The following is a 57,671-nucleotide window of genomic DNA, read 5'->3' on the forward strand; positions in this document are numbered from 1 at the left end:
CATAATTGTTAGACAGACTCACGTACGGTGTTGTGAGAGGGGCGAAAATAATGTCCTTATTTTCCCTCTACTCGTTTATAGGTTATAGTAATTAAACGATCTTCTTACATCAAACAGTTTTTCTAACTCATAGCTCCATGCCTTTTTTAACATAATCATTAATCAGATCTTGATCTACAAAAGCAATAATCGGTAATATCTCTGAAATTCCTTTCGTTGAAACAGCATCTAAAGCGAGTTCGTTGATCAACTTCTTGTCAATAAAAGGGCATATAGAGGTTAATGAGCTTATACCATTTTCATTATAGCTGTATTTTGCGATGTCACTTAACGTATCACTACTTAAAAAAGGTGCGATTGATGTTAAAGCTTTAATTCCATTACTATGAAACTCTTTTTTAGCACAATCATTAATAACGTCTTGAGTAATAAAAGAAGCAATAGCTGTAAGACCGTTAATACCATTGACCTCAAACTCTTTTTTTGCATAATCAACAATTACATCTTGAGTAATAAAAGGGGCAATAGCTGCAAGACCTTTGATACCATTGACCTCAAATTCTTTTTTAGCACAATCATCAATAACGTCTTGGTTAATAAAAGGCGCAATAGATGTAAGACCGTTAATACCATTGACCTCAAATTCTTTTTTAGCACAATCATCAATAACGTCTTGATTAATAAAAGGCGCAATAGATGTAAGACCGTTAATACCATTGACCTCAAATTCTTTTTTAGCACAATCATCAATAACGTCTTGATTAATAAAAGGCGCAATAGATGTAAGACCGTTAATACCATTGACCTCAAATTCTTTTTTAGCACAATCATCAATAACGTCTTGGTTAATAAAAGGCGCAATAGCTGTAAGACCGTTAATACCATTGACCTCATACTCTTTTTTAGCACAATCATTAATAACGTCTTGATTAATAAAAGGCGCAATAGCTGTAAGACCGTTAATACCATTGACCTCAAATTCTTTTTTAGCACAATCATCAATAACGTCTTGACTAACAAAAGGGGCAATAGCTGTAAGACTGTTAATACCATTGATTTCAAACTCTTTTTTAGCACAATCATCAATAACGTCTTGACTAACAAAAGGGGCAATAGAAGATAACTCTTTATTTGAAAGCTTACCTTTAATGGTATGAAAAACCTCATCAGCCTTATCTGTTTGTATTAAGGGAGCGACATTTGAAAATTCTTCTACAGAAACATCATTTTGTTCTAAATATTCAGCTGTATTATCCTCTATTATATTTTTTATTAATTGTGTTCCGTCTCCGTTGTTAAGGATCTCATCAATTGTCACATCAAAAATTTGAGCAAGTTCAGGGAGTTTAGAAATATCAGGCATCGTTTTACCGCATTCCCAATTACTAATTGCTTGAAAGCTAACTCCCAGTTTATCTGCTAACTCCATCTGTGTAATTCTTTTTGACTTTCTAAATTGTGCAATTTTTCTACCAACCTTATTCATGTCAAACAAAACTATCACCTCTTTGATTTTTGATGCTTTAATTGTATCCGTTTAATTATTTAGTGTACATCAACTGATAGTTGAATAACGTCATTCTATATTTCAAGTAGTAGTTGAAGGATGTTTTTCGTATTAATGTTTAAACACATGGTTACAACAAGAGATTAAATCATTTTAAATATTGGACAACAATGACAAATAAAACGATTGCTGCCGTATTTATGTAAAATAAAAACAAAGTATATGAATAGCGTTTAATTAAAGGGAATGAAATGAACTATAGATGTTTAATAGAATTACTATCATTTTATTGTCAATAAATGGTAAAGTAAAACCATTGAAGGAAAATGGAGGATTATGGTTTAGGAAGATTCTTAAGGCAACAGTAAGTGAGCTTTAAGTGTTAATGGAATTATTTGATTTGTATCGGGTATTCTGTGAGCAAAAGTCTGATGTTGGTGGTGCAAGAAAGTTTTTACGAGAAAGGTTGATTAATTAAGAATCAGTCATATTTATTACTTTTAATGGAGAAGATCCTCTTGGTTTTGTTCAGTTATATCCCTCATTTCCCTCATTTCCCTCATTTCCCTCTATAAATATGAGGAAGACATGGGTGTTGAATGATTTGTATGTGAAAGAAGCTGCGAGAGGTAAAGGGATTGGCGAAAAATTACTAAAGAGAGCGATAACCTTTGCTGAAGATACTGGAGCAAAGGGAGTACTTGAAACAGCAGAAGATAACATAACAGCTCAGAGACCATATGAGTAAAACTATTTCAAAAGAGAAAGAAATCGTTATTATTTTTATACGATTTGAAGATTGGTAAAATTTAATGAAAGTAGGTAACTAGCTCTTTTCTTTTACTTTGGTTGATTTCGAATTAATTGTTGCTTTTCGTAATAAAGGTAAAATACATTTTAGGGGGATCTTTTCACATTTAAAGTCTCTAATACACATTAGTTGCTAACTTTTGAGTGAAAATTATGAAAATAGCCTTTACTTGTTATTACTAAGCTCAAATCGTTAAAGGTATATTTAGATACCACCTCCACCACCATCATAATCACTGGGAAAACGGTGAGGTTTATCATCTTTATTATTGTCCCTTAAGGACAAGTTGACAATAACTAGTAATACTAAAATGATAAAAATAATTAATAAAATCCACCACATATTACTTATCCCCCTATACAATTTACATAATAAAATGTAAAGCTATAAGAATGGATTCTTTGTAGAATATTATATTCATAGTTCAAAAACATAAGACTGTTTTAGCAAAAGTTTGTATCCTTCTTAGGTGAAAGCAGATGAGTAAAGTGAATATAGATGGTGGGCAAATGCAAAGGCTATATGTTGTTATTGAGTGATCATTAATTTGGTTTTTCCTGTTTATTTTAATTAAGTTTATCACTTCAAGAGGTGAGATCTTTCAATGAGGTGAAGTAGAGTTTCCACCTCATTCACCGATTTTCAAACTATGCTATATTCTAATGTTCAAAAACCACATATAGATGTGATTCCTGTAGTGGGAAAAAGTATAATTTAGGATATAAGCTTGTACGAGATAAAAATAAACGTAAAGAAACAAATTTGTTCGATGCTGCCTCCTGTTTTAAAAGTTATTGGTAAACGAATATAACGTCCAAATGGATAGAAAAGCTTTACCCCAGCTGGTGTAAGCATATCGCCTAAGATATGTGAAGCTGTTCCAAATATGATTCCTGTCACGAGTGAAGTAGGTAATAAGCCATATAAAAAAGTTAATATTCCTACAAAGAGTAGACTATGAAAAAATGTTCTATGAGTAAAGAACCTTGAAATAATTGATGGTAGGATCGGAACTTTGTTACTTATTTTGCTTTTTGGATGGTCGATGTCTGGTAGGAGAGCGCCAATGGCTAGCCCAATAAAATATGATGTTGGGTCAGGAACTTGAGCCCATTCCATCATTGATAACCCTACCATTCCTGAAAATGCTAGATGAGTATGATATTGCATTCGATTCCTCCATGTTGATTTATCTATGATGTTTAATGCCTGTGTATTGTTTATACACGAAATAATGTGATATTTCAATGATTCTTTCATAGCATGTCGTTTGTCACGTTAGGAACTGAAGTACTTGTACTTGAGAACTTGAAAAGTTAACAAATATTTAAACAAACGTTTGATTAAAACTGTTTTATATAGAAATTACCAATCTTGTGTGAAATATTGATATTAACTTGGAGGTGTAACGTATGACCAATCCGTGGGATGCTGAGCAAGTAGTGTCACCTAAGCTTGCAAAGGATTTAATTGAAACACAGTTTCCGGATCTGTATCCTGTTACGGTTTCATTAATGGGTAAAGGTTTTGATAATACTGTTTATCTTGTTAATGAAAAGTATGTCTTTCGATTTCCACGAAGAACAATCGCAGTTGATTTATTAAATACTGAAAATAGCTTACTTCCTATTTTATCGTCAGTTCTTCCACAAGCGATATCACATCCTATTTTCTTTGGAAAAAGTGTTACTGGAAAGTATCCGTGGCCTTTTACTGGGTATTATCGTGTTGAAGGTACACCGCCAAATACATTGTCAAAGCTTGAGAGAATGAACTCTGCAAAAATACTAGCAACTTTTCTCCGCTCTCTCCATGACTTTCCTGAAGAAAAAGCTAGATTGTTAGGTGTACCGTTTGATGAACTAAAACGATTAGATATTAGGAAAAGAAAGCGGGTTGCAGAAAAATATATTGAGCAAATAAAAACGCTACAATTATATGATCAAGTCTCATCATTAATGTCATACATAGAGCAAGTTGATCATATTGATGTAGAGCAAAAAAGCACACTTGTACATGGTGATATTCATATTCGTAATATACTAGTAAATGAGAACAACACAGTTTCAGGGTTCATTGATTGGGGTGACGTTCATATCGGACACCCTGCTGTTGATTTAAGTATTGTATATAGCTTTTTACCTCCTGAAGGCAGGAGCGTATTTTTTAGCCATTATGGAAAAGTTGATGAAGAAACTTTATTGTTAGCAAAATTTAAAGCTGTATTTACGACAATCATACTTCTTATGTACGGTTATGATCACAATGATAGAAAGTTAATTGAGGCAAGTAAACAAAGTCTTGATCTAATGTTTTGTGAAGAAAATACTTTAACGTTGTCTAGATCAAAAAAAATGGAGGATAAAAAATGAACAACTCAGCCTTACTTATCATTGATGTACAAAATGGTATGTTTTCTCAAAAAGACCCAGTTTACAAAGCCTCATATCTATTAAATACATTGAAACAACTAATTTTACGAGCAAGATCGAAATCTGTACCGATCATTTACATTCAACATAATGGACGTGAAGGACATCCGTTGGAATTAGGAACACATGGTTGGGAAATCCATTCAGCAATTAAGCCGATGGCTACTGATGAAATCATTCAAAAAACTACACCAGATTCATTCTTTCATACAAGCTTAGCTGAAAAACTAGCGGAAAATAAAATAAATCATCTTGTTATTGCAGGAATCCAATCCGATATTTGTGTAGACACAACTTGTCGACGAGCTTTTAGTATGGGGTTTGATATTACGTTAGTTTCTGATGGGCATAGTACTTGGGGATCGAATGGTTTAACAGCTCAACAAATTATTGATCATCACAATGGCGTATTACAATGGTTTGCAAAAATAGCAAGTGTAAAAGAGATTCATTTTTCTTAGAACTTAGAAATCATCTAAGTTCTTTTTTCATGCACTTTATAGAATTTGAAGGATTTTACAATTATGTGTCGAATTGTATATAAATTAGGAAGGGGATAAACATGACAAAAAGAAAATTAACCAGTTTAGTACCTATTTTTATAGTAATTATTATAGTTATAGCAATAGGAGCATTTTTATATGTTCGAGAAACAGCAGAGACAACAATGAATAACGACGAACCTATGGATGAAAATAACATAGAAAGCGAGATAGTAGAAGAAGCTGACACCCAAGATGAGCAAGTAGAAGAAGTTGACAATCAAAATGAGCAGGTTGAAGAAATTGAGGAGCCAACATATAATGTTCTTGCACCTTTGCCGGGAGCTTCAGCTGATTACGACATTTCGTTAACTTTAGATGATCAAGGTGTTTTTCATATATCATCAACAATTGATGTGGAAAATCTTTCAGATGATGTTTGGCACGATGTAGCCTTTTATTTAGTTCCTAATGCCTTTATCGAAGAAAATAAACCAGAATTCATAGAGGGCAAAGCGGAAGTGTCAATCTTGTCAGTGGATCAAAATGGACAAGAGGCTACGTATGACTTACATAATAATAATTTGTTTATTCAACTAAATGAAGAAATAAACTCGGGACTAACTTCAACGATTTCTATAGACTACACACTAGAAATACCTGAAAAGGGCCTTCGCCTCTCTCAAAAAAACGGCAATTATTATTTAGCACATTGGTATCCAATGATAGCTCACTATCAAGAAGGCTGGAATATTGAGAATTATATGGCGAGAGGAGAATCTTATCATACCCCATACGGGAATTACACGATTTCTTATAAGTTACCAAAGGAATACTTCGTTGTAAGCTCTGCACCAGATGGTAAAGCAAAACCTTCTACCTCTGGAACGCTTCATGGAGAAAAAATAAAAGATTTCTATATAGGCATATTAGAGCCTAATGAATGGCTAACAACTTCCATTAAGGTAAATGATACAAATTTACGTTTATTTGTACCTGTTGATGCTAATGACCTCTTACAAGAAGGTATGAAAGAAGCTGAAAAAGGCTTTAATTATTTTGAAAAGAACATTGGTGATTATCCATTTGAAGAATTAGATTTGATTGGTAACGATGGTGGGATGGAATATCCAAATGTAGTGGAAGTGTCTGATGCTCTACGTGAACAATCATTGCATACAATTATTCACGAAATTGCACATCAATGGTTTTATTATCTTGTTTCAAATGATCCATATCATGATGCATGGTTAGATGAAGGAATGACGGAATTTGCAACGACTGTATATTTTTATGAGCAAACAAAAGATGAAGACTTTAGTTTTGAATTTGCAAAACGCGTATCAACTTTAAATGAAACCGAAGAAAAAGTTAATTTAAGTTTAGATGAATTTACTAATAGTTATACGGGAACACTATACGGGAAAGTGCCCCTTGAGTTATGGGCGTTCTTCCAAACAAACGGAGGGCATGAAGAAGCTGTTAAGTTTTTATCAGCATATTATTCGGAGTTCCAATACGAATATGTTACGACTACAAAATTTGTTTCATTTTTTAATGCTTATTTTCAGAAGGATTATAGTGATTTTTTAGCTAACTGGCTAGAATTTTAAGCGGAGCACGGAATCTATATGATGAGATTCCGTGTTTTTTACGGTTGCTTTGACATTGATTTGTTGCTTTTACTACTAAAATAAACAAATAAACGAAGCATTCGTGGCTTCTTTGCTCATTTAAATGGAGATCAATTGCATAAATTTAGTTGCTGCTGTCCTAAATTAGTCTCAATAGCACAATTTTCTTATTAATTAAGGTAGAGTGAAGTGATTATTTTGACTGGAATTGTATACTTCTATTGCTTTAATGGGCTAAAATTTGATATTATCAGTATATTGTGAACGGTCGAACAACCAATGGAGGTGACTTTATATGTCAAGGATTTCAGTCGATCAAGTGAAGCACGTAGCAAACTTAGCACGATTAGCGATTACAGAAGAGGAAGCAGCGAAGTTTACGAATCAGCTTGATGCAATTATCTCTTTTGCTGAAGAGTTAAATGAACTTGATACAACAAATATTGAACCAACTTCTCACGTGTTAAGCATGACGAATGTTTTACGAGAAGATGTTGCAAAAGAAGGTTTACCTATCGATGAGGTGTTAAAAAATGCGCCTGATCACAAAGGTGGACAAGTACGTGTGCCATCAATTATAGAATAAGGAGGGGCGAGGCATGTCATTATTTGATCATAAAGTATCAGAATTACATAAACTTTTACACAAAAAAGATATTACAGTTACAGATCTTGTTGATGAGTCGTATAAACGAATTAACGAGGTTGAAGATAAAGTCAATTCCTTTTTAACGTTAAATGAAGAAAATGCACGTGCATATGCGAAACAATTAGATGAAGCGATTGGGAATAAGGATGAATATGGCCTTTTATTCGGACTTCCAATAGGACTTAAGGATAACATCGTCACAAAAAATCTTCGTACAACATGCGCGAGTAAAATCCTAGAAAACTTTGATCCGATTTATGATGCTACTGTTGTTAAAAAGTTATATGATGCTGAAACAGTTACAATTGGTAAGTTAAATATGGATGAATTTGCGATGGGATCTTCGAATGAGAATTCTGGTTTTCACGTAACAAGAAACCCGTGGAATACTGACCATGTACCTGGAGGTTCAAGTGGTGGCTCAGCAACTGCAGTTGCAGCAGGTGAAGTACTATTTTCACTTGGTTCTGATACGGGAGGGTCAATACGTCAGCCAGCAGCATTTTGTGGAGTTGTTGGATTTAAACCGACATATGGTAGGGTGTCTCGCTTTGGCTTAGTAGCTTTCGCATCATCATTGGATCAGATCGGACCAATTACACGTACTGTTGAGGATAACGCTTATTTATTACAAGCAATTGCAGGGCATGATCAAATGGATACTACTTCAGCTGACGTTGAAGTGCCTGATTTTATATCTTCCTTAACTGGAGATGTAAAAGGGTTGAAAATTGCTGTTCCAACTGAATATATTGGTGAAGGTGTATCTGAAGATGTTCGTAAGTCAGTTCTCGAAGCGCTAAAAGTTCTTGAAGGCTTAGGTGCTACATGGGAAGAAGTCTCACTTCCACATTCAAAATACGCATTGGCTACGTATTACTTACTTTCGTCTTCAGAGGCTTCGGCTAATCTTGCACGCTTTGATGGGGTGCGTTATGGTTACAGAACGGATAATGCTGAAAGCTTAATCGACATGTACAAGCAAACACGTAGCGAAGGCTTTGGCGAAGAAGTTAAGCGACGTATCATGCTTGGTACGTTTGCACTAAGCTCAGGATATTATGACGCATATTATAAAAAAGCGCAGCAAGTTCGGACATTAATTAAAAAAGATTTTGAAGATGTGTTTGAAAAATATGATGTGATTATAGGCCCTACAACGCCAACACCAGCATTTAAAATAGGCGAAAATATTGAGGATCCATTAACGATGTATGCCAATGATATTCTCACAATTCCAGTGAACCTTGCTGGAGTACCAGGTATTTCAGTTCCATGTGGACTCTCAAACGGGCTTCCGCTAGGCTTACAAATAATCGGTAAACACTTTGATGAAGCAACGATTTATCGTGTTGCACATGCATTTGAACAAGCAACTGACCATCATAAAGCAAAACCAGTATTGTAAGGGGTGAGAAGAAGATGAACTTTGAAACGGTAATAGGGCTTGAAGTCCACGTAGAACTAAAGACAAAATCAAAAATCTTTTCAAGTAGTCCGACTGATTTTGGTGCCCCCCCAAATACGCAAACGAGTGTAATTGACCTTGGTTACCCGGGTGTGCTACCTGTGTTGAATAAGCAGGCAGTCGAATTTGGAATGAAGGCAGCCATGGCACTAAATTGTGAAGTAGCAACACATACTAAATTTGACCGTAAAAATTATTTTTATCCGGATAATCCAAAGGCTTACCAAATCTCTCAATTTGACAAACCAATAGGAGAAAACGGTTGGATTGAAATAGAAGTAAACGGTCAAAAGAAAAAAATTGGCATTACCCGCTTGCATTTAGAAGAAGATGCAGGAAAATTAACACACTCTGGGGGCGGCTATTCATTAGTTGATTTCAACCGTCAAGGAACGCCACTTGTAGAGATTGTTTCAGAACCAGATATTCGTACACCTGAGGAAGCATATGCATATTTAGAAAAACTAAAATCCATTATTCAATTTACTGGAGTGTCAGATTGTAAAATGGAAGAAGGCTCACTGCGCTGTGATGCTAATATTTCTTTGAGACCAATTGGGCAGAAAGAATTTGGTACGAAGACAGAACTGAAAAACTTAAACTCATTTGCTTTTGTTCAAAAGGGTCTTGAATTTGAAGAAAGACGCCAAGAAGCAGTGTTACGTTCTGGTGGAATTATTGAGCAAGAAACACGTAGATATGATGAAACAAGTAAAAAGACGTTGCTCATGCGCGTCAAAGAAGGTTCTGATGACTATCGTTATTTTCCTGAACCAGATTTAGTTGCTTTACATATTGATGACGAATGGAAGGAACGCGTACGTTCTGAAATTCCAGAGCTCCCAGATCAAAGGCAAAAAAGATATGTAGAAGAACTTGGGTTACCTGCCTATGATGCACAAGTACTTACGCTAACTAAGGAAATGTCTGACTTTTTCGAAGCTACCGTTAACCACGGCTCGGACGCTAAGCTTGCTTCAAACTGGATGATGGGTGAAATATCCGCCTATTTAAATGCTAATCAGCAAGAAATCACTGATATAGCTATTTCCCCTGAAGGGTTAGCAAGCATGATCAAACTAATAGAAAACGGTACAATTTCATCTAAAATTGCTAAAAAAGTCGTTAAAGAGCTTATCGAAAAGGGTGGAGACGCTGAGAAAATCGTTAAAGAAAAGGGCCTCGTTCAAATCTCTGATCCAGCCCAGCTTACTCCTATTGTTGTTGAAGTGCTTGATGCAAATCCACAATCAGTTGAGGACTTCAAAAGCGGAAAAGAAAAAGCCATTGGCTTCTTAGTTGGACAAATTATGAAAAAAACAAAAGGTCAAGCGAATCCACCAATGGTCAACAAACTGTTGATGGAAGAAATAAAAAAGAAATAAGAAATAAGATATTACTAACACTCTTCAACTAATGCTTGAAGAGTGTTGTTTTGTTATAATAGGATTTATGTGGAAAAATATGTATGTTAGATGAGGAGTTTACATTAGTAAGGGGGAGAATCAGTTGATGTTTAATACGATTCCATTTCTAAAGGATGCTAAAAATGCAAAATTAATTCATGAAGGCTTTTCTGAAGATGAAAAATGGAAAATTGATGAATGTTATTTATTGAGATTCTATCCTAAGAGCAATATAGAAACTTTGACTTGGCAAGCTAATTTAATCGAGCAAGCATATGAGTCTGGTTGTCAGGTTCCAAATGTATATGATTTAGGTGTATGGGAAGAAATACCTTATATGATTGTTGATTATGTAAAAGGTAAAAATGCAGAATTGATGATGGATAAGTTATCAGAAGATGAGCAGTATGAACTTGGTAAGGAAGTGGGGGAGCTGCTTACTAAATTACATGCTGTACCTATTGCTGAGTCTTCAGTATGTTGGGAAGAGCTTTGGACAAAACGTGTTGAACGACTTTCACCACAATATAAAGAGATTTTTCAAAGTTCGTCAAGACACCTTTCAGTTCTGGACTTTATTAAGGACAATCTAGTATTAATGGCTAATCGCCCTGTTGCTATTCAACATTACGATTTACATCCTGCAAATATAATCGTTAAGCACAAAAAGCTTGTTGGTATGATTGATTTGCAGAAAATCACTATTGCTGACCCTTATCATGAATTTTATAAAATGGAGTATTTCACAACACCTATTAGTCAAGCATACGCTCGTGGTATCATCGATGGCTATCATCAGGATGGTGTGCCAACATTATTTTGGCAACTTCATCGTTTATATGCAGCGATACATATTATTTCTGCTGAAGTATGGGGACATCAGGTTGCTTTAGATCAAAAGGATAAATTTATGCGCCATACACTTAGAACGCTAGATGAATGGGACGATTTCAAAAGAGAGATTCCTAGTTGGTATAATAGCAATCATTAAAGAGATTAATAATGATATATTAGGTAGTTTAGTTATATTTTTTTGCATGTTTAATTAACATGAACATCAAAACTAACTTGTTTAATACATTCTCTTCGTAATTACACATATACAAATATCCGTAACTTCTAATTTACGTGTTTAGTACTTTTAAGGAGCGCTGTTTTACATACAGTTGTTTCTTTCCATACTTATAAACTATCTTTCGAGATACCTTGTCAACTTTCTGAATTTAAGAGTCCGGTTACAAAGGCTGTTTTCGCTTGTTTATTGCTTTTCGTTCTTAGATATATGAACGTACATCTAGCGTTTCTTTTCTATTTTTACAATTGTTGAGGTTTCATAAAACTCAAACAACAAATTTTACGAAACGACCCTTAATAAAAGTGTCTATGATAAACATGAAATCTGCTTGGGGATAATAAAATGTATTATCAAATAGTCCTTTAAAGGAGGCTACGATTAAATTGGATCAAAAAGAAGTTTTATTAGAACAAATGATAACTTGTCATGAGCAAAAGAATTGGTTTGTACCACTTACTGTTGCCCTTGAAGGGGTTTCAGCGGATCAGGCTATGTGGAAAGAAGGGGACAGCAACTCCATATGGGAAATAGTTAACCATTTAACTTTTTGGAATGAGCGATATTTGAAGTTTTTTAAGGGAGGTCCACTACCTCAAGGTAAAGTCGTTAATGATGATACGTTTGATTTGTCTAAGGTGAATGATTCTAACGAAGAATGGGTAACTGCCGTATCTCATCTTTGTAACATTATGTCTGAATGGATAGCTGTCGTGAAAGAAAGTGATCAAGATAAACTTTATAGCATAGCGCATATTGAGTATGGTACATCATGGTCTTCAATGATTGCTAACTTTAATACTCATAATGCATATCATATTGGCCAAATTGTTCAAATACGAAAGATACAAGGGATATGGGATTCATCAGCTGGAGTCAACTAAATCTCTAAAATTAAGCTGTTCTCATTTACACCTTTTGTTAAGGTAGTTATGTGATAATGGAAAATGTTGTTATTTGTAAGGGTGGAAAACAGCTAAACTTTGTGGCAGTAGGTCTAAAATCAGTATCTCCATAAAAATGGTAAGAGTGCCAAAATGTCGACGCTGATACATAACCACTATCTGCATAAAGATTAGCTGTTTTTATATTGGAACTGGGAATGTAAATTTCTTTGAAAGTTACTAATGCCATCTTCAATATATGTTTTACAAGTCAAACAAAATTCCCATGAGAGAATAGATGATTACAGTTGAAAATAAGATAGTCATATGGAAAAGAGAAAATATAAACATTGACTTTGCCCATTTTTCCGAATCCATTCTTTTATAACCATAAATACTTAAAACAAGCCATGAAATACTTAACAGAAGTGCCACGAGCATTAACCCGGTGCTTAAAGATACGAAAAGAAAACTAATTAAAATTAATACAACTAAGTAGACATTTGTTTGTATATATGTTCTTTTAACTCCTTTGATTACTGGAAGCATTGGAACATTTGCAGCTTGATATTCACTGTGTTTCCGAATAGCAATAGCATAGAAGTGAGGCATTTGCCAAATAACTGTAATGACAAAAAGACCGAGAATGGCAGGGTGTGTAACATCTGGATAAATAGCAGCCCAACCTATAAGTGGAGGCATTGCTCCAGAAATACTTCCAATTTCTGTATTGTAAATTGTTCTTCTTTTGCTCCACATCGTATAAGGGACAACATAAAAAAACAAGCCCAAAAACCCGAGAAGTGCTGCTAAAGGAGTCGCTAATGATAATATTATTATTCCAATGATGGACATGAAGCTACCTAGCCATAGAACGGTCTTAGGCTGTATTTCTCCTGTCACAGTGGGTCTGTTTTTTGTTCTTTCCATTATTGAATCAATATCTCTGTCATACAAGTTATTAAAAGCTCCAGCTGCACCCATTACTAAAATAGAACCGATGGTAGCATAAATTATTTCAGGTATTTTCTCAATGAGATTCAATTGATACGTATATAAAGCCAATGTCAACCCAGCAAACATAGGAAACAGATTGGATTTAATGATCCCAGTCTTAACAGTTTGCGCTAAAATTTCCGATAATGTACGCTTTGACATTGTTAAGTTTTCTTCCTTATTCATGATGACCCTCTTCTCTTTGGACTAGATGATCTGAATGTTTATTACTATACTCGAGAATAACATGATTGATGTTGATCTACAAAATTAAAAGCTTACATTTTACATTTCATATTGAATTTACAAACTAATTGGTATGTTTGTCAAGAGAAGGGAGTTATAACTTATCTATTTGAAAAATGGTTATGTTATGCAATGTTATCATTTTGCAAGAGTGTACTCTGCTGGTGAAAAAATTACGATGACGGTAAGGTCTTTTTTTATGTCATAAAATTGATGTTTCACATTTTTCTCTACAAATACAAAAGATCCGTCCTTAACTGTAAAGTGATTCTCACCGACGAACATTTGTGATTCACCACTTATGATAAAATAAAGCTCATCCTCTGTATGTGGTTGTTGAGTATCAATCTCACCAGCTTTTAGCTCATATATACCTACACTCATTGAAGAGGTATTAAAAAACTCATTATATGAGTGTTCTGAGCCTTTGAATTTATTCATCAGCTCCTGTAGGTTAAATATATTCTCCATTTCGAATCAGCTCCTTATTAATAATTTATTATTCTGAATATTCTATAATATATTAATGAATTTTACAATTACATCTATATTTAAAATGAAAAACAAATATTAGAAGTTAGTTTGTTTTTCGTAATTGTTATTATTTGGGTTGTGAAAGGGGAGAATTCTACATTTTTGTAAAGGCTTTTTTCTAAATGGTATTAATTTGATAACAATAGCAACAAAGTTAAAAAAGCCTTAGAAATAGTTGTTTTCGCAATAATTGTTGCTTGTCGTAATAGAGCTAAATACGATTATAATTAACGTTCGTGGCATTTTTTCTATTTTTAAAGTCTATGTGCCCTCATAAAACTCATCGTACTTCTCATTATTAATAACAATAGCAACAAAGTTAAAAAAGCCTTAGAAATCGTTGTTTTCGCAATAATTGTTGCTTGTCGTAATAGAGATAAATACGATTATAATTAACGTTCGTGGCATTTTTTCTATTTTTAAAATCTATGTGCGCTCATAAAATTCATCATACTGCCCATTTTTAATAACAATAGCCACAAAGTTAAAAAAGCCTTAGCAATCGATGTTTTCGCATTAATTGTTGTTTGTCGTAAATTGAGCTAAATACGATTTTGATTAACGTTCGTGGCATTTTTTCTATTTTTAAAATCTATGTGCGCTCATAAAACTCATCATACTGCCTATTTTAAATTACAATATCAACAAAGTTAAAAAAGCCTTAGTAAATGTAATACAATGTTAACGCGATCGATAAGAAATGATAATATAGTTTCTATCGTTCAACTTATAGGAATGGATGGAGGAAAATAAATGAGCTTGCCAAATTGTCCGAAATGTAATTCACCATATACGTACGAAGATGGGATTCTACTAGTGTGCCCAGAATGTGCTCATGAGTGGAGTTCTGAGGGAGACGTCGAAAATAATGAAGATCAGAAGGTGATTAAAGATTCGAATGGGAATGTCTTGAAAAACGGTGATTCTATAACAGTCATTAAAGACCTTAAAGTTAAAGGTAGCTCATTAGTCGTAAAGATGGGGACCAAAGTAAAGAACATTCGTCTAGTTGAAGGAGATCATGATATTGATTGTAAAATTGATGGCCTTGGGGCTATGAAGTTAAAATCAGAATTTGTTAAAAAGGTATAGTGACACACAGCAGCAATATTGAAAATTACATAAACATTCAGGTATATGATGTGGCTGTTAAAATGGAGACAAGTTATTAAAAAAAGAGAAGGAAACTCCAAGTGGAGTTTTCTTCTCTTTAAATGGATATTTCACTTGACGGCTTCCTGTTGTTTTTTACATGTTTAAGCTCAGCAACTATCATGAAGCTGACAATAACAAGTAGGAGCCAAGAGCTGATTTTTCCAATATGCACAATCTCCCATGTCTGTTCTTGATTCGGATACGCCCATGCACCAAAAAAGGTAGCGATATTCTCTGCAATCCAAATAAAAAATCCTATTAGGATAAAAGAAAGTGCTAGAGGCATTTGATAAATTGTTTTGTTAACCGTAAAGGATACGAATGTTTTAAGGAAAACAAAGAGAATTGTAAGCTTTAATACCCAGCGAACATCAAAGATGAAGTGATGTGTGTAAAAATTAAAATAGATTGCAGCTCCTAAAATGATTACAATCCATGAAGGAGGCCAACTGTTCAATTTTAAATCAAATCTTCTCCATGCCTGACACATATAACTAGCTACACTTGCATACATAAACCCGCTATACAGAGGAACACCGTATATTTTTGTAACTGCGTTCTCAGGGTAAGACCATGATCCCATATGAACCATATATAACTCAAGAGCAAGTCCAATTAAATGGAAAACAAAAATAACTTTAACTTCATCTGCAGTTTCATACTTAAATATTACTAATAAAATTTGAGTTATTACGCAAATGAGCAGTATAAGGTCATATCGAGCAATAAAGGGAATTTCAATAAATTTTGTAAGTGCAAGGGAAAGAAAAATAATAACGGGAAAGACGCAGGACCGTGCCTGTTCAAAACCAAAATAGAAAAAGTTACGTAAATGTTTCATATATAAAGCACCTCATAAAACCCCAGTAATATAGTTGTAAGTATGGGTGGAAATGAAAAAAAAATCTATAGTAATAATTGGTTATATGTACTAATACTGGTTATTAATCGTAATAGTAGCATAGATGACTGCAAAGTACGATACACTAAGTAACAATTTAGTGAAGTTAAGTTAATTTCTAGTTAACTATCTATGCAAAAACGACAAGAAACAGCCCCGATTTTTTTCTTTAAAGGCTGTTTTCGCATTGATTGTTGTTTTTCGTACAACAAGAGTTCGTGACAGCTTTTCCTTTGTACAACGAAGACTAACAATAAAGACGACTGTTTATGGTAATGATAACAATAGTTTACGAAAAGAGGCTTATATGGAGCTACGAATCGTTCTATGTAATGGTTATGTCGTAGGTGTGTGATTAAGAATAACGTAAATTGATGCGCAGGGAGTAACTTGTATGTTATTTCTCTATCTCAATGAATTCTCTAAGTAACTTCCAATTGTTTTCTTCTCGTCTCCAAATAAACATGCATTTCGCATATGCAGGTGAACCATTTATTATGCTAACCTTTGTGCCTAAAATGATATGTTCATCTCCATTATTACGTTCTGTAATAGAAAGGGGTTCCAATGTCATTTCAGTATTCTCATCATATTGTTGTAAGACTGCATTAATATCATAATTGTAGTCATATTGTTCGGGATGATTAAGGTTTGAATTTCCCCAAAACCCTATAAAATTTTTTGACAAATATTTTCTAATGTCATCTCCATTTTTACTTTTAAATCCCTCATTCCAAGACTTATAATATCGGTCCAACACTTCTTGAATGGTATCCATAGCATTCCCTCCTTATAAAATGATACGTATTAAATTTCAATAAAGACACTATTAATCCTTCAATAAATGTTCGACATGATATGTCAAGCTATACTTTCTCGTGCAACTGATGCTAGCTTTCGTGTCCGAGATTACTAGAAAAATGAATGGTCAATAAAAAGGGTTATATGATCATTTTGTTAATGTGCAGGAATTAAAACATCATGAATCGAAGCATATTTTATAGAGTAATATGCAATTTAATTGTAGGAAAAATAGGATTGGAAGTTGATAGACGTAAATGATCGTGTAATTTCGATTGTAACTAAGCTAAGCAGGTGTTAAGGAGGATAAGATGTGTAAAGATTATATAATTAAGAAAAAATTAATGTTAACTGACTGGAGTCAGTCATTAAATAATATGAGAGAGGAATTATGGCTCAAGCCTATTAAAAAGGGGTCTTGGGCTACAGCTGACATTATCTCTCATTTCAAGTTATGGGATATATTTTTAATAGAGAATAGGCTCTGTTATTTAGTGAGAGGAGAAGCTTTTCCAAAAATAGAAGTTGATGTTGAAGGTATGAATAAAAAAGCTTCTGACTATGCTAGGTCGGGTATTTCAAAGAATGATTTAATAGGTGAATTTATTTTAGTTCGTAAAGAATTGGTTTCTATAATAAATCATATTCCTGTAGAAAAATTTAATCAACCATGTAAAGGTAAAGAGCATTTAACTTTATGTGATTATCTTTCAAGCATGGTAGATCATGATATACATCATAAAAAACAAATTGATGATTTCTTAGCAATGTCGTTGTGAAAAGCCTAGCTATTAGGATGGTTATATAAATCAATCAAATATACCCCGATAAAAGAGTATATTTGATTGATTCTGCTAATCTTTTTTACTTAATCGATATTCATCCTCTAACATACTCATTATAATAGCATCATGGTATTGATGATCGTAATATAGTCTGTCACGTTGTATACCCTCTTTTTTAAACCCCAATTTCTCATAAACATGTAATGCTCGTTTGTTAAACGAAAATACCTCCAGTTCGATACGATGAAGGTTTAATATTCCGAATCCGTATTCCAACATTAAGGAAATCGCTTCACTTCCATAACCTTTACCTTGATGTTGATCAGCATCTATAGCAATGCGTATGCTAGCACTGCGGTTAATAGTATCAATATCCTGTAAGGCGATGTCACCGATTATGTCATCCGAAGCATTTAGTGCAATTAATAAAATAATTGATGAAGAATCTCCGGATTTGCTCTCAATATAGCTATTAATTTCTTTTCGTGTATAACTCCTCTGTGTACCTGTTAGTCTTCTTGTTTCTGAGTTATATAGCATGCGGAAATATATTTCACTATCCTCTACATCCAATGAGCGTAAATAAACTTTATTTCCAGTTAAGAAGCGAACTGGGGGCTGTTGATTTGATGTCATAGTCTATTCCTCCTTGTTCATTTAGCAAGAGTATATCAGTAAATTGTATATATAAAAATGTGCAGTTTATAATAATTGAAAAGGACAGATGTGGAAGAAGGATGATTAGATGATACTGCTCCCAAAATTAGATGAAAACAGTAACATGCCTCTTTATGTTCAGATATATGAATATATGAAGCAAGAAATTGTCGGTCAAACTATTACAGAAAATACGCGTCTTCCATCTATTAGAAAGATGGCAGATTTACTTGCTATTAGTACGACGCCAGTAGAGCTTGCATATCATCAGCTTATAGATGAAGGTTACATTATTAGTAAACCCAAAAGTGGATATTATGTTAAAAGCCTACCGAATACAATATATGATAATCAAGTTAATCTTTTTGATACTGCAAACGTAAAAGGTTATACACCAAAACAAGTCTATAAATATGATTTTCATTTATCGAAGAATGATTTTAATGCATTTCCTTTTCAAACGTGGCGTAGATTTTTTAACCAGGTTATGCGCCATGAAAACAAAGATTTACTTTTTTATGGAGATCCACAAGGAGAAGAAGGGCTGAGAAATGAAATTGCAAAATATTTGTATCAATACAGAGGGGTTCAATGTTCTTCAGATCAGGTTGTCATAGCAGCAGACCAATATGCCCTGCTCAATTTTATTAGTCAAATGCTACAAGAATATTCTTTAAATGTTGCAGTTGAAAACCCAGGGTATATTTTATTTCGATCCACTTTTAAGCAGCAAGGCTTTCAAATTTCACCAATTGAATTAGAGAAAGATGGGATTAGCCTTCAGCATTTATATGATAGTAAGTCAAGAATCGTTTGTGTTTCACCTTCACATCAGTATCCACGTGGTATGATCATGCCTGTCTCGAAACGCCTTAAATTGCTAGAATGGGCAAAACAACATGATGGCTATATTATTGAAGATGACTACGATGGTGAGTTTCGTTATCATGGAAGACCAATACCGTCATTACAAGGGTTACTACCCGACACAAATGTTATTTATTTAGGTGGTTTTTCGCAAGTGTTAGCCCCAGCCTTTTGTATTAACTATATGGTGCTGCCAAAAAAACTAGTTTCTACATTTCACTTAATACAGCAGCGGCTATTATTTGAACAATCATCTTCGCCAATTCACCAAAAAACGCTAGAGGTTTTTATGAAGGAAGGCTATTTAGCTAGACATATTGCCAAAATGAGAAATATTTATAGAAAGAAACACGACAAGGCAATATATGCGATTCAAACTCATTTTGGAGAAAAAGCAATTATCTTAGGTGAAGATGCAGGCTTTCATCTCTTAATAAAGGTTCATAGCGCAAAAACGGAAAGAGAGCTTATTGATTTAGCAAAACATGCAAGTATAAATATTGCCTCAGCTACATTCACTTGGTTTCAATCACCAAAAGAAGAACGAAAGGAATTTATTTTAGGTTTTGCTAGCATGGACATAGATGATATTGAACCAGGTATTAAATTGCTCAGTGAAGTTTGGCTGAAGTAAAAAAATAAGGCTCTTTTCGTAAACTTTTTTTTACTAAAAACTGACAGTATGATGAGTTTTATAAGAACTCATCTTTTTTATAGTAGAAAAGATGACACGACCGCTGGTAGTAGTAGACGTGCTTAGATCTAAATAGAAAAGCAACAATCAATGCAAAAACAGCAAAACTAATATGGAAAATGACACATTGTCGGATACAAAACTTAATCAAAATGAAAATCAGAATACTTTATTTCTTTGCTGTTGTTCCAAGAAAAGTCTAAATTGTACTCATTTCTTGCATGGCTTGAATTATTTATTATGGGTCTGATATTGACCTTTATTCCACTTGTTATGCGTACCCTATTCAGACACTATAGAAAAGAATGATATAAAATAAATTATAGATATAATAGAAATTATGTTGTACTAACTTTCTTACAAAGTGACTCCTCAAATAAAATAGGTCAGCTGTATGGATGCTAGTCCAAGAAGTATATCAAGATTATTAATATAATATATAATAATTACTATATTTTTTAGGAGAGAAAAGCCATATGGACACCTATTTATATACAATGACTATGATATGTTTTATGTGTATGATGATAGAAGTAGATACCAGTATATTTGACCCTCGATCTAGTTTTGGTTTAAACTTCACTAGAATAATGGACGTATCTTGAAAGAAAAAAGAACTAATAGTGAATTTAATAAACACAATGATTAGTGAGTCGATTAGTTCCAGTTCTTCAGAAATGAAAAATTGGAACTTTTGTTATTTTACATAATCAGGAATCTACTTTGCGGTATATCGTAGCTTAGCTCCCTTTACATAATTTCAAAAGCTTGTACATCACTCTATACGAACTTGAGTATTGATACATATAATATGATAAGGGTTGGATTAATCATAACATGGGCAACTATGGTATAATTGGAATACAATGACGAATTTCTAAGGGTGGTCGGCTTCATTCCCTGAAAGGGGGTGAGACGTATGACGGTATTTGAAGCGTTGATGTTGGCAATTGCATTTTGCGGGCTGATTATTTCGGTACTGTCTTTTAATAAAAACGACAAAAAATAGACCACCCTTAACTCTTTAGCGGGAGCGATTGGGTGGTCTATCTCGATTTATCAGCCGATCCTCTTGGAATCGTCTATTGTATCGACCGTCGGTGTTACAGCACCTTCGGTCTTTCTTATTGTATGCATTTACTGCTTGTCTATGATTAGAATATCATAATTGTTGGAAAATGTACAATTCACATAGACATCTGCGCATTTTAGTCACGTTATATATGTTAGTCCAATCTTCCATAGTTAATAACCATAAATATAAAGTGAAAATAATTATAGAAGGTGAAAATAATAATGAAAGATAAAGATTGTAAATATAGAGTTGTCACACCTTCACCACTAGGACCACCAAGGACTCCTAAAATTGTTAGTTTTCGGGCGGAAAATAACGCTTTCCAGACAGTGAATGCTGATGATACAGACGTAATCATGTTTCCATCTGTACTCTATGATTGTGTAACGCCACCAGGTAATTATGACCCAGCGACATCAGCATTCACTGCACCATGTGATGGTATTTACCATTTCACTAGCTCTGCTTTTTTAAGCGCTAGTATAGGAACGAGTGCCTTGATTTTTATAGTGAAGTTAGTGGGTGTAAATCAAATGATTATCGCTTGCGACTCGATTAGATTTACAGGGGATTTAGAATCGGGTTGTGTAAACGTAAGTACTTCAATTAACTTACTTTGTGGTGAACAAGTACAGGTTCAACTAAGTGCAAGTTCAGGTAATGTCACAATTGATCAGAATACTGATGAAAACAGACCAACTTGCTTCACTGGAGAGATTGTCAATGATATGTGCCCATAATTGAAATTGAAGGAAGCTGGCGTAAAAGGTCAGCTTCTTTGTATATCAATGAATACCATATTCAATTCTAGTTTATATAATAGCAACTATAGGAACTTGTTTAAAAATACATAATTAACATAGACTTCAGTACATTTTAGTCACGCTAAGCATGTTAGTCCAACCTTTCTATAGAAAATGACCATAAAATAAAGTAAAAACAATTATAGAAGGTGAAAATAATTATGAAAGGTAAAGATTGTAAATGTAGAGTTGTTCCACCACCACCTCAAGGACCTCAAGGGCCACCAGGGAAACAGGGGGCTCAAGGACCACCAGGGCCACAGGGACCTCCCGGTAATCCTTTATCTTATGGTGTTTTACGTGATGATCAAGACCCATTTTCGGTAGTTGATGGGGATCGAATTATTCCACTAGGCGGATATAATATGCCAGGTCCTTTTAATATGACAACTCTTAATCCTGCTGCGGGTTCGATAACTGTGCAAAATAGCGGAGACTATGAAATTTCATTTACTGTGCAAGCCTTGGACTTTGGCGCTAGTGCATCCCTTGATTTTCAAATTGAAATAACAATAAACAATATCCCACAGGCTGATACAGCAATAGGTGTAACCGATTCTAACCCTGAAACTCTAAATCTTACATTATCAAGGACTACCATTCAATTGCTAAACACTACTGATGTAATTTCTACTGTACTGTCAACCACAACACAAGGGCAATCAGTTACTTTTATACGACCTTCGCTGCAAATAACCCAATTATCTTAGAGAATGAAGATTTCCAGAAGCTGGCGATTGATAACTCCAGCTTCTTGTATATCCATGTATAGAATATTTACATAATAGCAACTATAGGAACCAATACATTTTCACAATCTTTGATATAGCAATGGTTTTTAAGATAAAAAATTTATCAAATATACATAATTTTATACATTGTTGATTTATCAACGTTTTGGTCAGAGGCAATTTAATTATTTCCCGAATTTCTTGCATATTTTTTATGTAAAAATGATGTCCCATTTGTGTCCTTTTTCGCAATACTGCACTAAAGATTAAAAAACTACTCATTATTATGAGAAAATAGTTTAGTAGTGAAGGGAGATTCAAAATTGAAGGATATCAAGAAGCACGCTCAACTGATAGGTGAGTTGTGCAAAAATCTAGCCTATCTAGAATCTATCATAGATAATACAGAGAATACCGAAAAGAATATTCAGCAAGCAGAAAACATACTAGATATGTATCATCAAGATATAGTCAAGCTTGACATCTACATAAAGACAAGAAAGAGAAAGAAGAAAAGGAAAAAGGAAAAAGGAAAAAGGAATTGAGAAAACATGCTGATGCGGTTAATAAGTATATTGAAGAGAATTTTTCAAGTGATGAAATTAAGATACAAAATTTTTCTATGCTGCATTGTGGAAGGCGAATCATTCTTGATGACCAAAGTGAAAAATTTATTTACTTCTGCCCAGTTGACAATAAAGTGAAAATTTCAGTCTTTTTTACATGTCCCAAAAATCATTCATCTTAACTCTACAATCAACCTTCCTAGCTGACTTTAATATTTTCCTCATAACATTTTGGCTAGGGATATAATTTTTATCGTTACATGCTTGACCCATCGTCTTCCTGTTAACTCCTGAATCCAAAGCTAGTTTTACATCATATTAGCACTTTTTTTACTGAAATAAATATATAACACAACCTAATACAATAGAATATCTTCGCATAAAATAGCTAACATTTGGTATTTTATGTTAATCTAGTAATGATTAATACTTAGATTGTCGGTAGTGTAAGAGAATGACGTGAAGGAGGGTGAAATGAAGTTTAACCATGTTTGTAAACTTGTATTAATATTTTCTTTTACACATATGTTACTATTACCAAGCAGCTCTTTCGCCACATCTTGGGCGTATGAATTTGTCGTATGGAAAGGTTATTCGTATGAAGTGCTTGATGAAGCTGTGACGAATGTAAGTAGGAAAATAGGTAAAGTAACTAGATATTCAGATATGGAATCTTACTCAGGTAATTTTTCGAATGCTTATAAGGAAGGTACGAAATATTACGCTATTCAAGGTATAAGTACAGATGAAGCCATTGCAGTGCAAGTTGAAGATGGGGTTTATAAAAAAGCTGTTAGAAGAGGGGAACATAAGGGTGTTTCATCGCCAGCTTTATTTATTATAGGAGCTTTTGTGCTCCTTATCATTGGTGCATTCTATGTTGAAAAGAAGTTGAAGAAATGAAAAATTGTTATTGAATGATATAAAATTGTCACCTGCTTACATGGGGTGCGGTTAATAGAATTTATGGAGGGTGAAGAAATGCCTTATATTAATCTTCAAATAACAAAAGGTGCAAGTCGAGAACAAAAAGAGCAAATCGTTAAAGATTTTACAGAAACTCTCGGTCGTGTATTAGGAAAAAAGCCCGAGCACACTCATATTGTTATACAAGAAATTGAAGATGAAAACTGGGGATTTGCTGGTGTTTTAACGGACGAATATCGCAAAAACACTTCACAGTAATCATTTCAATAGGCTGTTTTCGTATTAATTACTTTTGCTTTTCCTAATTAAAAGCTAATCATGAATATTTAGGGGGATCTTTTCACCTCTAAAGTACATCAATGAATCAAATGTAAGAGAAAAAGAAACAAAATTTACGAAAATAGCCTTTCAATAAAATGTTATAACTTCTTGTCCTTATATCTAGATCCAGTAATAACAAATATAATAAGTTCATTTGCAAAGCTGATCCTGTTACAAAATAGGAGTCAGCTTTTTTATTTGGTTGTTTTATTATTTGATTATTGTTGTTAGTAGGTTTCTTTGACTCGGTAGGAACCGTGTAAGCATTACATAACGGTGATATTTTAGTGCAGTTTGTACAAGGTAATATTACTATCTACACCATTATTTCCAAAAAAGTACATTTTTTTATTTTATATACTTGAAAGAAGTATATATTTGTGTTAAATTTATTTCATGAATAGAATAAGTTTAATAAAAGGTCATTTAGAAATGTGTGTACTGTCGATTTTGTCAAAGAAAAAAAGCTATGGGTATGAAATTATGAAGGAGTTAGAACAACACAATTTAAAATTGAAAGGAGTAGGCAGTATTTACCCAATATTGACGAAGTTAAAAGATCAAGAATGGGTAGATACTTATCGTGAAATGACAGATAGTGGTAAAGTTCGTGTGTATTATGAAATTAACGATCAAGGAGAATTGTATCTTCAAAAGAAGATTGATGAATGGTTAGAGTTACAGAGTGATATTAAATCTTTACTAAATAGTGGATTAAAGGGAGAGGATTTTGAATGAAAATGGAATTAAGCATTGCAGAGCAACAATATGTAAACAATGTGCTTGATGAGTTAAAAAGGTACCAGATAAGCTCAAAAGAAAGAAGTCGTATTAAAGAGCAGCTTCTGGAACATATACAAGAAGCTCGTGAGCATGGTGATGATGCGATTAGTGAATTAGGAGATCCTGCTACATTTATTACTGATTTTTTGGAAGTCAACGGTATAGATCCAGCTGCTGGACTTAAACAAATTCAACAAAGTAAACCAAAGAAAGGTATGTTATTTCCAATAGGAGTGCTTACCCTCATCGTAACCTATCTTTGTACACAGTTCATATTTTCTATGTCATTAACTAGAGCATTTGATCCAACATACTCGAATGATACGTTTAACTATAATATTTTATACCAGATCTCGGATAATACATGGTGGAATGCTATGCTAATGGTTTTTAGTCTTGCAATTTCCTTGTTAGTGTCATTACTAGTAGTGGTTTATTTACGTAAAGTAAGATATAAGAGGTGAAGATATGAACGTAAGAAAAAGTATAGGTAAAGTTATACTGGTATCCTTATTACTTCATCTGTTTTTCTTCAATCAACAAGAACCTCGAGCTTTCGCAGAAGAAGACTTGAAGAATACGATCGAAAAATATGTAGAGTCTTACTTAGAGGAGCAACGAATACCAGGTGCTTCAATTGCAATTGTTAAAGATAAAGAACTATTTTTTTCGCAAGGCTGGGGGGTGACTGGAGAATCTGAGGAAGAGGTTACGACTCAAACTCCTTTTACTGTTGGATCAATTAGTAAATCCTTAACGGGCTTAGCGGTTATGAAATTAATTGAAGAAGGTACCGTTCAACTAGACGATCCTATTCAAATGTATCTTCCTTGGTTTTCCCTTAAAGATAAAGAAGCAGCATCTAAAATAACGATCGTGCAATTACTTACTCAAACGAGTGGTATAAGTACATACTCTGGCTTATTATTATCAGACCAAGGTTCTCAAGATTTCAATACGATTAAGAACAATGTGGAAAGTCTCTCAGACACTAAGTTAACAGCTACACCAGGAGAAAAACATCAATATAGTAATGCTAACTACCTAATTCTTGGTGCCCTAATAGAGGAAGTAACGAATCAAACATATAGTGAGTATATGGAAGAGCAAGTATTTTCGCCGTTAGGTATGAATAATGCTGCAGCAGATAATGATACAGCATATGAAAGAGGGTATTTAGCTGGGTACCAGTCTTGGTTTGGAATTCCACGAAAAAGTTCAGTAACATATGATAATGGTGGAGCACCCTATGGGTACATCACGGCTAGTGCAGATGATATGGTTCAAATCATACATTTTCTCAGTCAACAAGATGGAAATTCATTGCTAAATGAAAAATATATGAACCTTTATTTAACTCCTCATGTTCAAACAGGTGATAATCGATTCTATGGTTTAGGTGTTAGAATTTCAAACCCATATTCTGAGGATAAAATAGTATGGCATTCAGGTTCTACGCCTGATTCGCACTCTGAAGTATTTTATCTTCCTGACTCAAAGTGGGGTGGTGTCATTCTCACTAATAAAAATCATGCTTTAGAAGAAGTGGCACTTGTAAACCTAAAACAAGGAATGATAAACATTTTACATGGTGATGATCCAGTTGAGATATCGAAGTTCACTCCTATCTTGCAGTTGATTATATTAGGAATAGTTGTTCTATTAATTATGTTGTTTGTTTACCGATTAATTACCGTTAAATCAGTAAAAGTTCGACGAAGAAAAAGGTGGAGCATCATTGGTATGTTGCTATTAGTATTAGCATTTGCCATCAAGCCGGTATTTAGTTATAGTGTTGGATCACCTTGGCATTCAATTAAAGTATTCGGTCCGGACGTTGCGTTCCTTACTAATTTAATGATGATTCTTCTAGCATTGAACGGCATATTATCAATCTACATTTCTTTAAAATATAAAAGGTCGAAGGAACATGTAATAGCAGCATAGTTTTATCGATCAGTAGCTACGTCTTCCAGTCTCTCAAGTCATTTCGTCAAAGGGAACAGTGCCTTGAAACGAAATGACTCTAAGGCATGTCGGAGAAGACCATGGTGCTTACGCTTTTCATACAGTCATTTATTTTAAAATAAACTGAACTAATTTTGTGCTTAGTTCTTCGTCAAGAGGCAAATTTGCATTTGTATATGTTGCAAGATTTCCTGTTCTATCAGCAGGAGCTTGTTTTAATATATGATTCATTCCTTCTATAATAAATAATTCAGCTTGAGGGTTTGCTTCTTTAAGCAGATGTGCTTCTTTTTCAGTTACTTGTATATCGTTTGTCCCATTTACAATTAATAGGGGTATGTTGAGTGAACTAATAATATCTACTGGATTAAATGTAAACCAAGAAATTAAATAAGGTTGCACAGAAGGCCTAAATAAAACATTTAATTCTTGAGAAACATCTGTTACTTGTTTTCCTTGCTTAAGTTGATTCAGAATATTTTTCGTTTCGTCCATTAATTTTGGCGGTAATTGTCCATCAAGTTGTTCGAGCAAGAGCTTATCGGCCGACTGCCCTACACCAGCTAAAGAAATAAATTTATCAACCGCTGCTTCCTGTGCAGCTATCATTCCAATTAATGAACCTTCACTATGTCCAACGATATTTACTGAAGCAAATCGGCTATCTTTTTGTATATAATGAACAATTGCTACAACATCATTTACGTATGATTCGATTGTTAAGTCTTCTTCCTTGTTAACGAGGCCTGTATTATCTCCTACACCTCGTTTGTCATAGCGCAGAGTTGCAATACCACGCTCATTCAAGGTATCAGAGAGCATTTTTAGGCTATTGTTCTTACCGTTTGCCCCGACTGTATTCCCATCTTTGTCTGTAGGACCAGAGCCCGCAATAATAATAGCAATAGGTAGAGAATCCGTTCCCTCTGGTATGTCGAAAACAGCTGTTAAAGTACCATTTTCAACTGGAATTGAAAGTGTGTTTTTCTCTATTGTCCCGTTTTTTAGCTGTTCTTCAGATTGATTGGAACAGGCTATAATTAATAAGGACATGATTAACAAAACCCCTCCAGTCAGTGTTTTCTTCATTGTAAATCACCTCTTAATGTAAGACTGTTTTCCCGTTAGAACATATATGTATACAGAACTGGGGGTGCGTGTCTTCTATTATTCTATATAAACAATGACAGCCGCATAAACCTCCATCTTACTGCTCTCATTTTATTGCCTTTTTTCACTTATTATGAATAACTAAAATGTATTATCCAATTTTATAGCCTGTAGAGAAGGTAAGAAGCTGAACGTGAGTAGCCCTTATGTTGAAAAGCAACAACTAAAACAAAAACCGCCATGAGTCATTACTTGTTAAACATAGGTGAGAAAAAAATTGGAGTGAAGGTCTGTTTGTTTTTATACTTTGACATGATCTTATCCATGTTGTAGTTGAGATCTCCTTCTCACAACAAATGATACGAGGCAAGATAGTGTAAAAAATGACTATTATTATTCTAGGTATATTTTTATCTTGTGTGATAAATATATAATAGATTATGAATTGTGTAGAAAATTATTCCTTGTTAATTGAAGAGTAACTAGATTGAGTAAATTAATTATCTATCTTATAGGTAGAGAGTATCGATAATACGATGAATATAAAAATAACAAGTAATGAAAGGGACGATAGTTATGCAAATTAAAAGAACAGACATCAATTCAGTGATATTAAAAGTTGTTAAAGAAACAACGTTTTCTGGAGTCATTTTACTAAAGGATGACAAGAATAATATTTTTGAAGAAAGTCATGGCTACGCAAATAGATCAGAAGAGATTGCTAACACAATAAAAACACGCTTTGGAATTGCCTCTGGCTGTAAATTATTCACTTCTATTGCTATTTGTCAGTTAGTAGAGAAGGGATTATTATCATTCAATACAAGGCTCGATGAGTGTTTAGAATTTGAATTCCCACACTTTGATGAAGCAGTAACGATTCATCACCTGTTAACCCATACTTCAGGTATCCCTGACTATTATAACGAGGAAGTTATTGAAGATTATGAAGACCTGTGGAAAGATAGACCAATGTATGTAATGAACACTTTAAGAAGCTTTCTGCCAATGTTCCAAAACGAGAAAATGTTGTTCACACCTGGCGAGAGATTTCATTATAATAATACCGGATTTATCTTGTTAGGACTCATTGTAGAGCAACAAACAGGTTTAAGTTTTACAGAGTATGTCGAACAGCATATTTTTATGCCATGCGGTATGAGAGAGTCAGGTTATTTTTCACTTGACAGACTACCTAAAAACACAGCTATTGGCTATATAGATAACGATGAAGAGGGTACATGGAGAACAAACACTTACGCTATTCCTATAAAAGGTGGTGCTGATGGTGGTGCATTTATAACTGCCCCTGATATGATGAAATTTTGGAATGGGCTATTTAGTTATGAATTATTAAGTGAAAGGAGTACTAACGAATTGTTAACTCCACATACTCATGAAGATGGTGATGACTACTATGGGTATGGTATATGGATTAAGAAAAAGAATAGTAGAATTTATAAATATCATGTAATGGGGTACGATCCAGGCTTATCATTTCACTCATCTTTTTACCCTGATAGTGGTGTGACGATGGTCATCACTTCAAATGATGAAAATGGAGGCCCATATAAAATAACTAGAACGCTAGAAGAGCATGTATTGGATGTTTGATAGGTTACGAAAATTGCAGGAAATACTATTGTTAATCTCAGACGAAGTAGCAGCTAAAGTGAAGCACTGTTCTTTAGCTGCTTTAACTTTGTTAGCAATTTACTAGACATGCATTTTATTTACTCCAACGAAGGGTAATCCCTCCCCATCTAAGACCCGCACCGCAACCAACTAGTACGATTAAATCTCCATCATTAATGTTTCCTTTCTTTCATTTTATATGGAGCAATCATGTTACAAGTTTTCCAGGTCGTAAATTATTATTAAAGTAGTTTGTAGCATGCTATACTTCTATTAGGAGGGTTACTACTATGAAAAAACTACTATTAACAGGATTTGTTCCGTTTTTAGATAATCCTATTAATCCAACTGAAGACATTGTGAAAAAATTAGATAAAACGACTACCGGAAATTATGAAGTGTTTGGTCGTGTGCTACCAGTGGAATTTGCAAAGTCAGGTAAAGAAATAATAAAGCTCTATGAGGACATTGAACCTGACGCTGTTATTTCGTTAGGATTAGCTGCTGGAAATAACCGAATAACACCTGAAAGAATTGCAATTAATTGTAATGATGGTGCTGTTGACAATACGGGTGCAGCTATGAAAGACCAGCTGATAAATATTGAAGGGCCTGATGGTGTTTTTTCAACATTACCAATTCGCCGTTTTGTAGATGCTTTACAAGTGGAAGGACTCCCTGCAGAAATCTCTAATTCTGCTGGCACTTATTTATGTAACAATGTGATGTATACTATGCTTACATATTTGCAACAGCATAATAAACCAGTTCCGTCAGGGTTTGTCCATATTCCAGCTTCCCATGAGCTTGCCTTGAAAAATAGGAAGCTACCAAGTTGGTCTAGTGAAGATTTAATAAAGGCAGTTACAACGATGATTGGTGTGTTAGATGAAGCGTAATTAACCAAAGGTTGTTTACAATCACCATTTAATTAGTAGTGAGTATTTAGCAAATAAATTGTATACTCACTACTATTTTGGTTGTATAGAATTGGTTGAAAAAGTGTGAGGGGTCACGTCGAACATTTATCATTATTAACCTCCCACAATGACAAAAATATAGGGTGATCGATTTGAAGCCATTTGCATTTTATCCTATTGGTGATTCAGGAATAAAGATTCAATTAAGCGATGATATCTCGTTACATACTAATAAGAATATTCATCAAGTCTGTAAGGTGTTAGAGGAGAGAAAGGTAGATGGCATCGTAGAAATTGTGCCATCCTACCATTGCTTTTACGTATACTATAACCCACTGAAACTGAAAATATTTCATATTGTCGATTCAGTAGAGCATGCCTTTCACCAGCTTGGAGCTCAAGGTGAGGAGCAGAATGAGGTCGTTTTAGTCCCAACTTTATATGGTGGGGAATATGGCATAGATCTCACTCGAGTGGCGCAAGAAAATGGTGTTTCAGAAAGTGATGTTATTCAAATACACTCCAGTATAGATTATTTTATATACATGATGGGTTTTTTACCTGGATTTCCTTATTTAGGCGGAGTTGAGGAGGCAATTGCTACACCTCGTCTTACAAATCCTAGAACAAAGGTTGCTGCTGGTTTTGTTGGAATTGCTGACCGTCAAACAGGGATTTATCCAGTTGATTCGCCAGGTGGCTGGAACATCGTTGGGAGGACGCCGTTACCACTTTTTAATGCTGACTCTGCAAAGCCATTTCTTTTTCATGCTGGACAGTATATTCGCTTTACACCTATTTCAGAGGAGGAGTTTTACTTTATTCAGGAACAGGTGAATAACGATAAGTACGTAGTGAAGGTAGTAAAAAAGTAAAACTAAAAGAGCTATGACCATAGGGATAAAGAGGTGACTTTATGTTGAAAAGCATTGACTTAAACTGTGATTTAGGAGAGAGCTTTGGTGCATATACGATCGGGCAAGATGAGGCTGTCCTTGAGTATGTGACATCTGCAAATATTGCTTGTGGATTCCACGCTGGGGACCATAACGTCATGGCCAAAACAGTAAAACTTGCAAAGGAAAAAAATGTAGCTATCGGTGCTCACCCAGGGCTTCCAGATTTAATTGGCTTCGGTAGGAGAGAAATGAAAGTGTCTCCGGAAGATGTATATCATTTTGTTATCTATCAACTAGGAGCGTTACAAGCATTTTGCACAGTTCATAATGTAGACATGCAGCATGTGAAGCCACACGGAGCACTGTACAATATGGCTGTAAAAGATAGACAAATTGCCGCTGCTATAGCTAAGGCCGTTAAAGCTATAGATCCACAGCTCATTCTTTTTGGTTTAGCAAACAGTAAACTTATCGAGGCCGGCCATGAACTGGGTTTAACAACAGCATCTGAAGTATTTGCTGATCGGACATATCAACAAGATGGAACATTAACACCTCGCAGTGAACATAATGCACTCATTCATGATGACAATGTAGCAGTCAATCAAATAATTGGTATCGTTCAAGAAAAAACTGTAACGGCTATAACAGGAGAAAATATACATTTACATGCTGACACAGTTTGCGTTCACGGGGATGGTCCACAAGCGTTGATGTTCGTAAAGAAACTGTATAAAACATTAACAGACAAAGGATTTTCAATTAATAAAGTAGGTGGCTAGTATATGGGTAAGCCAATATTTTTTGTGAAAAAGAAGGGGTTATTTACAACATACCAAGATTTAGGTCGATATGGCTACCAAAAATATGGGGTGCCTGTTTCTGGTGCAATGGATCAATTAGCATTAAAGGTCGGTAACTTATTAGTTGGAAATTCCATACGTGAAGCGGGAATTGAAATTACGATGCTTGGGCCACTATTAATTGCAGAAAATAAATGTCTCATAGCAATCACCGGCGCTCATTTAGGAGCAAAAATAAACGGCAAGCCAGCACCATTGTGGAAAACACTTTTGTTGAACAAAGGTGATGAACTCTCATTCTCTGGTCCGCAGAAAGGTATGCGTGCTTATATTACTGTAGCTGGTGGCTTTGATGTGCGTACAGTAATGGGAAGTAAATCAACTTATGAAAAGGCTGATATTGGCCAAGCAATCGATGATGGAGATATTATAAAATGTAATAATTCATATGAAGAGCACACGAAATCAAAACTACATCAAAACGGTAATGTCATACGAAATCATTGGCTTGCAACACATAATGTCCCTGCATACGGAAAACATATTGTTGCTCGCATCATTAGTAGCCCTCATAGGGAACAATTCACGAGTACAAGTTTAAAAACATTCGCTCAAACTACGTATACTGTTAAACAAGCTGATCGCATGGGCTATCGCTTAACATCACCTTCACCCATTGAACATAACATCGGTGCGGACATCATCTCTGAACCAATACCAGTTGGCACCATCCAAATACCTGCAAGCGGTCAACCTATTATTTTAATGTCCGATCGACAAACGATTGGAGGTTATACAACGATAGGAACGGTCATTACTGCTGACTTATCAAAAATCGCACAGCTCCCACCAGGTGGCACGATTCAATTTCAAGTTGTTACTGTAGATGTTGCACATACGCTAATAAAAGAAGAGCGCACGATGCTTGCTCAAATCGCTTTAGGTGTAACTGGATGTGGGGCACAGGCGTTAGCGCTTATAAATGAATGATCGAGATATAACGTAAATGTATTTGGTGAAGGTCTATTGAACTTGAGAGTGTGAGGAAATGAAATAGTTGGACAGTAAAACTATTAATTTGGATAGTAAACAAGCCAGTTTGGATAGTAAACAAGCCAGTTTGGATAGTAAAACGGTTAATTCGGACAGTAAAGAACCAAAGTTGGATAGAAACCTAGCTAGTTTGGACAGTAAAACACCGAAATTGGATAGAAACCTAGCTAGTTTGGACAGTAAAACACCGAAATTGGATAGAAACCTAGCTAGTATGGACGGTAAAGCACCGAAGTTGGCTAAAAACCCAGCTAGTTTGGACAGTAAAACACCAAAATTGGCTAGAAAACTAGCTCAAACGAACATAAAGCTACAAAATGTTATTGAAATTGTCTAAATTTCAGTAAGCTGAAAAAAACATTCAAGGTTTGATTGCTGTTTTCTAATTAAATCGTCTCCATTTATTTCAATTTTATAGACTTTACATGTGTAGCATGTTAATTTTACACAAGGTCGCCTGAGTAGGAACATTTTACTCTTCTGATGGCGTTGGTTTTCAACTGCTCGTTCCCTATCTTTTCCTCACCCATTAACATCTCTGCAAGTGGATCAAATGATTAATTATCAGTTAACAGATGTATATCTCGATCAACAACTTTAAGAGACTTTTTTTTGAATGTGTTTTTTTTGTAGGGATTTTAATCAATTTAGGTGAAAATATAGTAGCAAAAGCAAATGTGCTTTTATATTTCGAAAATCTTTAGTTGGCTTTCTTTGTTAAATGTTATTGCAGCAAATATTTCTTCTCGGTAATAATCCCTGTAACTTTTTACTCAACTGTATGAGAGAAAATTCAACTGAAAAATAGTATTTTCAAGTGTCACTAAATGTTCAAACACAGTTGTCGTATCTAATAATTTTTGTATTCTATGTAGAAAGAAATAATCTTCTTGTATGAACTGCTAAAGACAATCATACATATAAAAATATATAGAATTATTTAAGATAAAATTGATTATTTTGTACAAAATGTATAGTGCATAATGGTTTACAAATTCTTTGCATCAAAACAATCTTTGAGCTATGATGTTAAATGATGGAATGGAAACGCCAAGAGACATAATAATAAATAGGATGATGGGTATGAAAAGAGCGCGAATTATATATAATCCAACATCAGGACGCGAAGCATTTAAGAAGCATTTACCTGAAGTACTTCAGCGGCTTGAACAAGCTGGTTATGAAACCTCATGTCATGCTACAACTGGTGAAGGTGATGCAACGAAGGCAGCAAAAATTGCTGTTAAGAGACGTTATAACCTTGTAATAGCAGCAGGTGGAGATGGTACGATTAACGAGGTTGTGAATGGAATTGCAGAACAGCAATACCGTCCTAAATTAGGGATTATACCAGTAGGAACAACGAATGATTTTGCGAGAGCAATCGGCGTACCTCGGTCAATTAATGCAGCTTGTGATATTCTCGTCGAAGGTGAATCAGTACCAATCGATTTAGGTAGAGTTAATAAGCAATATTTTATTAATATTGCAGGTGGTGGCCGCCTAACTGAATTAACGTATGAAGTACCTAGTAAGTTAAAAACGATTCTAGGACAGCTAGCATATTATTTAAAAGGGATTGAAATGCTACCTTCAATTCGTCCTACAGAAGTGGAAATTGAGTATGATGGGAAGTTATTTGAAGGAGAAATCATGCTTTTTTTAGTAGCAAACACAAACTCTGTAGGTGGCTTTGAAAAACTAGCTCCAAAATCAACATTGAACGACGGCATGTTTGATTTGCTCATTTTGAAAAAAACAAACCTTGCAGACTTTATTCGTATTGCTACATATGCGCTAAGAGGAGAGCATATTCGTGACCCGAAAGTGATTTATGCAAAAGCTAATCGCATTAAAGTGCAAACACATGATAAAATGCAATTGAACCTTGATGGGGAGTACGGTGGCTTAATGCCAGGTGAATTTGTAAATCTTTATCAGCATATAGAAGTATTTGTATCGAAAGATAAAGCCGCGAAAATGAAAAAAAAGTCATAGACTGTGTTTCGGTTGAGAGGGATGACACAATCGTTTTCAAGTAGGAACATAGCTCAGCATATTCATTTGTAGAAGTTGTAGCGGAAGCTGCTAGCTAATGTTTCTACATGGTAAGTTATTGATAGGCCGTCATAAGCGGTCTATTTTTGATGGTCATGAATAACCTTCAGGTGCTCAGCACATGCAATTTATGTTACAATCGTTTCAGTATTTTATTGAAAAGGAAGTAGTCATGATGACAAAGGAAATAGCACCTATAGCAAAAAATGAGTTTGTGACGGTAACGTTTGAAGACCTTACTCATGATGGAGCAGGGGTCGCAAAAATTGATGGGTTTCCATTGTTCGTTCCACAGGCATTACCTGGTGAAACGGCTAAAATAAAAGTAATAAAAACAAAAAAAGGCTATGGTTTTGGGCGCTTAATCGAAATAATTGAACCGAGCAAGCACCGAGTAGAGCCAATCTGCCCGATATATAAACAATGTGGTGGTTGCCAATTGCAGCATATGAGCTATGAAGGGCAGCTTTCAGCAAAGCATAAGCAAGTAACAGACGTTTTAACTCGTATCGGACATATAGAAAATGTGACAGTGCACCCAGTCATCGGTATGAACGATCCATGGCGCTATCGGAATAAAGCACAGGTTCCAGTTGGAGAACGTGAAGGAGGACTTGTCGCAGGATTCTACCAACAAAGATCTCATGAAATTAACGATATGGAGTCTTGTGACATTCAGCACGAGCAAAATGATTTTGTCGTGCAAAAAGTTAAGTCCATTTGTGAAAAATATGGCGTTCGTGCGTATGATGAGAAAAAGCATCGTGGTACACTACGTCATATTATGGCTAGGTACGGTCAAGTTACAAAAGAAGCTATGATCGTACTCATCACCAAAACGGCGGACATCCCTCAAAGGAAAAAGATAATAAAAGAAATCGTGGAAAGCATTCCAAACGTAAAATCTATCGTTCAAAACGTCAACACAAAACGAACGAATGTTATCTTTGGTGATGATACGTCGGTTCTTTGGGGAAATGAATATATTTATGATTATATTGGCAACATTAAATTTGCCATATCAGCACGATCATTTTTTCAAGTAAACCCAGAACAAACTAAAGTACTCTATAACAAGGCGCTGGAATATGCAGAGCTTACTGGTGAAGAGACAGTCATTGACGCATACTGTGGAATTGGTACGATCTCCTTATTTTTAGCGCAAAAAGCTAAACAAGTATACGGAGTTGAAATCGTACCAGAAGCAATTGAAGATGCAAATAGAAATGCACAGTTGAACGACATATCAAATGCCGAATTTGCAGTAGGAAAAGCCGAAGAAGTCATTCCAGCATGGTATGAACAAGGGATACACGCAGACGTCATCGTGGTAGATCCACCACGTAAAGGCTGTGATGAAGAACTACTAAAAACAATTATCGACATGAAGCCTAAACGGGTTGTTTATGTGTCATGTAATCCAGCAACGTTGGCAAGAGACTTACGAGTGCTTGAAGCAGGGGGATATGAGACGAAGGAAGTACAGCCTGTTGATATGTTTCCACATACGGGGCACGTCGAGTGCGTAGCGTTGTTATCGTTGTAACTAAGGGGTTTTGAAAATTTTTGTATTTGACCACATTTTGAGGACTTGGGAAACACAATTTATAATATGTTGCCTATTTATAATAGTTTAGCTAACAATAATTCTTGAATCTTGGCAAATAAACAATAAAATCAGGTGAGAAGTTATTTTCACCTGATTTTACTTTTTATTATATCTCTTACTATTTCACTATAAATTCTACCTTATCTCCGATCCCGAAATTTGCTTTAAGATTAATAATTACTTCTGCATTGTCATAAGCTTCATTAACATAAATACCGTTATTTTTTGAATTAAGCCCCTTAAATTTAGGTGATCCCAAACCAATTGATGAGCTGATCTTCACTCCTATATCGGTAGGAAGGTATACTGTTGTATTTCCTACGCCTTGATCAATTGTAACATCAAAACTCTTGTCCCAATCCCCACTTAAGTCAAGGTTTATGTTGCCAGCACCAGAATCGATACCTAAAAATTTTAATTGTAAGCCTCTTAAATCTAATTCAGTGTTTGAAGCTCCAGTATCGATATCAAGGCTTATCGGGATTTCATCTGTGAGATCAATATCCCATATATTTTTTGTTTCAAGAGAAAAATTTTTAATGACCTTAGGAGAATTTGAAAAGGCATCTTGATCATGTTGAATGTTTATTTTCCCTTTGTCTCCAATTAACTCAAATGAAAGTTCCGGTCTAAAATATTTTGCTTCTAGACTATCATTTTCACCTTTATCAAAGTATCCATATTCAAGAGCTCCTTCTGCCCAATTATGAGTACCTTTAGAAACAAACAAATCCCCAGATCCTTGGATTAACGAGACCTCAAGCTCTTTTGCGTTATCTTTATTAATTTTAAATCTTTCTGTTGTTATGTCACTTTCAGTACTTTCTGTCGTTATTTCTCTTTCAACACTTTCAATTAAAGTATTATTTTCAACATTCTTTTCAGTTGTTGGTTCAGTTTCCGTATTATCTTTCTTTTCGACTTCTAGTTTAACTTCGGTTTTTTCTGGCTCTTCTTTTTTTGTTGCAGCAGCAGTATCATCATTTCCACAAGCTGAAAGTATTAAAGAAGATACAATGATAGTCGATAATAATAACGTCTTTTTCACCAAAAATCCTCCTCGATTGTTTTTGATCCAACTATAAGGGATTCGACAAACTAGCCATTTCACCTTTTATGGAATTTAGTAATTAATACATTTTTTACAATTTTATGTATTTCATACTTTTAACCTACATATCCATAGATGCTTTCATTTTCACTCCTGGATCAACGTTTCTAGCGGACTTTAATATTTTCCTCATTACATTTTGGCTAGGGATATATTTTTTATCATTACAAGCCTGGCCTAAGGTCTTTCTGTTGACTCTTGAATCCTTTGTAAAATTCGTAACTGTAATACTGTATTTATCAATAAATCTATCCGAAAATTAAATAATAGTAGTAATTCTTGCTTTTAACTTACATCATAAGCCATATTAATTAGACGTTTTGCCTTTTCAACCAAAAAAGAAAAAGTTCTGAGCAGAAAATCTACTCAGAACTCAAAGATTATTTCAATTTATTACCGTCGATATACACTTTAATTTTATCAATCTTACCTTCACGATTGAAAATAGTTTGACTTGTTTCAAGATCTAAAGTATCCACATCTTCAAAAGTACTTTCTGTACCATCTTTATAACAAACGATGATTTTCTTGTTGCCTTCTAGGTAATAAATTACCGGAACTGCACAGAATGTAAATCCTAAGGAATTCTCATCTAACTGGATTGTTTCAGTTTCGGTAGCATTACTATTCCTAGGTAGGGACCAGGATTTCATTTCTTTTAAAAACTCAGACTTTGCTAATAACTCCGGTTTAAAACGAATACGCCCCTCCTCTACCTTTACTCCTAACTCACCTAGTCTAGAGATAAAGTCTTCTTTTACCTGTCCGGTCATACCAGGTTGTTGTACTCCCGCAAAGCTCGGAGTATGGGAATAAGCATCTGTTGGAAATGCGCCGTATTGTTCCGGTGATTTTTCTAATCCTATTCCTGTCTTAATAGCTTCATACTCATTCATAAGCGCCTTAGTTTCTTCATTCATACCACTTTGACAATATATATCATTGAAGCTTTCTTGTGTCGCCAAAACTAGCTTTGATACCATGTGCCAATAGATAGATCCTAACCCTTCATACTTATAAAAGGTACCGGAGCGTCCTGTGAAAGCATGATGGTCAAAAAGGTTTGAGAAGATTTCTTCAACAATTTTAATATCCTCATCGTTATAATCTTTTGTGGCTTTTAGTGCTTCTCGAATCTCTTCACCGTTTCTGAACTGACCGTTAAAATGGTACTTCCCATTCACATCTTTTTCAATAAACCGTGTGTGATTCTGATTCAGTTCTGCTTTTAAAACAGTTGATGACATAACTTGTTCATCAGGAATCACATTTTTCTCTAAGAACTTTGGCAATTCACGGTTTGGATAGAGCATATAGCTGTCTTGGTCTTCGCGATAAATAGAACTATTTCTAAGTGCCTCTAGTACATTAATGGCTTCTTTTCCATCTAAAGCTTTTGAACTTAGAACGGCAACCTGACCTTCTAACATCTCATAAAGATTTGATATGCTACAGTTTTCGTTATCAAATCGGATGAGATTGTATGAGTGGTATAGACCGTCTTCTCGTTTATTCTTTTTAATTGAATCTTTTAAATGAATCATTGAAACCTCAATAAATTCTTTAAAGGAGTCTATAGAAAGTGCCGCTGTTTCGCCTACAAAACCATTGTCATATATAGAATTTCTATATGTTTCGCCAATCTTACCTAACGCTTTTACAATATTAAAACGAGTGTTGTCGGACATTTTATCTCCAAGATATTGTTGACTATCCTCCAATACCTCCATTGTATCATTGAACATCTGAAGCACTTCAACTGAAACCTCAACAGAGTCCTCTTTAATTTCATTAACTATTTGACTCATATAAGCTTGGAAACGATGCAAATAATAAAGGGTAACCATTGACATTCCATTCCCAACAAGAGCGTTGTTAGCATCGTTCCACTCTGGACGTTGAGTATTCATCCAAATACCACCCTCAGGCACATAGTTAGAGAACTTAGCAAGCATAGTAACCAAAAGTTTTTCCATTAAATTAACTTTGTAGATACGGTCCCTGTTGTAAACTAACTTACCATCTGGTCCAAGACTTGCAACTTTGTTGTCAATATGTTGTTCACTCTCTTCACTATAAACAATACTGTTTCTCGGGTCGTCTACTAATGCATCAAATCCTTTAATTCTATAGGGCACATTCGCATATACAAAAATGTCATTATGAAGAAGGTCCAGTAGCTTTTCAGGATTATAAGCCTTTGATAATTCCATTAGCTTTAATAGATAAATAATTTGATGATCTCCCCAGTATCCAATATTTGACCATGGATCTTCAAGGTCAAGCTTCTCCCAATCAATTCCGTCTTTCGTAATTCGATACGGGTTATACCCATCTGCTGTTGATGCATTTACGAATTTAGCAATAATACTCTCCGTAAATGCAGGGTAGGAAATGGATAAGGCTTCCCAGTTTTGAAATATATCACGCCAGTTCCCTTCAAACTTTAGCTCCTTGCTTCCATCTTCTTTGGTAATCTCTATATTAAATTTATTCCATGGACGACTTGGATCTCCATGTCGCCTACTGAATGTAAGTGGTAAGTACTCTAATACTAAACGTTCAAAATCCTTACAATTAAGCTGTCCTACCATAGCAATCAGTTCATTATAGTTAATTGTTTCAGGTAATCGGCTCATAAAATCCAGTTGCTTCGTATATACTTCTTTATTCCAATTCCCTACAAATGCTTTGAAATCCTCTCTATCAATCTCATAGCCATCTACATATATGCCACCTCGCATAATATTGTAAAGGGTATTTGAAAAATGTCTATAACCCTCCTTCTCATTTGAAGTACATTGGAATCCATCTGCATTAAACACTAGTTTTTTAAGATTGTACTCACTCTTTGAAACATCAACTTCAATCTCTTCAAGAATCGATTGATTGTTCATAACCTCTTTAATAAGTTTCTCAACTTTCGAAGCGCTTTGATTAAGCTCAGCTACTATATACCAGTTTTTTGATTCATTACCATTAAGGTGGATAGAATCTACAACATAGTAAGAACCTCTTCTCCCCTTAATATCAACTTCTGTTTGAATCTCTTCGTTTTGTGAGAACGCTCTAATCTGTTGTTCTGATAGAAGGTAGCTAGGATTCTCAAGTCCCTTTGACCAAACCGTCGTTGCTTTCAATGATTCACTTGGCTCAGCTTTATCTGTTATGATCGAACTAAGTGTGTAAATACCAAGCCCTGCTTTTTCTACTAATTCACATCGTTTATATCCATCGACAAGCGTACTTTTTGTGGTTTGTAAAAGCGTATTGACCCCATATGGTAGTAAGTTACGAATTCCGTCTAGGACTCTAATATCTACTTCTTTATCAGCCATGTTAACTATTCTAGATTCTTTAATAAATCCAAATAAATCACTACTCTTCCATGTATAGGTATAACTAACCTCTAGGTCATGGTTGATCTCTTCAAACATTACTTTATTGCCTATAGTGTTTTTATATAGGTTTCTTGTAATCTTATATACATTGTCATTATGAAAAGAGAAAGGTTTCCACAGGAAGTTCCTTTCGTCTTTATTGACGATTAGGACTGTATGTGATCCGGTTGTCTCAATACTGTCATGGATTTTATCATCTGTATAATACGGAAATAAAGCTGTCTCTGCATTTTTACGACCGCAAGTCAGCCCGCCAGTACTTGATATAAACATCCAAAGGTCAACATCACTTACTACTGTCATAAAGAATGGATTCATTTGATTGTAGTTTTCAATCTTAAAATAAGTGTCCTTATTCATAGTTACCGTTTCAAGCGAAACCGCTTTCGTTTCGGCGTGCAAAGATGCATTTCCTAAGTACAAATTTGGTGTTTTCTTCATTATATGTTCCTTTCTGAATCAGATTTTAAAATTTATCTCGTCACTAAATATTATAATGTGATAAGGCTAAAAGTACAATAAACTTCAGAATTGGAGAGGAATTTTAAGAATAAAAAATGGTAGATTTTAGAGCTGAAGATTTAAAAAAGAGGTACTTAAAGAAGATGTATTCACGATAGAACAGTGAATATAGAAAGAGAGGTTTGGGGTAAAGATGATGAAGGAAAAGAGGATGAATCACTTCTTCGCGAACAGATTGAGAAGTGGCTAGATACGAAACAATTTCGTAACATATGATGAAAAAAAGACTTGAAACGATTTGGCAACGTATGTAGTAATTCTCCTTTTACTCTAGCAAGTTGTTCTTTCAAATAGGTAAAGAGAGCGTCCTTTTCTTCTTTCCCACCACTAAGTGCAATTTCCCAATCGCGATCGAATTCATGAATGGGGAGAAGGTTACATTTTAATAATTTCTCTTGTGCTTCTTTAAATATATATTCCACATCAGAGCACCTCATTGTAGTTGTTGAAACTAGTATACTATATTTTTTTAAAACAATTGATTTTAATCCTATGGTAGACAGAGTTATCGATGAACAAAGACTATTGTAAAAAGTTGGTTTTTTTAATAGACTAAAATAAAAATAAACTAGGAAGTGTTTGGAGGAAAAAATTAAGGCTCATACTCTGTTATTACTTGACTAACATCGTGGAAGAAGAGTAGTTAGAGATTTCTATTTGACACCTTAATTTAAGATTATAGGGAGTATCTGCAACAAATGTGTATTCTTAACTAAAGATGGAATTAATGAAAATCTATTTTGGGGATTAATAATAAAGTTATCTAGCAGCTTAACTATACAAATAATCAAGAATAATAAATGAAAATATCAAATAAGATAGATATAAAAAATACATGCTAGAATCTAGGAGGTATATAGTATGCTAAAAGAAGAGTTAAGGAAACGAGCCTTGTCGATAGTCGAAATTCCAGCTAATTTTCAACCTATCATAGAGGAGTATGCTGAGGGAGAGAATGGAGAAGGTCAGGCAATGTTTTCATGGGCGAATGAAAAAAGAGATAAAGGGGTTATTATAAATCTTGATTTGTCCGGTAATTTGACAAGTTTAACAATTGACATGGGTGCTGGTGGAAATTCCAATACGGTTCTTTCAGATGTAGATGAAAGAAAAGAACGAGCGGAGCAATTTTTACTTAGTCATTACCCTGACGCTTTAAATGATTTAACTTTCTCTGAAATGAGAAAGCTGGATCATGCATATCGCTTTAACTATGAACTGGTTGTCATGGACTTACCACTTAAGTCTACAGGCTGTATTATTGACGTAGACCATATGGGTAATATTGTGAAATTTTCTTATAAAGTTGCGAATCAGATACCCGAAATACCAACAACTTTGATTTCAAAAGAGAAACTAATTGAACATGTAAAAAATAAGCTGAATTTTCAGCAAACTATTACAAACCTATATACTATTAATCATAATGTAGCGGATGATGGACTAAGCCTTGTTTATGAACTAGAGCCATGTTCCATGAAGTTCAAAGCAGATGTATTGACCCCAACCTTGAGCATTATACCTGATGAAGATATTCCAGAAACCTACGTTCTACTGCCAGCTCCTTTAAATACAGCCACACAAAAAGATTTAGCTATTAAAGAGGTCATTGGAATACCAGATGAATTTGAAGTTATTAGGGAAGTAGATATGGGGGAAGAAATAGGCATTGTATGGCGGGACCGGAACTGGAAGATGGAGGAGCAGGACTTATCTTTTGAAGGCTTTTTGAAGAGACATACAGAAGATACAGTTAAAGCCTTCATATCAAAGAAAACAGGAAAAGTTAGAAGTTTTGTGTGGTTCAATGAACGAAGTGGCGATCTCAGACTTACTCGTGAAGAATGTTTGCAACATGCGACCCGTTTTCTTGAAGGGGTCATTCCAAATTATCATAAATATCTACAATTGGTTGCTCGAGAGAATGGGGAAGAGGTGAACGATACGAGAAAAAAAGAAACATTTTCTTTCCGTATTCATAATGGTAATGGCATACCAGTTCAGTTAGAAAAAGTAGTAGTTACAGTTAATTGTGAAACAGGACAAATTGATCATTATAGTGGGCCAAGCTTTGACATAGAACAATTGAGCCAAATCCCTGCAGAGCCTGCAATTTCAAAAGAAGAAGCGAGAGATATATTTTTCAATCATTTGGACTTTGAATTGGTTTGGAACAAAAATTATGGTGGTGAAACAGAATCCTACATTCTTGTCTACCAAGCATGTGATCGGTATTCCAGAACTCCCATTAAGTACATTGATGCTATGACTGGGGTCGTTATTTCAGCAAAAGAAAAATAGCATATGGTGCTAAAATCAATTCATTCCTTGAAAAATAGGCTGTTCAGAGTGATTACTAGTCTACTATTTGTAAGGAGTGTCATGAAAGTAAATTTTGTGAAAAAAGAAGTACTGATCAATCGAGACAGGCGAATCTGTATGATAAGCTTAATGATTTTAAAGAATGGTTACAAAGTAATAGAGGATCAGCGAAAGCTCAAGGTATTGAATGTGGCAATGAATTTTTATATGATGCAGTAAATAATGCAACTAAGACCATGGGTGACATTAGTAAAGAAATGAGACTACAAGTAGGAAGTTTATAAGTGTTTTCTGCCGAAAAACCGTTAGTTATTTCAAAAGTATAGTATACACTTAGTACCTGCAACCTTAAATCAAAATAGGAAGTTATAAGATTTAAATAAGATAAGGACATTAATACTAGCGTGAAAAAATAAAATTCAATTATCGGCTACCAGATTTAGATAGAGTTTAGAATTATAGTTATTAGTACAATGAATGTAGCAAGCAAAATAGCATTACCTTTGGAGTTATAAAGTTTAAAACTCTATTATGTATGAACATCAGATTATGTGTGGAAATATTGGACTACCGGTTTTAAATTCTGATTTATTTAACTTTTACAAAAGTCGATTATCATATTAAACCCCTCCTATTATGTTTTGTATTGAAAAAAAGAACTAGATAGATGTAACATTAGCAATAACAAGGAGGGGTTATATGATATTGGAAGCAGTTATGTTACAAGTTAGGAAAGGTATGGAGGAGGAGTATGAGGAGGCTTTTCGTCAGGCATCAGAAATCATTTCCTCAATGAAAGGGTACATTAATCACGAATTACAGCGTTGTATAGAAGTAGATGGAAAGTATCTACTATTAGTGAAATGGGAAACGTTAGAGGACCATACGGTTGGCTTTAGGCAATCAAAAGAGTACCAGGAATGGAAAAAGAAATTGCATCATTTCTATGATCCATTTCCAACAGTTGAGCATTTTAACAAAGTTCCTTTATCATAAATCTCTGCTCTAAAACATTTCACTACATATTAATTACTTAGTGGAGAATGCTCTAGAATAATTTTTTTACAATGTGTAATATCTTAGAGGTTTTGACAGGTATAGTTTATATGCTACATATGACCAGAAGCTACCGAAATTGACATTAATGAAATTTCACATCTAATGTATGTAAAATAGTACAATTAAGAAAGCAGCTTATTTACAAGCTGCTTTTAAGCTATCCGCACTATTGATATCTATCCACAGCCAAAAACTCCTCTTTCAATATAGAATACATTTTTAAATCTTGGTGTTTGCCTTTTGCGAGCATTCCTTTTCGAATGATGCCTTCAAAGGTCATGCCTAATTTTTGCATTACTCGTTCTGAACCGATGTTTTCTATGAAGCATCTCGCTTGAATACGGACTAAATCCATATGGTTAAAACCGAATGTTATAATTTCTTTTGCAGCTTCAGTTACTATGCCTTTTCCCCAATACGCTGGAGAAAGGACATAGCCAATCTCAGCTCGATTATGGTTTGGTTGCCATAAAATAAAATCTGCCGTTCCGATTAATTTACCGTCTTCCTTATATTCGATACCCCAGGGAGCTACATTTTTATTTTCATATTGGCATAGTGCAAAGTCTACAAATGCTTTAGTGTCAGATAATGCTTTATGTGCGTCCCAAGTCACGTATTTAGCTACTTCTTCATTAGAACCGTATGAATAAATGTCATCAACATCATCTAGTGTGATTTTTCTCAGAATAAGACGCTCTGTCTCTAATGTTGGTAAATCACCGTATATTTCTTCAATTTCCATAAGCTCACCTCCACATCATATGAAATATGATCTAATATTTTGTTTGCAGAATCACCAGAAAATTTAATAAACAATAATTTTTTTAGATTATATATTATATTACTTAAAGTGTCTATGGATTTTATAAATAACTATTAGCAGTGCTTCAGGTTGTTTACACTGCTAGTTGCTATTTATGAGTGGACATGTAGATATGCTAGGATAAATGTTTGGTTAGAAAACTATGAGAGGTTATAAAGATTAATTGACGAGGTACCGTAGGTGTTCTTTTTACTAAAAAGACATAATAAAAGAAACAGGGAGTCTTAAACAGCCTGTTTCTTTCCTTTGAGGAATAGGATAATTGTTATTATCCCCAAAACTCCAAGTGATAAAATGTCCCACGTGTCGATTATGGGTTCGTTTAAATTTTTCGCGATAATATTATTTATAAGAAAAGATACAGGTATGACTAATAGTACTGAAATTGATGCCATGTACCATTTGTTTGCTTTTGTAATTGAAAATAACAGAAATATTCCCCACATATAGGATATAGCAATCAATGCTACAGGAATTCCAAGAGGTAACATTAATTTAGTTCCACCGATGATATTACTTAAAATAACCAAAAACGGAATGATAAAAATGCTTAATGATAAAAGTGATATAAACACTTTATATCTTTTAAATTGAAAAAGGGGTATGATAATAAGCCACGCATATGGAATTGCCGTAATTGGATATAGCGACCATGTAAAAGTACCTGATATAGCAATATCGCAAATCATAGAAATAAATATACCTAGTAAACAAGCAATGGTAAAACCATATTTTGCAATTAATGTTATGGACTTTTTGTTAGTGGCAGTTACTTTATCTGCATTTTGCATTGTAGATTCGATAATCGTGTTTTCCTCAACAGAAGCTGCAACACTTCTTTTTCCATTCAGCAGTTCATTAGCAGTAACACCCAATATATCCGCTAGTGAGGATATTATTGATACATCTGGATATCCCAATCCTCGTTCCCATTTAGATACTGCCTTATCCGTTAAATTCAATTTTTCAGCTAATTGTTTTTGTGTCATATTTTTTGATTTACGTAGCTCATAAATGAAATTAGCCATGTTCCCATTGCTCATGTTTGACACCATCCTTTTTACATAAAATTTTACAGGTCAATATATATAAAAACACTCGACTATCGGTAGATTATGACCAAATAAACGATTCGTAGAGTAGTAAATGTAACTTAACGTAAAGGAAATACACGTATGTGATTTAATAGGATAATTTCTGCAAAAAAATTGATATAGTTCTTAAAAGCAATATTCTCCCTATCAAATAATAGTTTGTTATACTATTTAGAATCTTTAAATAATTTTACAATAAAATGAGTGGTTATGGTAAGGATTGTTATATTTTTTTTAAGGCTCATTGTAAATTTTGTTGACATTGTTACCAAATTAGAACTAGTAAAGTGATTTCATACCTGTGATATCACATTTCAGAAGCAAATAAAAACACCACTATAAAGAAACAGCATTTTTAAGAGGTGAAGGATTAGGAATTCTATAGTCTTTAGTAATGAACTTATTACTATTAGTAGAGAAATAACGTTATGATACTATATGGGTATGAGACATGATATATAAATGAAATTGTGGAGGTGATTTTTTTGAGTGATGTTAATTTAGGCGACTTAATATTTCAATTATTTACTTTTGGAAGTCTAATACTAGGTATCATTCTAATTGTGCTATTCATTCGTTCTATTTCAAAACGAAGAAATCAACTTGATAGTATAGAGAAGAAGGTAGATGCCATAAATGAACGTATAAATAAAAATAACGATTAACATAAATATACCAATTAATTACATTTGTACTTTGTTGTTAACAAATAGGGAGGAAGCGATGAAGAAGAACATTCATGTGGTTGGAGCTGTAATCATCAAAGATGAGAAAATTCTGTGTGCACAAAGAGGTAAAGGAAGAGTTTTACCCTTCAAATGGGAGTTTCCGGGTGGGAAAATAGAAGAAGGGGAATCACCTCAACAAGCATTGCAACGAGAAATTTATGAAGAATTGCAATGTGAGATAGAGGTAGGAGATCAAATTGAACTTACTGTGCATGAATATGATTTTGGCATTGTTCATTTAAGGACTTTTTATTGTAAGTTGGTTGAAGGGGAGCCAATTTTAACTGAGCATGTAATAATAAAATGGTTACAATGTGACGAGTTAGAGAATTTAGATTGGGCTCCAGCAGACCTTCCTACAATTGAAAAACTAACAAGTACAGCTTTGTTAGAATACTAACAACGGATTAGCACTTTTCTAGAATGTTTGTGCTTTAGGGGGTTACATACTTTGTCGGCAATCATTATTATTGCAATTATATTTTTCTATTTTTTTAGACCTAAAGAGATTCTTCCTACAAATCACACGATTGATTATGAACAGGTTGCTGAATTTTTGAAAAGCCATAACGAACATACTAATGCTCATTTAATATTTTTAAAGGATAAGAGCGTCTTCTGGGCACAAGACGGCAATGCACTCATTTCTTATAAAAAAATTATGAATAAATTAGTCGTTTTAGGTGACCCAATTGGAAAGAATGAATATATTAAAGATGCTCTTCTAGAATTTGAACAATTTGCTCATCGTTATGGATGTAAGCCTGTTTTTTACCAAATTAGTTGTAAATACTTATCTTTGTACGAATTTGAGAAGTATCAATTTGTAAAATTAGGGGAAGAAGCCGTAGTTGATCTTGTAGGTTATTCATTGGTAGGAAAAAAGGGTGCAAAGCTACGTTCAAGCAGGAATAAATTTCAACGACAAGGCTATAGTTTTACGGTAACTGCCCCACCATTCTCAAATGACTTTCTTGCAGAATTAGAAAGTGTCTCAAATTCATGGCTTGGAGATCGTAAGGAAAAAGGCTTTTCTGTAGGGTTTTATAGTAATAAATATGTTTCTCACTTTCCTGTAGCGACTATAAGAGATGAAGATGAGCGAGTAATTGCTTTTGCTACTTTAGCTTCTACTAACAGTGAAGAAAAGCATGGTATTATAATCGATTTAATGCGTTATTACCCAACTTGTCCGAACGGGACGATGGATGTATTATTTACATCGATATTTTACTGGGGGCACGAGCAAGGTTATCAATCTTGTAGTCTAGGAATGTCACCACTTGCTAATGTAGGGAATACAAAGGATGTAAAAACTATTGAAAAAATATCGAAGCTAGTTTTCAATTCTAATAAGTTTTCCTATCGATTTAAAGGTTTAATGGAATTTAAAGCGAAATTCACACATACATGGAACGGGAAATATTTAGCATATAAAAAAACATTCTTACCAATCGTGATCATTCAACTTATATTGTTAATTCGTACAAATAAGATAGAGAAAGAATTGCCCTATGCAAGTAACAAATTAGGCAGAAGGATTGTAGGGTAAAAAGCTTGTTTTTCTAAGGCTGTTTTCGCATTGATTGTTACTTTTCGTTCAAAGATATAGGCACGTATACATCTAGCGTTCGTGGATCTTTTCTACTTAGAAATTATTGAGCTCTCATAAAAATCGTAATATAGTCCATTTTAATAAAAATAGCAACAAAGCTTACGAAAAGAGCCTATTAAAGGTCGTCATCGTAATAGTTGTTGCTATTCGTTCTAAGTTATAAGCACGAAAATCTATAGCGTTCGTGGCATCTTTTCTACTTATACAATTATTGAGCTCTCATAAAAATCGTAATATAATCCATTTTTCAAAAAAATAGTAACAAAGTTAACGAAAAGAGTCCTTTCTAATACCGAAAGCCTTCTCAAGTGAGTTTGTTGTACTTGGCAGAAAAATTTTAGTATCGTGTCCAATTTTAGTGAGTATATGCTGTGATATTTCAAAAAAATGAGGGTTTGTTAAAATAAAAGCCTAAATTCTCGTTATTAACATGAGAGTTTAGGTCGGATTTTTTACCTATATATGTAATGGCGGGAATACTTTTGTTTTACTAGATTTTACTTTTGTTTTAGCGAAAACTGGGTTAATGATAGTAGTGCATTATAATATACTCATCATAATATACAAAAATAGGAAGTTGTAAAATTCACTATTCAACATATAAAACGTTCATGCTAGGTAGTTCTAAACAATTAAGTCTGCGACCGTAAGCGCATCCACCATCAATTCCGATAATGTTATTTATGCCAAAAAAAACATCAGGACGCTTATGTAAATAGTTTGTAGGTGTGTGTCCGAAGATTACGGTTTTGTCCCCTGTATAGCCATGATGAAATTCTTCTCGAATCCACACTAATGTGTATGGATCTGTATCATGTATAGGTGTTTCGGGATGAACTCCAGCATGTACAAAAATATAGTCTTCAGTTTCATAATAATAGGGAAGGTCCTTTAAAAACTCAATGTGTGGGTGAATTTCATCATTGATTGCTATAGGATCTGGGAATTCATCTGTTGCATACCAATATTTAGCATCATCTCTTTTGATCTCATAACCATAATTTTGAAGCGTCTTAATACCTCCGTTGTAATACCATCTTTTTAGGTTCATTGGATCATCTTGGTTAGCAAATGCATCTATCATCATCTTGTCATGGTTACCAAGTAAAGCAATGGCACCGTCATTCTTTAATTGAATAATTTTATCAATGACTGCTCTTGAATGTGGACCTCTATCGACATAATCTCCTAATAAAAGTAATTGATCTTGATCTTTATTATATTTAACTAATGTTAAAAGTCTCTCAAACTTTTCTATATCTCCATGAATATCACTTACAGCAAGCATGCGCTTCAATTTAGTCACGTCCTGTCTCTATCCTTTTAGCTGTTTTCACATTGATTGTTGTTTTTCGTTTAACGATTAACTACGTACACAACCCCAATTATGTGGCGTTTTTCCCTTATAATAAGTTAGCTGTTACGTAAAACGATAGTTATTTCTTTTGCATATAGGAACAATAGCAACAAAGTTTTCAAAAGTAGGATTTCTTTTTCACTGCCCATGTATATTTTACCATATTTTTCATCTTAACGTCTGTTGAAAATGGAGGAGCTACATTCTTTAATACAATAATGTGATGGGGGTAGGTAGCCCAATGCTTAATATCACTGGGTTACTGACCTCCTATATGACATTTATCATAGTTTGTATATGATACCTGCTACTAACATTATTTTTTCATTGCTCTATAATAAAAATTATCTACATTACGGAAGGGAATTCGACGGATATGACCTTACAAAAGAGCATGAAAAATTTGAAAAAACAAGTTTCTCCTTTTGAGAAGTCGACTAGAGCAAAAAGTGTGTGGCAGATAATAAATACAATTGGACCATTTCTTATCTTATGGTACCTCGCATATATAAGTCTTTCAGTATCTTATTTGTTAGCACTCGTTCCTATTGTGCTAGCTGCAGGATTTTTAGTAAGGGTTTTCATTATTTTCCATGATTGTACACATCATTCGTTTTTTAAAAATCGTCGTGTCAATCGCTTGCTTGGAACTATTACAGGAGTCATATCGTTATTTCCGTTTGATAAATGGGGGCATGAGCATTCCGTTCATCATGCTACAAGTGGTAATTTAGATAAACGTGGGACAGGAGATATATGGACTCTTACGGTAGATGAATATGTAGCAGCACCATTTAGAACTCGTTTAGCTTATCGTCTATTCAGAAATCCGGTTGTTATGTTTATATTAGGTCCAATTTACGTTTTTCTGTTGACAAATAGATTTAACCGCAAAGGCGCAAGAAAGAAAGAGCGCATGAATACTTATTTAACAAATTTACTTATCGTTGCTATTATAGGAATATTATGCTGGACAATTGGATGGCAATCATTTCTAATCATACATGGTTCCATTTTCATGATCTCAGGTTCAGCAGGCATTTGGCTCTTTTATGTACAACATACATTTGAACAATCGTATTTTGAAAAAGATCAAGAATGGGAATATGTACTTGCAGCAGTAGAAGGCAGCTCGTTTTACAAACTTCCAAAAGTTTTACAATTCCTTACTGGTAATATTGGCTACCATCACGTTCACCATTTAAGTCCAAGAGTACCAAACTATGAATTAGAGAAGGCACACAACAATACTAAGCCTTTAGAAAATGTACCAACAATAACAATGGCGAAAAGTTTACAGTCTTTAAAGTATCGTTTATGGGATGAACAAGGCAAGGATTTTGTTACTTTCAAAGAAGCAAAACAGTTAATGAAAAAAAGCATGGCTGTTCAAGTAAAACCTGAACATTAAGTCTAGCCGGTCTAAATGTAAAAGCATGTTAAAAAACGTTGAAATTCAGTAATGGCTCTTTTCTAAACTTTGTTGCCACGGTTTCTAAAATACATGAAATGATGTCCCAAAACTTGGCTTTATACGTGTTTATTTATTGTACGGAAAGCAACATTTAATGCGAAACAGTCATAGTAATAAATGTAGCACTCAACAAGCGCTCGGAAATTTTTCCGAGCGCTTTTCTTTTTTAAGGCTCTTTTGTTAACATTGTTGTACAAAAGAAAAGATGCCAACAACTCTAGTTATATACGTGTTTACTTCCTAATACGAAAAACAACCCATTACAGGCTAAAAGAAGTATGGTTTTGGGGGCTGTTGTTGGTGGAGGGACATTGGTTGTTGTTACACTTTTTTGTATTTTAATTATGGGAGTTGATAGCACTACACGTAATATTTATCCGACCTATGCTCTTGTTAAAAAAATTACGATCGGTGAATTTATTAATCGAATTGAAGTTGTAGTAGCTGGTGTATGGTTTTTTACCATTTTTATCAAACTTTCGCTTTGTTTCTATTTTATCGTTGCTTCAATCGTCCAAATCTTTGGTTTGAAAAATTACAAACCACTAACTTTCCCCATTGGTATCATCCTCATTTTCCTTGCAACTTTGCTAGTGCCGAATATGGCATATTTAGTCGTTTTTGATGCAACTACATGGATCCCAATTGCTATAATTGTTGGATTGTTCATCCCTCTCATCATTTATGTTGTGCATAAAATAAAAGAAATGAATAAGCGCTATAAAATATTGAACAGGTAGTGTAGACGTTGTATAAAAAGGAATTACCACTAAAACAACGAATTATTACATAAGTTCTTTTGGTGGAGGAGATCTAGGTGTTATTTCAAAACAACAAGTTAAAAGTTCGTCAACTAGAATTAAAAGATAATATATTATTAGCTAAATGGCTTTCTAACCCTATCGTTCTCAAATATTATGAAGGCAGAGATAACCCATTTAATGTTGAAAAAGTAAATATGGAGTTTTATAACAGACTGAACGGTGTAACAGGTTGTATCGTTGAGTATGAAGGAGTTGAGATTGGCTACATACAATTTTATGAATTAGATGATGCAACAAGAAAAGCTTACGATTATGTAGAAATTCGTGAACGTATTTACGGTATCGATCAGTTTATTGGAGAAGTAGAATATTGGAATAAAGGTATTGGTACGCTTCTCGTACGGTCTATGGTGAAGTTTTTATGTGAAAAAAAGCAAGCAGATAGAGTAGTAATGGATCCTCAAACGTGGAATGACAGAGCCATTCGCTGTTATGAAAAGTGTGGTTTTAACAAAGTGAAAATGTTACCTAAACATGAATTCCATGAAGGCGAGCATCGAGACTGCTGGCTAATTGAATATAAGCATGATTAATATTAGTAGGCTCTTTTCATTAACTGTAGTGCTATTTTTAGTAAAGGCTCATTTCATAGACTCTGTTGCTATTGTTATCGAATGAGTACCATAAAAAGTGGTTTTACATGTCAATCATCGTTGTACAGAAGAAAAGATGAATGCTAGAGTATGTGTGTTTATATCTAATGAGGAAATACCACAATCAATGTGAAAACAGCCTATTATTAAGGGACTTTTATGTGTTTTCAGTGTCATTATAATGACTCAATTAAAAACAGCGAAGGGTAGTTAAATAAGATTGTCATCTTATAGATGGAAGTGAAGATGTTTCAAAATCTAAAGGTGGGGGTTTTTGTAGCATCTGGGAGAAAAAGAGTATAACATGTTAGACGAATAATATGGCAATAGAATTTAATAAATGCGATCGCAAACGGAGGAATGACATGTCTATTACTTATCTAGGTATTTTAGCAGGTATATTAACGAGTTGTGCATTTATTCCACAGGCTATTAAAGTATTGGTAACAAATAGAACACAAGATATATCAATTTTAATGTACAGCTCTTTTACTTTGGGAGTGTTTATTTGGGCAATATATGGTTTCATCATAGGAGATTTAGCAATTATATTAACAAACATTGTCACGTTCATTCCAGCTGTACTCATTTTAGTACTTACGGTTAAGAATAACCGTAAGAAAACTAGCAATTAATTGTAAATAATAGTGCGGTTATTTTTTATCCCAAGATGATTTTGCTGAGTAGCAGCAAAGTTTACGAAAAAAGCCAAAAAAAATAAAGATGGGAGCAGTTGTAATGAGTGAAATGAACCCTTTACTGGAAGCTTATAACGAAACAACATATCAAATAGCAGGTCATAGCAAAAGAGATATCCGAGTTTTAAAGGAATCTTTTAAAGATATTGCCGAAGGGCTTGAGAGTGATATTTATGGTAAGGGTAAAATAATTGAAAATTTCGAAGTGAAAATGGCAAAGTTTTTAGGGAAAGAATCAGCTGTGTTTTTTCCAAGTGGAACGATGGCACAGCAGATCGCATTAAGAATATGGTGTGATCATAAAGGGCTAAAAAAAGTTGGTTATCATCCATTATGTCATTTAGAAATTCATGAAGAGGATGGGTTGAAAGAATTACACCATATTGAACCAGTGTTATTAGCGGATAAAGATAGACTCATTACTTTGGAGGATATTGTAAGTATTGATGAGGATGTGGCTTGCGTATTATTAGAGCTACCTCAACGTGAGATTGGGGGGCAATTGCCAGATTATAAAACACTAAAATCTATTTCTCTATACTGTAGAGATAAGGGGATTAAGCTACATTTGGACGGAGCTAGATTATTTGAAATTCTTCCGTACTACGAGAAGACTGCAGCTGAAGTTTGTAGCCTTTTTGATAGTGTTTATGTGTCTCTTTATAAAGGGATTGGTGGGATTGCTGGAGCGATTCTTGCTGGTGATAACAAATTTACTGATGATTCGAAAGTCTGGAAAAGACGTCACGGTGGTGACTTAATTAGCTTATATCCTTATATCATTAGTGCTGATTATTATTTTAATGAACGGATACATAGAATGGGAGAGTATTTTGATGCCACAAAGAAGCTTGCAGGAATGATTAATGAATGCGACTTTATATCAACTAGACCACTCAATCCGGTTTCTAATATGTTCCATGTGCATGTTGATGCGCCAAAAGATGTAATTATACCAATACTAGTCTCAATATATCGTGAGACGCAAGTTGGATTAACGAGCTATGTAAAAGAGTCACTAAACAATACATGTTATTTCGAGGTAAGCATTGGAGATAGGTATAACAATATACCAGAAGAGAAGGTGGAAAAAGCATTTCGGATGCTTGATGAACAAAGTCAGACTGTACAAGGTTAGAATTAGTAATTGTCTAGTGAGGGAAGACTCACTAGTCATTTACTTAATGCAGGTTATTTAGTTGTGGCTGATGAACGCTTTCGGGATGCTTACATCTATTGAATGCCGGAAAAAAGTTAGGATGTAAACGCTTCATTCTACAATTGTTTTAAATATCCAATAAATTGTTAAGACTTATGAGCAAATCTATATATAAAAATAATAGGTAGGAGGTATATACTAGAAGCATAGATTTCTAGGAGTGAGTGATTAACATGTCTCAGATTATAAATCACCAACGAAAAGCTTCAGAAGTAAATATTATAAAAAGTTTAGCTTTCTTAGCTGTCGTTTTCCAAAGTTCTTTGATCTTTGCTGTAGATCAAGGAAATATTTCACCAGAAGAGACAGTGATGATTGGTATGTTATTTAACTTCGTAAAATTTTCTGCACCTGTCTTTATTTTCGTAACTGGATTTCACTTAATATATCATCATAAACAGCAAGTGAAGTATGCATCTTACATTACTCAAAAGTGGTCTGAGTTAATAGTGCCATATTTATTTTGGTCGGCTATATATGTGATTTTATTCACAAACTTTACTAGTACTTCAACTCTTACATTAAGTGAAATGATAAAATCGATATTTACAGGGTCAGCTGCTCCGCATTTATGGTATGTAGTGATGGTGTTTCAATTTCACCTAGTATTTCCGCTGCTCTTTGTGATATTTCAATGGCTGGATAAGAAATTCACATCTGCTAAGCTCATTGCTTATACGGTTGGTTGCGTAGCTGTAAGTTATTTATTGCTTATGTGGTTGTCATCTCGATTTATATTTAATGGTAATTTGTTAACAGACGTGGCGTGGTTAAAGTATACAGACAGAAGTTTGTTATTCTATTCTTTTTATTTCTTCCTAGGTGGATTAGTTGCATTAAAACTGACCGCATGGAGAAAATTTGTTTCAAAATATGTAGCATTAAACACTTTTATTTTTTTAGGTTTATTTATTGTAGTAGGTTATGAATTAGTAGCATTTAATGGTGTTACACAAATAGATTTACAAGCATCAACATATTTAAAGCCATCTATGTTTTTGTATGTCGTTTCTGAAATTATTTTATTATATGGATTGTCTATGATCATTGTTCAAACGAGAACATTTTTATACAAATTGTTAGCATTTATAGGAAAGTTTACGTATGGTTCGTATTTAGCTCATTTGTTTTTCCTTCAACTAGTCGTTACATTTATTGAGAATAATCATATTACAGGCCATTATATTTCTTTAAGTATAGCAATTTTTATTATAACAACAGTTTTATCTATAGGATTTTCTTTTATCTTTAGTCACTTGCCATTTGCAACGTCAATTATCGGACCATTTGAAAAGGTGAATTGGAGTTTGCCCGCATTAATTGGTCAGCTATTACCGAAAGAAAAAGCTGTTTATAGTAAAAGTCTTAAAGGGCGAGACTAGGGGAGAATGCTATTTATTTCATTAATCCTTTAATCGGGTTTTATCTAATCAATAAAAAAAAGGGGGGCTCGCATAGAGCTACCCCCAACCTCGATATATTTTCACTTTCTGATTTTTTTTCTATATACATTTAAGACTAACAGAATCGGATGCAATTTCCCTGTGTTGCACAATTAGCTATCTACCCCTTCCTTTAATTCGAAA

56 protein-coding genes and 2 pseudogenes (1 of these 58 running past the window's edge) are annotated in these 57,671 nt (G+C 34.2%); 41 read left to right on the plus strand and 17 right to left on the minus strand.

Annotated elements, in window-relative coordinates; translation table 11 throughout:
* Positions 1-127 precede the first annotated feature (127 nt).
* Positions 128-1,486, minus strand: a complete 1,359-nt coding sequence (locus tag JM172_RS18995; protein WP_214483948.1) for a helix-turn-helix domain-containing protein — start codon at positions 1,484-1,486, stop codon at positions 128-130.
* Positions 1,487-2,000: 514 nt separating this feature from the next.
* Between JM172_RS18995 and JM172_RS24870 the strand changes: the two genes are divergently transcribed.
* Positions 2,001-2,255, plus strand: a complete 255-nt coding sequence (locus JM172_RS24870; RefSeq protein ID WP_352223845.1) for a GNAT family N-acetyltransferase — start codon at positions 2,001-2,003, stop codon at positions 2,253-2,255.
* A gap of 267 nt (positions 2,256-2,522) precedes the next feature.
* Here JM172_RS24870 and JM172_RS19005 read toward each other — a convergent pair whose 3' ends face one another.
* Together JM172_RS19005 and JM172_RS19010 are read right to left on the minus strand one after the other, a co-directional pair.
* A complete protein-coding gene (locus tag JM172_RS19005) occupies positions 2,523-2,660 on the minus strand; it encodes a hypothetical protein (protein WP_214484006.1) in 138 nt (45 codons plus the stop codon).
* Between the two features lie 372 nt (positions 2,661-3,032).
* Positions 3,033-3,488 carry a metal-dependent hydrolase gene (locus tag JM172_RS19010; protein ID WP_214483949.1) on the minus strand — a complete coding sequence of 152 codons (456 nt, stop codon included), beginning with the start codon at positions 3,486-3,488 and terminating at the stop codon, positions 3,033-3,035.
* Between the two features lie 242 nt (positions 3,489-3,730).
* Here JM172_RS19010 and JM172_RS19015 point away from each other — a divergent pair, with 242 nt between their 5' ends.
* From JM172_RS19015 to JM172_RS19050, 8 genes are all read left to right on the plus strand, one after another.
* Positions 3,731-4,690, plus strand: a complete 960-nt coding sequence (locus JM172_RS19015) for a phosphotransferase (RefSeq protein ID WP_214483950.1) — start codon at positions 3,731-3,733, stop codon at positions 4,688-4,690.
* The gene (locus JM172_RS19020; RefSeq protein ID WP_214483951.1) at positions 4,687-5,211 is read left to right on the plus strand and encodes a cysteine hydrolase family protein; all 525 of its coding nucleotides are present in this window, start codon (positions 4,687-4,689) and stop codon (positions 5,209-5,211) included. The genes JM172_RS19015 and JM172_RS19020 overlap by 4 nt, the downstream gene beginning before the upstream one ends.
* Positions 5,212-5,312: 101 nt before the next feature.
* The gene (locus tag JM172_RS19025; protein WP_214483952.1) at positions 5,313-6,845 is read left to right on the plus strand and encodes a M1 family metallopeptidase; all 1,533 of its coding nucleotides are present in this window, start codon (positions 5,313-5,315) and stop codon (positions 6,843-6,845) included.
* Between the two features lie 316 nt (positions 6,846-7,161).
* Positions 7,162-7,452 (plus strand): Asp-tRNA(Asn)/Glu-tRNA(Gln) amidotransferase subunit GatC, encoded by a 291-nt coding sequence (gatC, locus tag JM172_RS19030; protein WP_214483953.1) that lies wholly within the window; start codon positions 7,162-7,164, stop codon positions 7,450-7,452.
* A gap of 13 nt (positions 7,453-7,465) precedes the next feature.
* Positions 7,466-8,923 (plus strand): Asp-tRNA(Asn)/Glu-tRNA(Gln) amidotransferase subunit GatA, encoded by a 1,458-nt coding sequence (gatA, locus tag JM172_RS19035; RefSeq protein ID WP_214483954.1) that lies wholly within the window; start codon positions 7,466-7,468, stop codon positions 8,921-8,923.
* Positions 8,924-8,937: 14 nt separating this feature from the next.
* Entirely contained in the window at positions 8,938-10,368 is a 1,431-nt protein-coding gene (gatB, locus tag JM172_RS19040; protein WP_214483955.1) for an Asp-tRNA(Asn)/Glu-tRNA(Gln) amidotransferase subunit GatB, read from the plus strand.
* A gap of 127 nt (positions 10,369-10,495) precedes the next feature.
* Positions 10,496-11,380, plus strand: a complete 885-nt coding sequence (locus JM172_RS19045) for an aminoglycoside phosphotransferase family protein (RefSeq protein ID WP_214483956.1) — start codon at positions 10,496-10,498, stop codon at positions 11,378-11,380.
* 467 nt (positions 11,381-11,847) lie between these two features.
* The gene (locus JM172_RS19050; RefSeq protein ID WP_214483957.1) at positions 11,848-12,345 is read left to right on the plus strand and encodes a DinB family protein; all 498 of its coding nucleotides are present in this window, start codon (positions 11,848-11,850) and stop codon (positions 12,343-12,345) included.
* Between the two features lie 264 nt (positions 12,346-12,609).
* On the opposite strand, the gene cyoE is transcribed toward JM172_RS19050, so the two are convergent.
* Positions 12,610-13,527 carry a heme o synthase gene (gene cyoE / locus JM172_RS19055; protein ID WP_214483958.1) on the minus strand — a complete coding sequence of 306 codons (918 nt, stop codon included), beginning with the start codon at positions 13,525-13,527 and terminating at the stop codon, positions 12,610-12,612.
* Between the two features lie 198 nt (positions 13,528-13,725).
* The gene (locus tag JM172_RS19060) at positions 13,726-14,058 is read right to left on the minus strand and encodes a cupin domain-containing protein (RefSeq protein ID WP_214483959.1); all 333 of its coding nucleotides are present in this window, start codon (positions 14,056-14,058) and stop codon (positions 13,726-13,728) included.
* An 816-nt stretch (positions 14,059-14,874) separates the two neighbouring features.
* Here JM172_RS19060 and JM172_RS19065 point away from each other — a divergent pair.
* Positions 14,875-15,213, plus strand: coding sequence for a zinc ribbon domain-containing protein YjdM (locus tag JM172_RS19065; RefSeq protein ID WP_214483960.1), 339 nt, complete (start codon positions 14,875-14,877; stop codon positions 15,211-15,213).
* Between the two features lie 118 nt (positions 15,214-15,331).
* Here the strand turns inward: JM172_RS19065 and JM172_RS19070 are convergent, their stop codons facing one another.
* Positions 15,332-16,117 carry a DUF817 domain-containing protein gene (locus tag JM172_RS19070; protein ID WP_214483961.1) on the minus strand — a complete coding sequence of 262 codons (786 nt, stop codon included), beginning with the start codon at positions 16,115-16,117 and terminating at the stop codon, positions 15,332-15,334.
* Between the two features lie 457 nt (positions 16,118-16,574).
* Complete coding sequence (locus tag JM172_RS19075) at positions 16,575-16,955, minus strand: nuclear transport factor 2 family protein (protein WP_214483962.1); 381 nt, start codon at positions 16,953-16,955, stop codon at positions 16,575-16,577.
* 334 nt (positions 16,956-17,289) lie between these two features.
* On the opposite strand from JM172_RS19075, the gene JM172_RS19080 reads away from it, so the two are divergent.
* Positions 17,290-17,757 carry a DinB family protein gene (locus JM172_RS19080; RefSeq protein ID WP_214483963.1) on the plus strand — a complete coding sequence of 156 codons (468 nt, stop codon included), beginning with the start codon at positions 17,290-17,292 and terminating at the stop codon, positions 17,755-17,757.
* Positions 17,758-17,832: 75 nt separating this feature from the next.
* Here JM172_RS19080 and JM172_RS19085 read toward each other — a convergent pair whose 3' ends face one another.
* On the minus strand, positions 17,833-18,399 hold the full coding sequence (locus JM172_RS19085) for a GNAT family N-acetyltransferase (protein WP_214483964.1): 567 nt from the start codon (positions 18,397-18,399) through the stop codon (positions 17,833-17,835).
* A gap of 109 nt (positions 18,400-18,508) precedes the next feature.
* Here JM172_RS19085 and pdxR point away from each other — a divergent pair, with 109 nt between their 5' ends.
* From pdxR to JM172_RS19135, 11 genes are all read left to right on the plus strand, one after another.
* The gene (gene pdxR / locus JM172_RS19090; protein ID WP_214483965.1) at positions 18,509-19,921 is read left to right on the plus strand and encodes a MocR-like pyridoxine biosynthesis transcription factor PdxR; all 1,413 of its coding nucleotides are present in this window, start codon (positions 18,509-18,511) and stop codon (positions 19,919-19,921) included.
* A gap of 979 nt (positions 19,922-20,900) precedes the next feature.
* Positions 20,901-20,990, plus strand: coding sequence for a putative holin-like toxin (locus tag JM172_RS24875; RefSeq protein ID WP_250886775.1), 90 nt, complete (start codon positions 20,901-20,903; stop codon positions 20,988-20,990).
* A gap of 287 nt (positions 20,991-21,277) precedes the next feature.
* Positions 21,278-21,796 (plus strand): C1q-like domain-containing protein, encoded by a 519-nt coding sequence (locus JM172_RS19095; protein WP_214483966.1) that lies wholly within the window; start codon positions 21,278-21,280, stop codon positions 21,794-21,796.
* A gap of 224 nt (positions 21,797-22,020) precedes the next feature.
* Positions 22,021-22,569, plus strand: coding sequence for a hypothetical protein (locus JM172_RS19100; RefSeq protein ID WP_214483967.1), 549 nt, complete (start codon positions 22,021-22,023; stop codon positions 22,567-22,569).
* Between the two features lie 344 nt (positions 22,570-22,913).
* A complete protein-coding gene (locus tag JM172_RS19105) occupies positions 22,914-23,135 on the plus strand; it encodes a hypothetical protein (protein WP_214483968.1) in 222 nt (73 codons plus the stop codon).
* Positions 23,132-23,338: a hypothetical protein gene (locus JM172_RS19110; protein WP_214483969.1), complete on the plus strand. Its 207-nt coding sequence runs from the start codon at positions 23,132-23,134 to the stop codon at positions 23,336-23,338. Before JM172_RS19105 ends, JM172_RS19110 begins: the two co-directional genes overlap by 4 nt.
* Before the next feature lie 292 nt (positions 23,339-23,630).
* Positions 23,631-24,059 carry a hypothetical protein gene (locus tag JM172_RS19115; RefSeq protein ID WP_214483970.1) on the plus strand — a complete coding sequence of 143 codons (429 nt, stop codon included), beginning with the start codon at positions 23,631-23,633 and terminating at the stop codon, positions 24,057-24,059.
* Positions 24,060-24,137: 78 nt separating this feature from the next.
* Complete coding sequence (locus tag JM172_RS19120) at positions 24,138-24,341, plus strand: tautomerase family protein (protein ID WP_214483971.1); 204 nt, start codon at positions 24,138-24,140, stop codon at positions 24,339-24,341.
* A gap of 459 nt (positions 24,342-24,800) precedes the next feature.
* A complete protein-coding gene (locus JM172_RS19125) occupies positions 24,801-25,142 on the plus strand; it encodes a PadR family transcriptional regulator (RefSeq protein WP_214483972.1) in 342 nt (113 codons plus the stop codon).
* Positions 25,139-25,651 (plus strand): hypothetical protein, encoded by a 513-nt coding sequence (locus JM172_RS19130; RefSeq protein WP_214483973.1) that lies wholly within the window; start codon positions 25,139-25,141, stop codon positions 25,649-25,651. Before JM172_RS19125 ends, JM172_RS19130 begins: the two co-directional genes overlap by 4 nt.
* Positions 25,652-25,655: 4 nt before the next feature.
* A complete protein-coding gene (locus tag JM172_RS19135) occupies positions 25,656-27,134 on the plus strand; it encodes a serine hydrolase domain-containing protein (protein WP_214483974.1) in 1,479 nt (492 codons plus the stop codon).
* A gap of 129 nt (positions 27,135-27,263) precedes the next feature.
* Here JM172_RS19135 and JM172_RS19140 read toward each other — a convergent pair whose 3' ends face one another.
* Entirely contained in the window at positions 27,264-28,244 is a 981-nt protein-coding gene (locus tag JM172_RS19140) for an alpha/beta hydrolase (RefSeq protein ID WP_250886776.1), read from the minus strand.
* A gap of 579 nt (positions 28,245-28,823) precedes the next feature.
* Here JM172_RS19140 and JM172_RS19145 point away from each other — a divergent pair.
* On the plus strand, positions 28,824-29,879 hold the full coding sequence (locus JM172_RS19145; RefSeq protein ID WP_483297266.1) for a serine hydrolase domain-containing protein: 1,056 nt from the start codon (positions 28,824-28,826) through the stop codon (positions 29,877-29,879).
* A gap of 115 nt (positions 29,880-29,994) precedes the next feature.
* On the opposite strand, the gene JM172_RS19150 is transcribed toward JM172_RS19145, so the two are convergent.
* Positions 29,995-30,078 (minus strand): hypothetical protein, encoded by an 84-nt coding sequence (locus JM172_RS19150; protein ID WP_214484000.1) that lies wholly within the window; start codon positions 30,076-30,078, stop codon positions 29,995-29,997.
* A gap of 112 nt (positions 30,079-30,190) precedes the next feature.
* On the opposite strand from JM172_RS19150, the gene JM172_RS19155 reads away from it, so the two are divergent.
* The 7 genes from JM172_RS19155 to rlmD all read left to right on the plus strand — a co-directional run bounded on the left by JM172_RS19155 (position 30,191) and on the right by rlmD (position 37,179).
* The gene (locus JM172_RS19155) at positions 30,191-30,799 is read left to right on the plus strand and encodes a pyroglutamyl-peptidase I (protein WP_214483975.1); all 609 of its coding nucleotides are present in this window, start codon (positions 30,191-30,193) and stop codon (positions 30,797-30,799) included.
* 173 nt (positions 30,800-30,972) lie between these two features.
* Positions 30,973-31,695, plus strand: coding sequence for a 5-oxoprolinase subunit PxpB (pxpB, locus tag JM172_RS19160; protein ID WP_214483976.1), 723 nt, complete (start codon positions 30,973-30,975; stop codon positions 31,693-31,695).
* A 44-nt stretch (positions 31,696-31,739) separates the two neighbouring features.
* Positions 31,740-32,501, plus strand: a complete 762-nt coding sequence (locus JM172_RS19165) for a 5-oxoprolinase subunit PxpA (protein ID WP_214484001.1) — start codon at positions 31,740-31,742, stop codon at positions 32,499-32,501.
* Positions 32,502-32,504: 3 nt separating this feature from the next.
* Entirely contained in the window at positions 32,505-33,512 is a 1,008-nt protein-coding gene (locus JM172_RS19170; RefSeq protein WP_214483977.1) for a 5-oxoprolinase subunit C family protein, read from the plus strand.
* A 67-nt stretch (positions 33,513-33,579) separates the two neighbouring features.
* Positions 33,580-33,912 (plus strand): hypothetical protein, encoded by a 333-nt coding sequence (locus tag JM172_RS19175; RefSeq protein WP_214483978.1) that lies wholly within the window; start codon positions 33,580-33,582, stop codon positions 33,910-33,912.
* A 746-nt stretch (positions 33,913-34,658) separates the two neighbouring features.
* Positions 34,659-35,573, plus strand: coding sequence for a diacylglycerol kinase (locus JM172_RS19180; protein WP_214483979.1), 915 nt, complete (start codon positions 34,659-34,661; stop codon positions 35,571-35,573).
* A gap of 235 nt (positions 35,574-35,808) precedes the next feature.
* Positions 35,809-37,179 (plus strand): 23S rRNA (uracil(1939)-C(5))-methyltransferase RlmD, encoded by a 1,371-nt coding sequence (gene rlmD / locus JM172_RS19185; protein ID WP_214484002.1) that lies wholly within the window; start codon positions 35,809-35,811, stop codon positions 37,177-37,179.
* A 181-nt stretch (positions 37,180-37,360) separates the two neighbouring features.
* Here the strand turns inward: rlmD and JM172_RS19190 are convergent, their stop codons facing one another.
* From JM172_RS19190 to JM172_RS25500, 3 genes and pseudogenes are all read right to left on the minus strand, one after another.
* The gene (locus tag JM172_RS19190; RefSeq protein ID WP_214483980.1) at positions 37,361-38,290 is read right to left on the minus strand and encodes a toast rack family protein; all 930 of its coding nucleotides are present in this window, start codon (positions 38,288-38,290) and stop codon (positions 37,361-37,363) included.
* 443 nt (positions 38,291-38,733) lie between these two features.
* On the minus strand, positions 38,734-42,195 hold the full coding sequence (locus JM172_RS19195) for a hypothetical protein (protein ID WP_214483981.1): 3,462 nt from the start codon (positions 42,193-42,195) through the stop codon (positions 38,734-38,736).
* A 341-nt stretch (positions 42,196-42,536) separates the two neighbouring features.
* A pseudogene (locus JM172_RS25500) lies at positions 42,537-42,713 on the minus strand (hypothetical protein); the annotation flags it as partial.
* A 424-nt stretch (positions 42,714-43,137) separates the two neighbouring features.
* Here JM172_RS25500 and JM172_RS19205 point away from each other — a divergent pair.
* Positions 43,138-44,577, plus strand: coding sequence for a YcdB/YcdC domain-containing protein (locus JM172_RS19205; protein WP_214483983.1), 1,440 nt, complete (start codon positions 43,138-43,140; stop codon positions 44,575-44,577).
* Positions 44,578-45,297: 720 nt separating this feature from the next.
* Positions 45,298-45,594 carry an antibiotic biosynthesis monooxygenase family protein gene (locus JM172_RS19210; protein WP_214483984.1) on the plus strand — a complete coding sequence of 99 codons (297 nt, stop codon included), beginning with the start codon at positions 45,298-45,300 and terminating at the stop codon, positions 45,592-45,594.
* A 229-nt stretch (positions 45,595-45,823) separates the two neighbouring features.
* On the opposite strand, the gene JM172_RS19215 is transcribed toward JM172_RS19210, so the two are convergent.
* A complete protein-coding gene (locus JM172_RS19215) occupies positions 45,824-46,402 on the minus strand; it encodes a GNAT family N-acetyltransferase (RefSeq protein ID WP_214483985.1) in 579 nt (192 codons plus the stop codon).
* Positions 46,403-46,707: 305 nt separating this feature from the next.
* Positions 46,708-47,526 carry a helix-turn-helix domain-containing protein gene (locus tag JM172_RS19220; protein WP_214483986.1) on the minus strand — a complete coding sequence of 273 codons (819 nt, stop codon included), beginning with the start codon at positions 47,524-47,526 and terminating at the stop codon, positions 46,708-46,710.
* 536 nt (positions 47,527-48,062) lie between these two features.
* On the opposite strand from JM172_RS19220, the gene JM172_RS19225 reads away from it, so the two are divergent.
* The 3 genes from JM172_RS19225 to JM172_RS19235 are packed head-to-tail and all read left to right on the plus strand — an operon-like array spanning position 48,063 to position 49,857.
* On the plus strand, positions 48,063-48,242 hold the full coding sequence (locus tag JM172_RS19225; RefSeq protein ID WP_214483987.1) for a DUF4083 family protein: 180 nt from the start codon (positions 48,063-48,065) through the stop codon (positions 48,240-48,242).
* Between the two features lie 58 nt (positions 48,243-48,300).
* Complete coding sequence (locus tag JM172_RS19230; protein WP_214483988.1) at positions 48,301-48,705, plus strand: (deoxy)nucleoside triphosphate pyrophosphohydrolase; 405 nt, start codon at positions 48,301-48,303, stop codon at positions 48,703-48,705.
* Between the two features lie 51 nt (positions 48,706-48,756).
* Positions 48,757-49,857 (plus strand): phosphatidylglycerol lysyltransferase domain-containing protein, encoded by a 1,101-nt coding sequence (locus tag JM172_RS19235; RefSeq protein ID WP_214483989.1) that lies wholly within the window; start codon positions 48,757-48,759, stop codon positions 49,855-49,857.
* Positions 49,858-50,509: 652 nt separating this feature from the next.
* On the opposite strand, the gene JM172_RS19240 is transcribed toward JM172_RS19235, so the two are convergent.
* Positions 50,510-51,217 carry a metallophosphoesterase family protein gene (locus JM172_RS19240; RefSeq protein WP_214484003.1) on the minus strand — a complete coding sequence of 236 codons (708 nt, stop codon included), beginning with the start codon at positions 51,215-51,217 and terminating at the stop codon, positions 50,510-50,512.
* 436 nt (positions 51,218-51,653) lie between these two features.
* Here JM172_RS19240 and desA point away from each other — a divergent pair, with 436 nt between their 5' ends.
* The 6 genes and pseudogenes from desA to JM172_RS19270 all read left to right on the plus strand — a co-directional run bounded on the left by desA (position 51,654) and on the right by JM172_RS19270 (position 57,467).
* Positions 51,654-52,688 (plus strand): Delta(5) desaturase DesA, encoded by a 1,035-nt coding sequence (gene desA / locus JM172_RS19245; RefSeq protein ID WP_214483990.1) that lies wholly within the window; start codon positions 51,654-51,656, stop codon positions 52,686-52,688.
* Positions 52,689-53,011: 323 nt separating this feature from the next.
* A pseudogene (locus JM172_RS19250) lies at positions 53,012-53,491 on the plus strand (GerAB/ArcD/ProY family transporter); the annotation flags it as partial.
* 77 nt (positions 53,492-53,568) lie between these two features.
* Complete coding sequence (locus JM172_RS19255; protein WP_214483993.1) at positions 53,569-54,108, plus strand: GNAT family N-acetyltransferase; 540 nt, start codon at positions 53,569-53,571, stop codon at positions 54,106-54,108.
* Between the two features lie 425 nt (positions 54,109-54,533).
* A complete protein-coding gene (locus tag JM172_RS19260; RefSeq protein WP_214483994.1) occupies positions 54,534-54,803 on the plus strand; it encodes a SemiSWEET transporter in 270 nt (89 codons plus the stop codon).
* Between the two features lie 103 nt (positions 54,804-54,906).
* Positions 54,907-56,004 (plus strand): threonine aldolase family protein, encoded by a 1,098-nt coding sequence (locus tag JM172_RS19265; RefSeq protein ID WP_214484004.1) that lies wholly within the window; start codon positions 54,907-54,909, stop codon positions 56,002-56,004.
* A 254-nt stretch (positions 56,005-56,258) separates the two neighbouring features.
* Positions 56,259-57,467, plus strand: a complete 1,209-nt coding sequence (locus JM172_RS19270) for an acyltransferase (RefSeq protein ID WP_214483995.1) — start codon at positions 56,259-56,261, stop codon at positions 57,465-57,467.
* Between the two features lie 177 nt (positions 57,468-57,644).
* Here JM172_RS19270 and JM172_RS25245 read toward each other — a convergent pair whose 3' ends face one another.
* Positions 57,645-57,671: the 3' portion of a hypothetical protein gene (locus JM172_RS25245; RefSeq protein WP_284730481.1), read on the minus strand. 96 nt of this gene lie beyond the right edge of the window; 27 of the gene's 123 nt are visible here — the last part of the coding sequence; its start codon lies beyond the right edge, outside the window — the gene reads right to left on this strand; it ends in the stop codon at positions 57,645-57,647.

Origin of the sequence: Bacillus sp. SM2101 (assembly GCF_018588585.1) — a bacterium.
Classification (GTDB): domain Bacteria; phylum Bacillota; class Bacilli; order Bacillales; family SM2101; genus Nanhaiella; species Nanhaiella sioensis.

Bases quoted from the DNA above. Each gene is read 5' to 3' on its own strand.
- JM172_RS19135 (WP_214483974.1), top strand. From the start codon at position 25,656: ATGAACGTAAGAAAAAGTATAGGTAAAGTTATACTGGTATCCTTATTA.
- desA (WP_214483990.1), top strand. From the start codon at position 51,654: ATGACCTTACAAAAGAGCATGAAAAATTTGAAAAAACAAGTTTCTCCT.
- JM172_RS19210 (WP_214483984.1), top strand. From the start codon at position 45,298: ATGATATTGGAAGCAGTTATGTTACAAGTTAGGAAAGGTATGGAGGAG.
- JM172_RS19025 (WP_214483952.1), top strand. From the start codon at position 5,313: ATGACAAAAAGAAAATTAACCAGTTTAGTACCTATTTTTATAGTAATT.
- JM172_RS19075 (WP_214483962.1), bottom strand. From the start codon at position 16,955: ATGGATACCATTCAAGAAGTGTTGGACCGATATTATAAGTCTTGGAAT.
- JM172_RS19015 (WP_214483950.1), top strand. From the start codon at position 3,731: ATGACCAATCCGTGGGATGCTGAGCAAGTAGTGTCACCTAAGCTTGCA.
- JM172_RS18995 (WP_214483948.1), bottom strand. From the start codon at position 1,486: ATGAATAAGGTTGGTAGAAAAATTGCACAATTTAGAAAGTCAAAAAGA.
- JM172_RS19020 (WP_214483951.1), top strand. From the start codon at position 4,687: ATGAACAACTCAGCCTTACTTATCATTGATGTACAAAATGGTATGTTT.
- cyoE (WP_214483958.1), bottom strand. From the start codon at position 13,527: ATGAATAAGGAAGAAAACTTAACAATGTCAAAGCGTACATTATCGGAA.
- pdxR (WP_214483965.1), top strand. From the start codon at position 18,509: ATGATACTGCTCCCAAAATTAGATGAAAACAGTAACATGCCTCTTTAT.
- JM172_RS19070 (WP_214483961.1), bottom strand. From the start codon at position 16,117: ATGAAACATTTACGTAACTTTTTCTATTTTGGTTTTGAACAGGCACGG.
- JM172_RS19045 (WP_214483956.1), top strand. From the start codon at position 10,496: ATGTTTAATACGATTCCATTTCTAAAGGATGCTAAAAATGCAAAATTA.
- JM172_RS19130 (WP_214483973.1), top strand. From the start codon at position 25,139: ATGAAAATGGAATTAAGCATTGCAGAGCAACAATATGTAAACAATGTG.
- gatB (WP_214483955.1), top strand. From the start codon at position 8,938: ATGAACTTTGAAACGGTAATAGGGCTTGAAGTCCACGTAGAACTAAAG.
- JM172_RS19180 (WP_214483979.1), top strand. From the start codon at position 34,659: ATGAAAAGAGCGCGAATTATATATAATCCAACATCAGGACGCGAAGCA.
- gatC (WP_214483953.1), top strand. From the start codon at position 7,162: ATGTCAAGGATTTCAGTCGATCAAGTGAAGCACGTAGCAAACTTAGCA.
- JM172_RS19095 (WP_214483966.1), top strand. From the start codon at position 21,278: ATGAAAGATAAAGATTGTAAATATAGAGTTGTCACACCTTCACCACTA.
- JM172_RS19060 (WP_214483959.1), bottom strand. From the start codon at position 14,058: ATGGAGAATATATTTAACCTACAGGAGCTGATGAATAAATTCAAAGGC.
- JM172_RS19115 (WP_214483970.1), top strand. From the start codon at position 23,631: ATGAAGTTTAACCATGTTTGTAAACTTGTATTAATATTTTCTTTTACA.
- JM172_RS19010 (WP_214483949.1), bottom strand. From the start codon at position 3,488: ATGCAATATCATACTCATCTAGCATTTTCAGGAATGGTAGGGTTATCA.
- JM172_RS19085 (WP_214483964.1), bottom strand. From the start codon at position 18,399: ATGACATCAAATCAACAGCCCCCAGTTCGCTTCTTAACTGGAAATAAA.
- JM172_RS19170 (WP_214483977.1), top strand. From the start codon at position 32,505: ATGGGTAAGCCAATATTTTTTGTGAAAAAGAAGGGGTTATTTACAACA.
- JM172_RS19220 (WP_214483986.1), bottom strand. From the start codon at position 47,526: ATGAGCAATGGGAACATGGCTAATTTCATTTATGAGCTACGTAAATCA.
- JM172_RS19215 (WP_214483985.1), bottom strand. From the start codon at position 46,402: ATGGAAATTGAAGAAATATACGGTGATTTACCAACATTAGAGACAGAG.
- JM172_RS19100 (WP_214483967.1), top strand. From the start codon at position 22,021: ATGAAAGGTAAAGATTGTAAATGTAGAGTTGTTCCACCACCACCTCAA.
- JM172_RS19230 (WP_214483988.1), top strand. From the start codon at position 48,301: ATGAAGAAGAACATTCATGTGGTTGGAGCTGTAATCATCAAAGATGAG.
- JM172_RS19065 (WP_214483960.1), top strand. From the start codon at position 14,875: ATGAGCTTGCCAAATTGTCCGAAATGTAATTCACCATATACGTACGAA.
- JM172_RS24875 (WP_250886775.1), top strand. From the start codon at position 20,901: ATGACGGTATTTGAAGCGTTGATGTTGGCAATTGCATTTTGCGGGCTG.
- JM172_RS19270 (WP_214483995.1), top strand. From the start codon at position 56,259: ATGTCTCAGATTATAAATCACCAACGAAAAGCTTCAGAAGTAAATATT.
- JM172_RS19260 (WP_214483994.1), top strand. From the start codon at position 54,534: ATGTCTATTACTTATCTAGGTATTTTAGCAGGTATATTAACGAGTTGT.
- JM172_RS19205 (WP_214483983.1), top strand. From the start codon at position 43,138: ATGCTAAAAGAAGAGTTAAGGAAACGAGCCTTGTCGATAGTCGAAATT.
- gatA (WP_214483954.1), top strand. From the start codon at position 7,466: ATGTCATTATTTGATCATAAAGTATCAGAATTACATAAACTTTTACAC.
- JM172_RS19265 (WP_214484004.1), top strand. From the start codon at position 54,907: ATGAGTGAAATGAACCCTTTACTGGAAGCTTATAACGAAACAACATAT.
- JM172_RS19080 (WP_214483963.1), top strand. From the start codon at position 17,290: ATGTGTAAAGATTATATAATTAAGAAAAAATTAATGTTAACTGACTGG.
- JM172_RS19140 (WP_250886776.1), bottom strand. From the start codon at position 28,244: ATGAAGAAAACACTGACTGGAGGGGTTTTGTTAATCATGTCCTTATTA.
- JM172_RS19155 (WP_214483975.1), top strand. From the start codon at position 30,191: ATGAAAAAACTACTATTAACAGGATTTGTTCCGTTTTTAGATAATCCT.
- JM172_RS19125 (WP_214483972.1), top strand. From the start codon at position 24,801: ATGAATAGAATAAGTTTAATAAAAGGTCATTTAGAAATGTGTGTACTG.
- JM172_RS19195 (WP_214483981.1), bottom strand. From the start codon at position 42,195: ATGAAGAAAACACCAAATTTGTACTTAGGAAATGCATCTTTGCACGCC.
- JM172_RS19005 (WP_214484006.1), bottom strand. From the start codon at position 2,660: ATGTGGTGGATTTTATTAATTATTTTTATCATTTTAGTATTACTAGTT.
- JM172_RS19145 (WP_483297266.1), top strand. From the start codon at position 28,824: ATGAAAGGGACGATAGTTATGCAAATTAAAAGAACAGACATCAATTCA.
- JM172_RS19120 (WP_214483971.1), top strand. From the start codon at position 24,138: ATGCCTTATATTAATCTTCAAATAACAAAAGGTGCAAGTCGAGAACAA.
- rlmD (WP_214484002.1), top strand. From the start codon at position 35,809: ATGACAAAGGAAATAGCACCTATAGCAAAAAATGAGTTTGTGACGGTA.